Raw genomic sequence first — 57671 nt, 5'->3', positions numbered from 1 at the left:
ACAGGAACGACGAGCTGCTCTGCGCGCGGTTATACATGTACGTCGGATCGATATAGCCCGTCACCGACAAACCGGCGATCGGGCCGGTATTCGCCGCGTCTACCAGCGAATCGACCTTCAGTTGCTGGTTGGCGATCTGCTGCTTCATCGACGTGACCTCGTCGTTAGACAGCGTTGCCTGAGCCTTGCCGTAATCCGGCGACGAAATGTCGACCGGCGCGGCCACCACAGCCGGTGCCGCAGTCGCTGCCGCCGCCTTTGGCGTGGACGCCACCTCTGAGCGCAACTGCTTCACCTCCTTCTGCAGCGCGTTGAGCTGGGCCTGTAGCGCCTTGATCTGGTCGCTGGTGGCGTCTGCCATGGCAAAGCCCGGCAAACTCCCTGCCACCAACAGACAGATGAGCTTCTTTCTCATGCGAATTCTCCTTATTGGTCGTATTGCAATGAACTTCTTATGCGCGTGCCGTATCGAGCGATTTCCGTACGGCGGCTTGTTGTGGTGCTGACGGCAACGGGTCGGCCGCGTCGGCGAGGGCGAAAGCAATCTGCATGTCCTTGTTGCGCTTGCGCTCGCGGATCTGCATCCAGCGATTCACTGCAATCACGCCGATCGTCACGGTGGTGATGAAGATCGTGGCGAGCGCGTTCATTTCCGGATTCAGGCCGAGGCGCACACGGGAGAACACGACGAGCGGCAGCGTGGTCGAGCCCGGACCGGACAGGAACGCGGACAGCACGAGGTCGTCGAAAGAGAGCGTGAACGACAGCAGCCAGCCTGACATCAGTGCCTGCGAGATCAGCGGCAGCGTGATCAGGAAGAACACCTTGAAGGGCGTGGCACCGAGATCGAGTGCGGCTTCCTCGAGCGACTTGTTGAGTTCTTTCACCCGCGATTGCACGATGATCGCCACGTACGAGACGCACAACATCACGTGGCCGATCCAGATCGTGAAGAGACCACGGCCCTTCGGCCAGCCGAGCATCTGTTCGAGCGCGACGAACAACAGCAGCAGCGAGATGCCCTGAATCACTTCAGGAATCACGAGCGGCGCATTGATCATTCCGGCGAACAGCGTGAAGCCGCGAAAGCGTCCGAAGCGGGCCAGCACGAAGCCGGCCCACGTGCCGATCACGACGGAGGCGCACGCGGTCAGCAGACCGATCTTCAACGACAACCATGCCGCGCTGAGCAGTTCGCCGTCTTGCAGCAGCGCGCCGTACCATTTGAGTGAGAAGCCGGACCAGACGGTGACGAGCTTGGACTCGTTGAATGAATAGACGATCAGGCTGATGATCGGGATGTAGAGAAACAGAAACCCGAAAGTCAGCACACTCGCGGAAAGCGTCTTATTAGGCTTGATCATTTCGTGCCCTCCAGTTCCTTGACCTGGTAGTACTGGAACACGGCCATTGGCACGAGCAGCAGTAGAACCATCGCGACGGTGACGGCGGATGCCATCGGCCAGTCCATATCGTTGAAGAATTCATCCCACATCACACGGCCGATCATCAGGGTGTCGGCACCGCCGAGCAGTTCAGGAATCACGTATTCACCCACCGCCGGAATGAACACCAGCAGGCTGCCGGCGATAATGCCGTTCTTCGACAGGGGCAAGGTGATGCGGGTGAACGCGGTCCAGGGCTTGCAACCGAGGTCGTAGGCCGCTTCGAGCAACGTCAGGTCCATCTTCACCAGGTGCGCATATAGCGGCATCACCATGAACGGCAGGTAGGAATAGACCATGCCGATATAGACGCCGATATCCGTGTGGTAGAGGCGCAGCGGGGAATGAATCATGCCGATCGCCATCAGCGTGTGATTGAGAAGTCCGTCATCCTTCAGGATGCCGATCCATGCATAAACGCGGATCAGGAACGACGTCCAGAACGGCAGCATCACGCCCATCATCAGCAGGTTGCGCTTCGTCGGTTCCGAGCGCGCGATGTAGTACGCAATCGGATAACCGATCAGCAGGCAGAAGAAGGTCGAGACAGCAGCCATCTTCAGCGAGCTGATATACGTCGCGACGTACAGATCGTCCTGCAGCAGGAACGCGTAGTGACTGAGCTGCATCGCGAAGTGCACCATGCCGTCCTTGACCGTCACGAGATCCGTGTACGGGGGAATGCCCAGACGCAGATCGGCGAAGCTGATTTTCAGCACCAGCACGAACGGCAATGCGAAGAACACCGTGAGCCACAGGAACGGCACGCCGATCACAGTCGCGCGGCCCGACGGCACCAGCATCGACAGGCGCTTTTTCAGCGAGCCGGGCAAACGGCTGCCGGACGGCGCGCCGAGCGCCACGGGGGAGGAGGTAGTGGGATTGCTCATTGCGTCAGCACCACGCCGCTAGCCGGCGACCAGTAGACGAATACGTCGTCGTTATAGGAAGGGGCACCTTCGCTCATCAGGTGCGAGCTGGAGAGATTCGACACGACCGTCTTGCCGCTCGGCAGACGCACGTGATACAGCGAATAGCTGCCCATGTAGGCCACATCTGAAACCACGCCACGCGTCCAATTGTGCGGCGTGGCAGGTTTTTCGAGCGACACCTTCACGCGTTCCGGGCGCACCGAAATACCCACCGGCATGCCGAGCGGTCCAGTAATGCCATGGCTCACGTAAATGCGCGTTTCGAGGTCTTCGCTTTCGACAAAGATATGGTCCGGCTCATCCGCGACCACCGTGCCTTCAAACAGATTGGTCGAGCCGATGAATTCGGCCGAGAAGCGGCTATTCGGAAACTCGTACACCTGGCTGGGCGAACCGATCTGCACGATACGGCCTTCGCTCATCACCGCGAGGCGGCCGGCCATCGTCATGGCTTCTTCCTGATCGTGCGTGACCATCACGCAGGTCACGTCGACTTTCTCGATGATGTTCACCAGTTCGAGCTGGGTCTTCTGGCGAATCTGTTTATCGAGCGCCGACATGGGTTCGTCGAGCAGCAGGAGCTTGGGGCGCTTGACGAGCGAGCGGGCCAACGCGACACGCTGCTGCTGGCCACCCGAGAGCTGATGCGGTTTGCGCTGCGCGTATTTGCCCATCTGCACGAGATGCAGCGCGTCGGCGACACGTTCCTTGATCTCGTTCTTCGGCGTGCCTTCCTGCTTGAGACCGAACGCGATATTCGCTTCGACACTCATGTGCGGAAACAGCGCATACGACTGGAACATCATGTTGACTGGCCGCTTGTACGGCGGCATCGCGGCGAGATCTTCGCCGTCGACGAAAATACGCCCGGACGTCACCGTCTCGAGCCCTGCGAGCATGCGCAAAAGTGTGGACTTGCCGCAGCCGGAGCTGCCGAGCAGCGCGAACAACTCGTTCTTTGCGATGCTCAGATTGACGTTGTCGACAGCGGTGCTGTCGCCGAATTTCTTCACGACGTTTTCGATGCGGACGAATTCATCCGATTTCGATTTGATCGTCGATGCAGGGCGGCCCATCTGGGTGGCGCCGGCCGCGCTATTTAATGTCGTCGAGTTCATGATGTAACCGTTCCTTGCGGATCGCGAGCGCAAGTGTCTCCATACGAGGCGCGGAAAGCGGCTCGCAAGATGCGCTGCGATCGGAAAACATGGGACTGCGCGCGGGTAGGCGGGATCCTGAAAGCGCGCAGGCTGACTACCGTTACTGCTATTCATGCGCTCAGGGTTCGAGCGATCCCTGAGCGCGGGATCGATGCTTTATATCGTTGGTTTGATTAATGGCCGGTTTTAAGCTGAGCCCAAAGGCGGTTTTCAAGGCGCAGAATATCGGTCGGCATAGGCTTCATCAGCGTCATCTTGCTCAACACGTCGTCGCCCGGATAAACGGTCTTGTCCTGTGCGACGCCCGGCGTGACGAACTGGCGAGCGGCCTTGTTCGCGGTCGGGTAGAAGACTTCATTGGTGATCGCGGCGTTGACCTTCGGATCGGAGATGTAATTGATCCATTTCAATGCGGCTTCGGGATGCGGCGCGTCTTTCGGAATCACCATCACGTCGAACCACAGCAAACCGCCTTCCTTCACGTTCGAGAATTTCACCTGATAGGAGCGCTTGGCTTCAGCGGTGCGTCGGCTGGCGATGCCGACGTCGCCTGACCATCCCACCGCGACGCAGACGTCGTTGTTGGCGAGGTCGTTGATGTAGCCCGACGAGTTGAATTGGGTGATGTAGGGGCGGACTTTCTTCAACACTTCGTATGCGGCCTGATAATCGGCGGGGTTCGTGCTGTTCGGATCCTTATGCATGTACTGCAGCGTAGCGGCGAACACGTCGACGGCCTGGTCGAGGAACGACACGCCGCAGCCCTTCAGCTTCGACAGATTGGCCGGGTCGAACACGAGCGCCCAGCTATCCACCGGCGCATTCGCACCGAGTGCCTTCTGCACGGCCTGCACGTTGTAGCCGATACCGTCCGTGCCATATGCCCAGGGCACACCGTACTGGTTGCCTGGATCCGCGTCGCCGATCATCTTCATCAGCACGGGGTCGAGATTCGAGAGGTTCGGCAGCTTCGACTTGTCGAGTTTCTGGTACACGCCCGCCTGGATCTGCTTGGCCATGTAGTTCGACGTCGGCACCACGATATCGTAGCCGGAACTGCCCGCGAGCAGTTTGGCCTGCAACGTATCGTCGCTATCGTAGTTGTCGTACTTGACATGAATGCTGTCCTGCTTCTCGAAGTTCGGAATCGTGTCTTTCGCGATGTAATCCGACCAGTTATAGACATTCAGTTCCGTGTCGGCCGCAAGGGCCGGCGTAACCGACAACGCCGCAAAACCCGTGAAGGCGAGAAGTGCGGCGCCCGCGACGGCATGACGAAGATGACAAACGCTCATGGCTTTTTTCCCTTGATGTGGAGAACCGGCATGAGCGTGTATCGTGGGTGCGCCCATGCCGGAACGAACTGCCGTTACGAAATTCCGAGTTGTTGTGCAGTCGCGTCGATGGCCTTTTTCGCCTTCGAAACGATTTCGTCGATTTCCAGTTTCGTGATGACGAGCGGCGGCGACAGCAGCATCCGGTCGCCGGTGGCGCGCATGATCAGGTTGCCGTTGAAGCAGAAGTCGCGGCAGATCGTGCCGACATCCCCGCCATTGGCAAAACGCTTGCGCGTTTTCGGGTTTTCTGCGAGTTGCAGACCGGCCACCAGACCCGCACCGGCAATTTCGCCGACGATCGGATGGTTGGCGAAGGTGTCGCGCAACTTCTTCTGGAAGTACGGACCCGTATCGGACTTGACGCGCTCGACGATCTTCTCGTCGCGCAGCAGCTTCAGATTGGCAAGCGCAACAGCTGCGGCCACCGGGTGCCCGGAGTAGGTGAGACCGTGATTGAAGTCGCCGTGCTCGATGATCGCCCGGGCCACGCGATCATGCAGGCCGACCGCACCCATCGGGATATAGCCGCTCGTCAGGCCCTTGGCCAGCGTGATCAGATCCGGCTCGAAACCAAAGTGCTGATGCGCGAACCATTCGCCGGTCCGGCCGAAGCCGCCGATCACTTCGTCTGCGACCAGCAGAATGTCGTACTTGCGGCAAATGCGCTGGATTTCCGGCCAGTATGTCGAGGCTGGGAAGATCACGCCGCCCGCGCCCTGGAAAGGCTCGCCGATAAACGCGGCCACGTTGTCCGCGCCAATTTCGAGGATCTTCGCTTCGAGTTGCTGCGCACGCGCCAGCGCGAATTCTTCCGGCGTCAGATTGCCTTCTGCTTCGCCAAAGAAATACGGCTGGTCGATATGCACGATGTTCTCGACCTTCGAGGGCATCTGTTCATGCATGTAGCCCATGCCGCCCAGCGTGCCGCCCGCGATCGTCGAACCGTGATAGCCGTTCTTGCGCGAGATGACAAACTTCTTCGAATGCCTGTTTTGCGTCGCCCAGTATTGATGGACGATGCGCAGCACGGTGTCGTTGCCTTCCGAACCGCTGTTGCAATAGAAGAAGTGATTGAACGGCGCCGGCGCCAGCTCCGCGAGCAACGCCGACAGTTCGATCACCGGTGGGTGCGTGGTCTTGAAGAAGGTGTTGTAGTAGGGCAGTTCCTGCATCTGCCGGTACGCGGCGTCGGCCAGTTCCTTGCGACCATAACCGACGTTCACGCACCACAAACCGGCCATGCCGTCGATGACCTTGTTGCCTTCCGAATCCCACAGATACACGCCTTGGGCTTTGACGATCACGCGGCTGCCGCTGCGATTGAGCGAGCCCATATCCGAAAACGGATGGATGTGGTGCGCGGCGTCGAGCGCGCGGTATTCGGCGGTGCTGCGTTGCTGTGCGGCTGATGCGTTTGCGGCGCCGCTGGGTTGCGTGGCCGGTTGCACGTAAGCGACTTCTTCTGTTCTGTAGCTCATACTGCCTCCAATTTTTTCGCGTTTGCGGATGACGTTACTAACAATGGACTTAGGCCCACCCTTAGACGTGCAACAGCAAATGTCGGCGTTCCCAGGAACTGATCACGCGGAAGAACGCTTCGTATTCGGTTTCTTTCAGTGCGAGGTAGGCTTTGACGAATTTTTCACCGAGTACTTCGGCGATCGGCTCGCAGGCGCCCATCAGCGTCAAACCCTCTTCGAGGTTGCGCGGCAACTGGTACGGCAATTCGTACCCGTCGCTAAGCAGCGGCTCAGTGGCTTCGAGTTTTTGCGTCATGCCGAGATAACCGGCAGCCAGGGTCGCGGCAATCGCCAGATACGGATTGCAGTCCACGCCCGGAATGCGGTTTTCGATGCGGCGCGCAGCCGGGCCCGAATGCGGAATCCGGAAGCCCACTGTGCGGTTGTCGTAACCCCATGCCACGTTGATCGGCGCGGCCATGAAGCGCGACAGGCGGCGATACGAATTGATGTACGGCGCGAAGATCGGCATCAGCGCAGGCGTGTATTTCTGCAAGCCAGCGATATAACCCGTAAACAAAGAGGTGGGCTTGCCGTCCGGACCGGTGAACAGGTTGTGGCCGGTTTCTTCGTCGACGAGGCTCTGATGCATGTGCATCGCCGAGCCCGGTTCGCCTTCCATCGGCTTGGCCATGAAGGTCGCGTACATCTTGTGACGCAGCGCGGCTTCACGCACCGTGCGCTTGAACAGGAACACGCTGTCGGCGAGTTTCAGCGGATCGCCGTGCATGAAGTTGATTTCCATCTGCGCAGCGCCGACTTCGTGAATCAGCGTGTCGACTTCCAGCTCCTGCACCTCGCAGTACTCGTAGATGTCTTCGAACAGCGGATCGAATTCGTTGACGGCTTCGATCGAATACGCCTGACGGCCAGTTTCCGGACGGCCCGTACGGCCAATCGGCGGTTGCAGCGGCAGATCCGGGTCCTTGTTCATGTCGACCAGATAGAACTCGAGCTCGGGCGCGATGACCGGCTTCCAGCCTTTGGCCTTGTAGAGTTCGAGCACGCGGCGCAACACGCGGCGCGGCGAGATCGCAACGGGCGTGCCGTCGAAGTGAACGCAATCGTGAATCACCTGGGCGGTCGGATCGACGGCCCACGGAATCATGCGGATGGTGCTTGCGTCCGGAACGCACACCATGTCCGGGTCGGTGACGCCGGTGAGCGTGCCGTCTTCCGGGTAGTCTCCCGTGACGGTCTGGATCATCACCGCCTGCGGCAAACGCATGGACTCGCCAGATTCGAACTTGCTGCGCGGAATGATCTTGCCGCGGGCGATCCCGGCCATATCGGGAATGATCGCCTCGATTTCGGTGACGTGGTTCTTCTTCAGAAAATCGTCGATTTCATGCATGGTTATTCTCTCAGTTTTGGTGCGCGACCGGCTCAGGCATGCGTGGCAGCGGCGGATGCCGCGCCATGGCCGGCCTTGGTGCGCATTCGATCGCGGCAGGCGTCGCCGAAAGCACGAAAGATCGCGGTGGAAAGCGCGTCGTCGGCATGCTTCCACTCCGGGTGCCACTGCACACCCAGCGCGAAGGCACGCGCCTCTTTCACGCTTACCGCTTCGATCAATCCGTCCGGCGCGGTGGCTTCGGCCACCAGACCCACGCCTAACCGCTCGACGCCCTGACCGTGCAATGAATTCACCCGCGCTTCATTCGCGCCGCCCGCGAGGCGCTGCAACAAGCCGCCCTGCGTCAGCGTGATCGAATGCGACGGTGCGTATTGCACGTCGAGGTCGTCTTCCTTGTTCTCGCGATGGTCGTTCAAGCCGGCCACCGCGTGAACGCTTTGATGCAACGTCCCGCCGAAAACCACGTTCATTTCCTGGTAGCCGCGGCATACCGCCAGCACCGGCACGCCGGCGGCGATCGCCGCACGCAGGAGCGGCAGCGTCGTCGCATCGCGTGCGGCGTCGTGCAGCGTGCCCGGCGCGCTGGGATGGCCGCCGTAGCGGTGCGGCTCGACATTCGAATAGCTGCCGGTAAATAACAAGCCATCGACAGTGGCCAGCACGTCTTCGGTGGACTGACGCTCGCCGAGCGCCGGCAGCAACATGGCCAGCGCCTGTGAGCCATCCACGATCGCGGCGATGTACTTCTCGCCGACTACGTGCGACGGGTGGACTCCCATCATCGTTCTGTCGGCGCTGATGCCGACCAGGGGTTTATTTCGCATAACGAATAGACGTGTGTGTTCCCCGCAAGACGCGGCATGAACAGCGTTAAACACGGCGCGGCACGATTCCGCAGCCGGACGCGAGGCGCCAGACCACCGGGATAGTGCTGGCGGTCGTCGTCAACTGAACGCGCCGCGCGTGATCATCAGGAGAGCCGTTCGACTCGATCCGCTGCGGTGCGCAACTGATCTGATTCGCATGAAACGCGCGGCGTGCATAAGCGGCAGACGGCACCGCACATGCACGAACGCATGGCTCAAGAGCGCGCGCTCACACAAACGGACGAATCGAACGACGAAAAGGAGGGAGGCGCTACGGCAGCAGCGAGGCGACTTCGTCCGTACGCACTGCAATGAAGGCGCGCGCGGAGATGGAGTTGTGACGTCGAACTGAACGGCGGGACAGGATCGTGAAGACGGACAGAAAGCGGCGGAACGTAAGGCTGCCGTTGCTGCCGTCGGCGATGGCGCCGTCAGCGCGAGGACAACTCGGCTGACTACGATTCCATCTCACCAAAGGGCCTCGGACTCTCACGATTACACTCGACTAGCGACGTTGAAAGTATTGAACGCTTGCTCAAAAAACGCACGGGGCGTTTAAAGAAACATCACGCTGGGATGATCGCCTCTGACCGATGCGAACTGGGTTCGCTCCGTCAAAAAACACACATTCGTGCTTCATGACGCTGGGATGACGATCGCCTGTGAACCAGCATATACGAGCCAATAAAGCCGTCAAATCATTTTTGTGAAAGATTTATCAGGGCTTTCCCGAGGGTGCAGTTCAAATCCACGCCCATGGGAACATTCGTTGCGCAGGTCATATTTCGAAAGCCTTTCAGGGGTTTTCCCCAACGGCGCAAAGATTAAAGTGATTAGAATATTCAACACTCGCGGGCAGATGTTGCCCGAGTCCCCGCGCCCCGATCGTTTCCAATGTCAGAGAGCTTTGCGATGTCCATAGAAGTAGCGACCCGTCTGCAGTACATCCGTAAGAAGAATGGCTTGTCCCAGCGTGAACTGGCGAAACGGGCGGGGGTGACTAACGGCACGATCTCGCTGATCGAACAGAACCGCGTGAGCCCGTCGGTCGGCTCGTTAAAAAAACTGCTCGAATGCATACCGATGAGTCTTGCTGAGTTCTTTACCTTTGAAGTCGAGTCGGAGCGCTCCGTCGTGTCGCGCCGCGCCGACATGCCGAATCTCGGCAATGAGTCGATCGAGTTCTATCTCGCGGGCTCCAGCGTGAAAGACCGCAACATGGGCATCCTGCGCGAGGTGTATCAGCCTCTGTCGGATACGGGGCCTGAGATGCTGGAACACGAGGGCCACGAGGGGGGCGTGATCGTCAGCGGTCAGATCGAACTGACGGTGGATGGCATCACGTGGCTGCTCGATCCCGGCGACAGCTACTACTTCGAAAGCCGTCTACCGCATCGTTTTCGCAATCCCAGCGCGGAGCAGCTCTGCGAGATCGTGTCGGCCAATTCGCCGCCCACGTTCTAAAGACTCCGCGCCAACGCGCCGCGACGCAGTTGCAGGCCTCATGAAGTAGATGCCGGCGTGCGTCGAGCGCATAACATTGAGGCATCCTGATGGACAAGAAAACTCTCGCCTTCTGGCACGACAAGGCCGCTACGCTTTCTATCGAAGGCCGCGCGTTTATCGGCGGCGAGTACCGCGACGCTGCGGGCGGCCGTACGTTCGACTGCCTGAGCCCGATCGACGGCAAGCTGCTCGCCAAGGTCGCCGACAGCGGCGCGGCCGAGGTCGACGCCGCCGTGGCAGCCGCGCGCCGCGCGTTCGACGCCGGCGTATGGTCCGACCTCAACCCACGCAAGCGCAAGGCAATTCTATTGCGCTGGGCCGCGTCGATCCGCGAGCATAGGGACGAACTCGCGCTGCTCGAAACGCTGGATGCAGGCAAGCCGATCGCCGACACCACGACGGTGGACGTGCCTGGCGCGGCATACTGCGTCGAGTGGTTTGCTGAAGCCATCGACAAAGTCGGCGGCGAGGTCGCACCCGCCGATCATCATCTGGTGGGTCTCGTCACGCGCGAACCGATCGGCGTGGTTGCGGCGGTGGTGCCGTGGAATTTCCCGATCCTGATGGCGTCGTGGAAATTCGGGCCGGCCTTGGCCGCGGGTAACAGCGTGGTGCTCAAGCCTTCGGAGAAGTCGCCGCTCACCGCGATTCGCCTCGCTCAGCTTGCGCTTGACGCGGGCATTCCCGCCGGCGTGTTCAACGTCGTGCCGGGCGCGGGTGAACCGGGCAAGCTGCTGGCGCTGCATCAGGACGTGGACTGTCTCGCCTTCACTGGTTCGACCAACGTCGGCAAACTGATCATGCAGTACGCGGGGCAGTCGAACCTGAAGCGCGTGTGGCTCGAACTCGGCGGCAAATCGCCGAACATCGTGATGCCCGATTGCCCTGATCTTGACCGTGCTGCGAACGCAGCGGCCGGCGCGATCTTCTACAACATGGGCGAAATGTGCACCGCGGGTTCGCGCCTGCTCGTGCATCGCGACATCAAGGACGTGTTCCTCGACAAGTTGATCGCCGCCGCGCGCAGTTATACGCCGGGCAACCCGCTCGATCCGCAGACCTCGATGGGCGCGATCGTCGACAACGCGCAACTCGAACGCGTGCTCGGCTATATCGAAGCGGGTCGCGCCGAAGCGAAGCTGTTGCTGGGGGGATCGCGTGTGAAGCAGGAGACCGGTGGCTTCTATATCGAGCCGACCATCTTCGAGATTCCGGCGGCCGGCGCGAAGGTCGCACGCGAGGAAATCTTCGGGCCGGTGTTGTCGGTGATTACGTTCGATACGGTTGAAGAAGCAATCAGGATCGCTAATGACAGCGAATACGGTCTTGCCGCCGCGGTCTGGACCTCGAACCTGACTACCGCACATGAAGTGTCGCGCAAGCTGCGCGCCGGCACGGTGTGGGTCAATTGCTACGACGAAGGCGGTGATATGAATTTCCCGTTCGGCGGCTACAAGCAATCGGGCAACGGCCGCGACAAGTCGTTGCACGCGCTGGAGAAGTACACCGAGCTGAAGTCCACGCTGGTGCGGCTGCGCTGAAGTTCGCTGAGCCAGCGGCGGCGTGCGAGAAGGGCGCCGCCGCGTTTCCAATCAATCCGGGGCCGGGCGCAGGACAACCGGCTCAGCCTATCGACGACGATCGATCAGGCTGACGCCGGCCTTTCACGGCGGGAGATCGCTCGCAAAGTCACTTCGCCAATCTCGCCCGCACGGTGTACGCGCCCTCATCGATCTTGTCTTCCGTCAGGTGGGCCATCGCCGTGTTGAAGTCGGGCGGCAGCGGCTCGACCGGATAACCGCGTTTTTCCCATGCATCGAGGCCGCCCTTGAGCGCGCGGACCTGATGGATATTTTTTCGATGCAGCTGGTTGACGATCCGTTTGGCCGTCGCTTCGTTGGGGCATACGCAGTAGACCACAATTGGCCGCTTCAGCAACTCGGGATGGATCGGCTCGGCCGAGTCCAGATCCAGCAGTTGTGCGCCCGCGATTCGGTGCGATTCTTTCGCGCGTACGCTGTGAGGCCGCGCATCGAAAATCAGCGGCGGCTCATTGGACTTCATCAGTTCATCGAGCTGCTCCGGTGAGATACGCACATGCGCGAGCCAGCGGCGAAACTGCCAGCGACGCACCCAGCGATAGAGCAGCACGGCAAGGAAGATCGCCGCGAACGCGTCGAAAATCGTGCCGCCGTTATGGCGCACGAGCAGCACGAGCTGCATGATCTGATCGTGAAGCGCCGCGCCGCCGATCACCCACACGCTGGCCCATAGCACCGCGCCGATAAAATCCCACAGCAGAAATACACCGGCATTGATGGCCGTCGTGCCGAGCAGGGGCGCCGAGATCAGACCGAGACCGGGCAGGAACTTCGCGACCGTGAGAATCGGCGCGCCGTACCGTTCATAAGTGTTGCGCGCGACGCGCACGGTGGTGTCGAGCGATAGCGAGAAGCGTACGAGGTAGTTCAGCAGCCGCCGGCCGTAAGCTCGTCCGGTGAAGAACCATAGCGAATCCGCGATCAGCGTTGCGCCGACTGCGGCGCAGACGACACTGACATAAGAGGTCTGTCCCATGGCGGCCATTGTTCCGCCGAGGATCAGCATCGGCGCCGCTGGAATCGGCACGCCGAGTTGTGTGATGAGCACACTCATAAAAACGGCCCACACGCCCAGCGAGGGTGGAATAGCAATCGGAAAATGCCACACAACCGCGCTCCTCTTAATGCAGTGAAAGGATTTGAAACAGTCCGCACCCAGCCGGCGCGCTGTGCGAATACGTGGTGCATGTTCCGCTCCTCGCGGACAGCGGCCCCACGCGCACCTGTTTAGCCAGCCTGCACCAACGCAGCAGGTCGACATGCGGATTTAAGCACAGGTTGGCGAAAGGGTGCTGCCGGGAGGGCTGAAAGCCCACAAAGATCTCGCCGTGTTCCGGGCGGGCGCACTAGCCCGTCCCGCATGCCGCGCTCCCCCGCGCGGCCTGTTCGTCTCGCCGCCAGGCGCGGCGCGCAAGCGCGGCACTGCTAAGTCGATGTTGCTACAATCGTCATGCACATACATATACAACGGAGACATCACATGGCAACCCTTCAGCCGATCAGCCGCTACCCCGTGCCTGAGCCGAGCGAATGGCCGGACGACATCAGCGCACGCATTCTCGAAGTGCAGGAGAAAGCCGGTTTTGTCCCGAACGTGTTTCTGTCGCTGGCGCACCGGCCGGACGAATTCCGCGCGTTTTTCGCTTATCACGACGCCTTGATGCTGAAAGAGGGCGGCCTCACCAAAGGCGAGCGCGAGATGATCGTGGTCGCCACGAGCGCGGTGAACGCGTGCCTCTATTGCGTGGTTGCGCACGGCGCGATTCTGCGTATCTACGAAAAGGCGCCATTGCTCGCGGATCAGGTGGCCGTCAATCATCGCAAGGCGGATATCACGGCGCGCCAGAAGGCGATGCTCGACTTCGCGCTGAAGGTCTGCCGCGAATCCGGCGCCGTCGACGATGCCGATTTTCAAACTTTGCGCGAGCACGGCTTTTCCGACGAAGACGTGTGGGATATCGCGGCGATCACCGCGTTTTTCGGTTTGTCGAACCGGATGGCAAACGTCATCTCCATGCGCCCGAACGACGAGTTCTATCTGATGGGTCGTGTGCCGAAGGCGGCCGCGGACACGCCGCGAAAATAGTGTCGGCACGGCTTGCAGCGGACTCGGATCGAATTCGGAAACGCTTTGGATACGTACGACAGATTCTGGACGGTGCTCGACATGACGCCCGGCGGCCGCGGCAGCAACTGGTATCCGAAGCTGGAATATCACACCGTACCCCGCTAAAACCTGGCGGGCAGTGCTAGTCCGGCTTCGGTTTGCGGCTGCGGCCGACGCGTGCGGTCATGGCTTCGCGCACCGCATCGCGGATGCATTCGGCGACCAGTTCGGAAGCGCGTGTGCGTGACGCCCGCGTGGAGCGCGCGATCACCAGCGGTTGGCGGATGGTCTCCTCGCGGATTGGCCGTTCGGCGACCGCGGCGGTAAACGAGGCTGCCGGGCTTTGCGTAATCAGCAGCGATACGCCGAGGCCGTTGGCGACCATGCTGCGCACCAGTTCGATGGATGTCGCCCGGTAGCGGACTTCCGGCGCGAGCCCGCACTGCCAGAACGGCGCCATCAGAAATTCGCGGCTGTGCGGCAGATCGATCAGGATAAGCGGCTCTTTGGCCAGCTCGTAAAGCGAAATGCCACCACGCGTTTTCGCCAGCCTGGAAGCATTGGGCACGAGGGCATACGGGCGCAAAGACGCGAGCGGCTCCAGTTCGATCTCGGCCGGCAAGCCCACGTCATAGGTCAGCGCCAGTTCGATATGACTGCTGTGAAGCCATTCCTCGAGTTCCACCAGATTACCCTCCACAAACCGCACAGTCAGGTTGGGAAAGCGGATGCGTGCGATCCGCAGCAGGACCGGCAGATACACGGGTGCGAGCGTGGTGAATACACCGATATGGACTTCGCCCGAGGCCGCGTCGCCGCCATCGTCGGCTTCGAACGCGTTGGCGGCGATCAGCAGTTGGCGGGCTTCGGCTAATTTGCGCGCGCCGAAGCGTGTTAGCGCCATTTTCGTACCGGCATCGCGCGCGAATAGCGCCTCTTCGAAGAGCGCTTCCAGCTCGCGGATCGCGACGGAAATCGACGGTTGCGAAACGTTCAGCTGCCGAGCCGCTGCCGTCGTGCTGCCGGTTTCCGCCGCAGCCGCGAAATAGCGCAACAACCGCAGTGAAATACGCATTAAGAAATCCTATAGCGGCTAATTTATTCCGATATTTTACTTGATAGGTCAGGGTGCCGAGAATCGGATCATCGTTTCTCAAAGGAGTTCGCTGTGACCTTTCCGGACTTGCCGCTTGCCGGCGTGCGCATCGTCGATTTCTCGCGTGTACTCGCCGGACCGTACTGCACAGCGCTGCTAAGCGACCTGGGCGCCGATGTGATCAAGATCGAGCCGCCGGGCGGCGACGATTACCGCGCAGTGGGTCCGTTCACGGACGGCGAGAGCGGCCTGTTCGCGGCGATGAACCGCAACAAGCGCAGCATCGTGATCGACCTCAAATGCGACGCCGGCCGCGAACTGGCGCAAACGCTCTGCGCCGCCGCCGACGTGGTAGTGGAAAATTTCCGGCCGGGTGTGGCCGACAAGCTGGGAATTGGCTATGCGCAGTTGAGCGAGCGCAACCCGGCGCTCGTCTATGCGAGCGTCTCCGGCTTCGGTCAAACGGGTCCTGAATCGCACCGGCCGGCGTACGACATCATTTTGCAGGCGATGTGCGGGCTGATGGATGCGACCGGTTCGCCCGACGACTCGCCGACTTTGATCGGCGAGTCGGTTTCGGACGTGGTGAGCGGCCTGTTTGCCTCGTGGGGCGTGCTTGCGGCGCTGCTCTCCCGTGAGAAAACCGGCAAGGGTACGCATGTCGATGTTTCGATGTTCGACGCTACCCTGAGCCTCTGCGCAACGCTGGTGGCGCGTTTTGCGGCGACCGGCATCGCGCCGCAGCGCGTGGGCAACCGTCATCCCTCGTCGGCGCCGTTCGGCGCTTATCGCGCGCACGACGGTTTCTATGTGGTTGCTGTGCTGAACAACAAGCTGTTCGGCGCCTTCGCCAGCGCAATCGGTGAGCCGCATCTTTCGAGCGATCCTCGCTATGCGAGCGATGCCTCGCGTTGCTTGCACGAGGCGGATTTGCGCGCGTGTATCGAAGCGTGGTCGTCGCAACGATCGGTAGCCGAAGTGAACCGGATTCTCGGCGCCGCCGGTATTCCGGTTGCGCCGATCCGCAACGTCCAGCAAGCGCTCGAAAGCGAGCAGGCCAAGGTTCGCTCGTTGCTTACCGAGTTGCCGCGAGGCACTGGTCGTGAAAAGCCGCCGCTTCGTTTGCCGTCTCAGCCGGTGAAATTTTCCGCGTACGGCGCGAATCGCGTCACTGCCGCGCCGCGGTTGGGCGAGCACACCGTCGAAATCTTGCACGGCCTCCACCTCGACGCGACGCGCATTGCCGAGTTGCGCATGCAAGGCGCGCTCGGCCGCGAGGCCGCCAATAGCGCGCAATTCGCGCAGCCCGACGCACTCAATAAGGAGACCGACCATGCTTAAACGACTGGGTGTCGAACAGAACGACCTGGAGATTGCCGACGCAATCGAACGCTTTGCACAAAGCGAGCTGGCGCCGCGCGCTGCCGACGTGGACCGCGATGAAATCTCCACCACACGCTATGTTGCCCAGCTCGCCGAACTCGGCGTGATGGGCATGAACCTGCCTGACCGTTGGGGCGGCATCGGCGTGTCGCCTGTGGCGATCATTCTGTCGCTGGTCGAAATTGCGAAGGCCTGCGCGTCGACTTCGTCGATGATCGGCGCGCACTATCTCGCGACGGATTCGATTCTGATCGGTGGCGACGATAGTCTTCGCGAGCGCTATTTGCCCGGAGCCGCCGCGGGCACCAAGCTCGGCGCGTTTGCACTGACAGAGCCGCGCGCCGGTTCCAACCCGGCCGACATGGCGACTCGCGCAACGCCCGAAGGCGACGGCTACCGGATTCGCGGCGTGAAGCACTTCATTTCGAATGCGGACGCAGCGGACTTCATCGTCGTCTACGCAAAGACCGATCCTGATGCCGGTGCGCGAGGCATCAGTGCGTTCGTCGTCGATCGGCATGGTGCGGGCGTGGACGTGGCACCTGCCGAGAAGCTGATGGGCATTCGCGGCGCGCCGGCGCACGAGATTGCCCTGGACTGTTTCGTGCCGGCCGCTAATCGTCTCGGGCTCGAAGGAACAGGCTTTCGCACCGCGATGAAAGTGCTCGACAACAGCCGTCTCGATGTCGCCGCAACGAGCCTCGGCATCGCGGAGGCGGCGCTCGCGAGCGCCGTCGATTGGGCGAGGCAGCGGCAGGTTGGGGGGGAGCCGCTTTCGCGGAAGCAAGGCTTGCAATGGATGTTCGCTGACATGAAGACCCGGCTCGAGGCCGCGTGGCTGCTCACCTTGCAGGCGGCCGTGCGGCGCGCGGCCGGCGAGCCGTTCACCGACTACGCGTCGATGGCAAAGCTGTATGCCTCGGAGACAGTTAGTTTTATCACCGATACGGCGTTGCAGATTCACGGCGGCTATGGCTTCACACGCGAGATGCCACTCGAGCGGCTGGTGCGCGACGCGCGAATTTTGCGCATCTACGAAGGTTCATCGGAAATCCAGCGCACGGTGATCGCGCGGATGGTGCTGGCCTGAGCGATAAAGCGATAGCGAGGGGATAGGGATATGAAGGTGTTGGTGGCGGTAAAGCGGGTGGTCGATTTCAACGTGAAAGTCCGGGTCAGATCGGACGGCACGGGTGTCGATATGGCGAACGTGAAGATGTCGATGAATCCGTTCGATGAGATTGCAGTTGAAGAGGCGGTGCGGTTGCGGGAAGCAGGCGTGGCTACTGAAGTCGTTGCTGTTTCTTGCGGGGTTGCGCAGGCGCAGGAAATGTTGCGCACGGCGCTGGCGATTGGTGCGGATCGTGCAGTGCTTGTCGAATCTTCTGAAGATATGCAACCGCTAGCGGTGGCGAAACTGCTGAAGGCGTGGGTGGATAAAGAGCAGCCGTCGCTGGTCATTTTTGGCAAGCAGGCCATTGATGATGATTCGAACCAGACCGGCCAGATGCTGGCCGCGCTGGCTGGGTTTCCGCAAGCCACATTCGCTTCGAAGGTTGTCGTGGCCGACGGTAAGGCTACCGTTTCGCGTGAAGTGGACGGCGGGGCTGAAACGCTATCGCTGACGCTGCCCGCTGTGGTCACAACCGATCTGCGTCTGAACGAGCCGCGCTATGTAACGCTGCCGAACATCATGAAGGCAAAGAAGAAGCCGCTGGAAGTGGTCAAGCCGGAAGACCTCGGCGTTGATGTGACGCCACGCCTGAAGACGCTAAAAGTCGTCGAGCCGCCAAAGCGCTCCGCCGGTGTGAAGGTGCCGGATGTGAAGACGCTGGTCGAGAAGCTGAAGACCGAAGCCAAGGCGCTGTAAGGAGACGGACGAAATGACGAATCTGGTTAATCTTGTAATTGCAGAACACGATAACGCATCGATCAAGGCCGCGACGCTGAACACGATTGCAGCGGCGCAGAAGATCGGTGGTGATATTCACGTGCTAGTGGCGGGTTACAACGCACAGGCGGCCGCGGACCAGGCTGCGAAGATTGCAGGCGTTTCGAAGGTGTTGCTGACCGACGCGCCGCAACTCGCAGCGGGCCTGGCAGAAAACGTCGAAGCGACGGTCATGAACATCGCGAAGGACTACACGCACATCCTCGCGCCGGCGACTGCCTACGGCAAGAACATCGCGCCGCGTATCGCCGTAAAGCTCGACGTTGCGCAGATCAGCGACATCACCGCAGTGGATAGCGCTGATACGTTCGAGCGTCCGATCTATGCGGGTAACGCGATCGCCACGGTGCAATCTCAAGACCCGATCAAGGTCATCACGGTTCGCACGACGGGTTTCGACCCAGTGGCAGCCGAAGGCGGCAGCGCTGCGGTAGAAAAAATTGAAGCCGCAGTAGATCAAGGCCTGTCGCAGTTCGTGAGCCGTGAAGTCACGAAGCTGGACCGTCCGGAACTGACGTCGGCGAAGATCATCGTCTCGGGTGGCCGCGGTCTGGGCAACGGTGAAAACTACACGAAAATTCTCGAGCCGCTGGCCGACAAGCTGAACGCAGCGCTGGGCGCATCGCGTGCTGCGGTCGACGCGGGTTTCGTGCCGAACGACTATCAGGTCGGCCAGACCGGCAAGATCGTCGCGCCGCAACTGTACGTCGCAGTGGGCATCTCAGGTGCGATCCAGCATCTGGCCGGCATGAAGGACTCGAAGGTGATCGTCGCGATCAACAAGGATCCGGAAGCGCCGATTTTCAGCGTCGCCGATTATGGTCTGGTCGGCGATCTGTTCGACGCGGTGCCGGAACTCGCCATCGCGCTATAGCGCGTCAACCGTCATCGCGTCGTCGCTCGAATCGAATAACAACATTAGACAGCCTAACCAACCGCGTTCTCATTGCTGCCGCAAGGCAGTGTAGCGACCTGTCAGGAGATACATATGGCAACATCCATCCCGCGCACGACAGCATCTTCGCTGATCGAACGTCGCTCCATCGACTATATCCCCGAATCGGAGCGCCACGGCAGCCTCATTAGTCAGTTCACGCTTTGGTTCGGTGCGAATCTGCAGGTCACCGCGGTGGTGACCGGCGCGCTCGCGGTCGTGCTCGGCGGCGACGTGTTCTGGTCGTTGATCGGCCTGCTGGCCGGCCAGATCATCGGCGGCGCGGTAATGGCCCTGCATGGCGCGCAAGGTCCGCAACTCGGTCTGCCCCAGATGATTTCGAGCCGCGTGCAGTTCGGCGTGTATGGCGCGATTATTCCGCTTGCGCTGGTTTGCGTGATGTATGTCGGCTTCTCGGCCGGGGGCACCGTGCTCGCCGGGCAGGCGATCGGCCAGTTGCTGCACGTCGACAACCCGACCGCGATCGCCATCTTCGCGCTGCTGATCGTTGTGCTGACCGCGCTCGGCTATCGCACCATTCACGCGATGGGGCGCATGTCGACAGTCGTCGGCGTATTAGCGTTTCTCTATCTGTTCGGGAGCTTGCTGCATGGGCACGATATCAACGTATTGTTGAACAACCGCCACTTCACGGTCGGCACCTTTCTGCTGGCCGTGTCCTTGTCGGCTTCCTGGCAGATCGCATACGGCCCTTACGTCGCCGACTATTCCCGCTATCTGCCGAGTTCCACCTCGGCATTGAAGACATTCTGGGCAGTCGGCCTCGGCTCCGTGCTTGGCGCTCAGGTGTCGATGGTATTCGGCGTGTTTGCGGCGGCGCTTGCGGGAAGCCAATTCGCGGGGCATGAGGTGTCGTTTATCGTGAGTCTGGGCGCGAGCGGCGTGCTCGCCGCAGTGTTGTACTTCACGATTGCACTGGGCAAGCTCACGATTACGACGCTCAACGCATACGGCAGCGTCATGTCTGTGGCCACCATCATGACGGGCTTTGGCGGACAACGGTCGATTTCGAACCGCACGCGTCTCTTCTTCATTTTCCTGATGGTCGGCGCGTCGACGGGGTTGGCGCTTGCGGGTCATCGCGCGTTTCTGAAGGAATTCTCGTCGTTTCTGCTGTTTCTGCTGGCGTTCTTCACGCCCTGGAGCGCGATCAATCTGGTCGATTATTACTGCGTCACCAAAGAACGCTACGACGTGCCGGCGCTATTTGATCCAGATGGCCGCTATGGCCGCTGGAATATGGCGGGCATCGCGGTCTATGCGTTCGGCGTGCTGATCCAGATGCCGTTCATCGCGACAGGTTTCTACACCGGCGCGCTGGTGGACTCGCTGGGCGGCGTCGATATTTCGTGGATCGTCGGTTTGATTGCGCCCGCGCTGCTGTATTACTTAGTCGCGCGTTTGAAAGGCTTCGACGTTCCCGACGAGATGATCCTGCCGCCCGAGCCGGGTGTCGCGGATTGAGTGGGTGCTGGCGCCACGCGGCTACGTCGGTACAACATGGCCTTGGCTGAGTGCCGTCTGCAAGTAGGTAGAGACGGCGCTCGCCCGCATCGGTCTGCCGTACAGATAGCCCTGTACCGCGCGAGCGCCCAGCGCTTTGACGACTTCGGCTTGCGACGACGTCTCGAGTCCTTCCACCACGCATTCGAGTCCGAGATTTCTGCACAGATCGATCACCGACTTGACGATCTTCGTCGATGCACTGTCGGAATCCACGTCGGTCATGAAACTGCGGTCGATCTTGATCGTGTCGAAGGGCAGGCGATGCACGTAACTGAGGCTCGAATAGCCGGTGCCGAAATCGTCGAGCGAGACGCGGCAGCCGGCTTGCTTGATCATCGTGAGCGAGGAGCGGGCCTGCTCGAAATCACGCGTTACCGCAGTTTCCGTGATTTCGAAGTTCACGCGATGCGCGGGCACGCCGCTGCCCAACACGATATCGACCAGGCGGCGAGCGCGCGGCGAAGTCGAAATATCGATTGCGGAGAGATTGAACGACAGATAGAGATCGGACGGCCAGCGCGATACTTCGTCGAGCGCTTTGTGAAGAAGCACTTCGGTGACACGTAGAATCAGTTCCGTACGCTCGGCAATCCGAATGAATTCTTCCGGCTTGACCGCGCCTAGCCGCGCATTGTGCCATCGGCCCAGCGCCTCCAGACCGATGGGGCGTTGCGTGAGCACGTCGTAAATCGGTTGAAACTCGAGGAACAGTTCGGACTCCAGGTCCGCATGGCGCAGTTCCTGAGCGACGAGACTCGAGCGCCGGATCCGCGTTTCATGTTCCGTCGAGAAGATGACCGGCGTACCGCGACGGCCCTCCTTGCCGACATACAGTGCAGCGTCGGCTCGTTCAAACACCTGCTGGACGGTCGTGCCCGCTTCGGGAAATGCGGCCCAGCCGATCGTTCCCGACAACTCGGCAACATTACCGGCTACCCGATAGGGCTGGCTGAGCGCTGCGCAGATGCGTTGTCCCAGTTCGACGAGCGTCTCGTTCGACAGTTTGTGCTGGGCCAGCACGCCGAATTCGTCGCCGCCCAGGCGCGCGAAGAAGATGCCGGGTTCGGCGAGCGCCAGCAATCGCAAGCCGACTTCCTGGAGCACGAGGTCGCCGCTAGCATGTCCGTAAATATCGTTGACCTGTTTGAAACCGTCGAGATCGATCAGTCCAACGTTGAAGCCGCCGCTGTTGCCGAGCGCCTGTTCGGACAGTGCGCGCAGCGATGCGAAGAAACTGCGCCGGTTGGGCAGATCGGTCAGACTATCGATGCTCGCGAGCCGGAAGTTGTCGTCGCTGAGTCTTTGCGTTTTCTGCTGGCTCACCTGCAATTCGCGCTGCGCGTGTACTACGTCGGCGAAGGTCCGGTAATACAGCTCGATGATAAAGGCGAGGGCGACGCCGACCAGCGTCATGTCGACGGCCATCGCGATGAAGACGGGATAGCCCGTGAAAACCAGAAAAGTCGCAAAGCTTAGGATGACGATCGATAGCAGAAGCAGGGCGGCCGCCCGCAGATGCATCAGGCAGAACACGCAGCCGACCACCGTCGTTGCCATGTAAAACGTGACTTGCGCCTGTTCGTAGGCGGTGCCGTACGGAAACAGCAATAGCGACCAGGCGCTGAAGGCGACGCCGAAGATGCCCGCGAGCCAGATCAGCTTGCGCAGTTCGGGCACGGCCTTATCGTGCGTCAGGACCCGATGCCGGATGAGCCACCAGCGTATGCAACGAATGATGCACACGGTGCAGAGCGTGGCAGGAACATAGATAGACAACCACGCCGGCGCACAGTACAGATGCGTGACCGCGACAGCCGTCGTGTTCACGAGCAGGATGAAATAAAGCAGCGGGATCTGGCGGCCGAATGCCTGGAGCTGCGAACGCACGAGCTCGGGGTCGCCTTCCGCGACAGACAGTGCTTCCCTCAATCTGGCTAACCGAACCATTCCCGTCCTTGTAACGTTTGCGCTGCACACGCAGCTTTGTATATCGGCAGTGGGGGTGAGACCTTGAGGGCATTTTCAGTGGAAATAAAATGCGCGTTGAATCAGCGGTAAATACGCCCGGGATGCTCATTGGCGAAGCGTCATTTGTGCCGTTTGAAGTTGTGCGATGTCAATCATCCGGGCGTATAGGCGTGATATGACCGCTTTGGTTTGCAAGGGGCGCGCAGCGGCCCATTGCCGCAAATCCGGCAAAAATTTCCGTGCTACAGCGCCGGACACGAGAGAACTCGCTGCGGTGCGAGGGTGGTTCCGGGCTCCCCATTTTCGGCCGGCGTGCCTTGCGGGGGTGTCGAAACCAAACGGACGCTGTTTTCGCCGGCATTGGCCAGCACATATTTCTCCGGGCTGTTTTCGGGTTGCCAGTAAGCGTGATAAACGCCGCCGTCGCCGAAAACCAGCAGTTTTCCATGCACCGTTTTCGCGCCGCTGACGAGATCGACCGGTTCGCCGTCGCGCACCTGGAAGCGCTGCGGCGTGGTCGAAGTCGCCGTTCCGACGAGCGTCGCGCAGGCGTTATCGGCGGCGGCCGCAGCCGCGCAAGACCAGGCCGCGAATGCAGCGCATGTTGCAATATGGCGAATTTTCATTGTTTTATTCCTTCCGGATTTTTTATTGCTGAGCGCGGCACGCCGCTGAGTGCCGAATCTTTGCGATCCACCATAACATAGTAAAAAAGCGTGACCGCAGTCCGTGTCTTGCCGCTAAAGCACTGAAATTGCAACGGATTGTGATACGCCGCGAACGGCGGTCAAGCGGGCAAAGCGCCTAAGCGCGCGATTCTTATGGCACTTTGCGACAAAAAAACGTCAAATTGCCGCTGGGCGGGTGATACAAGGCTTACACCCAAGGTTTGCGCGAATACGCGCCTATGCGTTAGTGTGTCGGTCCCGGCGCAACAGATGTGGCGCCGGTTCCATGATTACCATACGGGAAGTGCTATGAACAAACAGGAACTGATTGATGCAGTCGCCGCAGCGACGGGCGAAAGCAAAGCGGCCACCGGCCAAACCATCGACGCGATCGTCGAAGCGGTGACCAAAGCCGTGGTGGGTGGCGATACGGTGCAACTGGTCGGTTTCGGTTCTTTCTCGACCGGCGCGCGCGCAGCACGCGTGGGCCGCAATCCGTCGACTGGTGCCGAGATCCAGATCGCCGCTGCCAAGACGGTGAAATTCACCGCCGGCAAGGCATTCAAGGAAGCCGTCAACGCGTCGTAATGCAACGCGCCTCGCGCCGGAGCATTCGCGCCCGCTGTCATAGTGGGCAGCGAGCGATGCCTCGGGCGTGAGGAACAGCGCGCTGCCCAACCTCGCTGGGGTGGATCAGTCGGCGGTTGGTGCGGCGCGTGCGGTGCTTATGATGTCGTGGATGGCTTTTGGTTTTGCGTCGTGCACGCTCGCGTACCGGCCGTTTGTTCTGGTTATTGGTTGCGCGAGATCGTGCAGGCCGCGTCGGCGAGATTAGCCCGCGCGCCGTTTCCGGGTTGCTTCGGCGAGGGTGTCGAGCACCGGTTCGGTTTGCGTCCAGCTCACGCAGGCGTCCGTAATCGATACGCCGTAACGCAACGGCACACCGGCCTTCAGATCCTGACGGCCTTCTTCCAGATGACTTTCCAGCATGACGCCGACAATGCGGCGCTCGCGCTGCGACAGTTGCTGCGCCAGATCCTGCACCACTTCCAGTTGACGCAAATGCGATTTGCCGGAGTTCGCGTGCGAACAGTCGATCATGACCTGCTCGCGCAAGCCCGCTGATTTGAGCGCAGCACAGGTTGCTTCCACCGAGGCGCTGTCGTAATTCGGCCCTTTCTTGCCGCCGCGCAAGATGACGTGTGCGTCGTCATTGCCACGAGTTTCGAAGATTGCAGCCATGCCCATCTTGGTCATGCCCATGAACGCATGACTCGCGCGCGCCGCCACGATCGCGTCCGCGGCGATTTGCACACCACCGTCCGTGCCGTTCTTGAAACCGATCGGGCAGCTCAGCCCCGATGCAAGTTGCCGATGACTCTGACTCTCCGTCGTGCGTGCACCGATGGCACCCCACGCGATCAGATCCGCGATGTATTGCGGACTGAGCAGGTCGAGAAATTCGGTGGCCGTGGGCAAGCCGAGGCCGTTGATGTCGAGCAGCAGTTGCCTTGCGAGACGCAGACCTTCGTTGATGCGGAAGCTGCCGTCGAGACGCGGGTCGTTGATATAGCCTTTCCAGCCTACGGTCGTGCGCGGTTTTTCGAAGTAGACCCGCATGACGATCAGCAGATCGTCCTTGTAGGTCTGTGCCGCGACCTTGAGCTTGCGGGCGTATTCGATCGCCTGGTCGTGGTCGTGAATCGAGCACGGGCCGACGATCATCACGAGCCGGTCGTCACGGCCGTGCAGAATGTCGGCGATTTCCACGCGGGTTTTCTCGACGAGTGTCTGCACCGCGGGCGGCACGGGTAACTCGTCCTGCAGCAGGGCAGGGGAAATCAGCGGACGTACCGCGCCGATACGAACGTCGTCGATGCGCGTGGTGTCCTGGGTGGCGTCGGCCGAGCCGACTTCCTGGTCATGCAAAGGATTGTCGATGGCGCTCAAAATGTTCTCCCGGACCTTGGGTGTTGAGGAAGCCTTGCGGCCTGAGTGTATGAGTGTCGATGCGTTTGTTGGCAGCCGGGATTATGACACTCGTGCGGCGTGACTTGGATGACAACTATCAGAGGCGTTTGATCAGTGCCATGGCGGCTGCCGGATTACGCTCCTTGAAGCCGCTGATGACGTAGAGGTAGACGTCGCGTGCGGTGGTTTTTGCAGGTGCTGCTGCTGATGTTTCCAGATCGTCCGGTGTCGTGCCTGCGGCGAGTTGGCGCACACGTTCGGCCCAGGTGTCGAGGGCTTTGGTCGAATAGCCAGTGGCTTGTTTGTCGGTTGTGCCCATGATGCGGGCGTAGACGAATGGTGCAGTGATGTCCGCGATTTGCGGGTAGTCGCTGTCGGCCGCGAGCACGATGGCGACTTTGTATTTTCTGGCTAGCGCGATGAAGTCCGGGGTCTTGAAGGTCTCGTTGCGGACTTCGATCGCGTGTCTTAGCTTTTGGCCTTCGATGCTGGCGGGCAGCAGTTTCAGGAAGGCTTCGAAGTCTTCAGGGTCGAACTTTTTTGTCGGTGCGAATTGCCAGTTGATCGCGCCTAGTTTTTGTTTTAGCAATAGCACGCCGCTGGCGAGGAAGCGTTCGATTGTTTCATTGGCGTCCGCCAGGACTTTTCTGTTGGTCGCGTAGCGGGGGGCTTTTAGTGAGAAGACGAAATCTTCTGGCGTTTCCTGGTACCACTTTTCGTAGCTTGATGGTTTTTGCAAGCCGTAGAAGGTGCCGTTGATTTCTATCGATGTGAGGTTTTTGCTGGCGTATTCGAGTTCACGGCTTTGCGTGAGGTCCGATGGGTAGAAGGTGCCACGCCAGGGAGCATAGGTCCAGCCGCCTATGCCGATTCTGATTTTGCCGCTTTGGGTTGATGGCATTTTTTGGGTCCTCTTTGATGGCTCCGCCAAGAGAGGTAGATTAGCGCATTGATGTTGGGTTTGGGGGTTTTTGCCTGCTCGGCGCTTTTTTGTCTGTGCTTCTGGCTTTGGTGCCTTTTCTTGTTTTGTTAGTGGTCTATTAGCGTTGCCCCTGTGCGGGGCGGCACCTACTTTTCTTTGCCGGCTGCAAAGAAAAGTAGGCAAAAGAAAGCAGCTCAAACCGCTAATGCTAAGCGGCTCTCCTGGCTTGGAGGGGCCAGTGGCCCCGTGGAATCCGGGCCCTCGTATCTTCAACTTCAAGTGACAAAGGTGTCATCAGCTCCCACTCCGCACTGCGTGCGTCGCGGACGGGTCTGCATGGGAAACCAGGGGCTTCGTTTAAAGACGGTGGAGGCCTTCGGCTTTGCCTCGGCGTGACGCTTCCGCACTCAAGGGTCACCCCCCACCCGGAATGAAATGTGGGTGTGTCGCACCGCAGTGACAGTGGCGATATAACGGCGAGTCACGGTGCCGGAAAAACGCGAACGCAAAACGCAGCAGAAGGTTTTATGAAGGCCGCTTCGGCGCGCGCAGCGCCGCCGGAAGTATGACGCCCTTGTCACTAGCGCCGAATGTGCGAGAACACAGATTCCACGGAGCCACTACCATTCGCTGACTGCGGGAGCCGCTTAGCATTAGCGGTTTGAGCTGCTTTCTCTTGCTTACTTCTCTTTGCAGCCGGCAAAGAGAAGTAAGTGCCGCCCCGCACAGGGGCAACGCCAATAGACCACTAACAAAACAAGTAAAGCTCACACCCCAAGCAGACAGACAAAAAAAAGCGCCGAGCAGGCAACTCCCCCAAACTATTCACCGAGAGGCGCCTCCACAGCACCACGTGCAGCCTCTTCAAACCGCCGGTTCGCCTCAGCCACCTCTGCCCTGAACTGTTGCAAAGCACTCACCGCCAAATCCGGCGGCATCAGCGCAGCCCACAACACGTCGATCAACTGATCCGCGGTAGCGTCAATATCGATATGCCGATTAGCCAGCGTGGCATCCCAAAGCACATGTTCCATCGGCCCGAACACCATCGACCGCAACAGCCGTAACGGCATATCGGTGCGAATCTGCCCAGTCTCCTGACCTTGGGCCAACACCCGCATCAACGGGGCGGTATAACGGCGCTGCAACTCGGTCAGCGCCTCACTCAACTCATGATGCCGAGCCCGTCCCTCAGACAACACCAACGCACACAGGTCAGTGCCATTGACCAGCATCAACCGCAAATGCGTGCGCACAATAAAAGCAAACTGCTGCCGCACATTGCCATCTCGCGGCAACCCGGACTCGATCGCCTCAATGATCTCGTCGTACCAGTCGCCGATCACCCGCGCGCATAACTCGCGCTTGCCGCGAAAATAACTGAACACGGTCGCCTCGGAAATGCCCAGCCGCTGCGCGATCTCCGCCGTCGTCGCGCGCTCGTAACCCTTCTCGGAGAACACGTCGCGTCCCGCCTGCAGTATCTCCTTCACGCGCTGTTGCGACTTGCGCCCGGCCGGCTGGCGGCGCGAGGCAGGTAACTCAGCCTTCAAGGCAACCGTCATATGAGTCCAGTTCAGATTTGCGAAGCAAAAAGCCTCGATGACGGCGATCCTATCACGGTATGACGGCCATGGATGCGCGCCAATCAGTTTCTGAGTGATACTCAAAAATACCTATTGACGCTTACGTAAATCTGGCGTGAAATGCGCCTTGAACGTTTCGCGCCTCGTGCGGGATGATGAGGGCGGCCCACAAGGCCGCCACCATCCGCTGAGCCGCACTCAGACTAGCCGGCGCCCACCCAGGCTTGCCGGCCGCCAACGAACTCTGGAGACACAGCAATGAGCAACCTGCCCGGTTTGCAATTCCCGCTCGGCGAAGAAATCGAAATGCTGCGTGACAGCATCGCGGGTTTCGCTGCCAAAGAAATCGCCCCGCGTGCCGCGGAAATAGATCGTACGGATCAGTTCCCCATGGACCTGTGGCGCAAATTCGGCGATCTCGGTGTGCTCGGCATGACGGTCTCGGAAGAGTACGGCGGCGCGAACATGGGCTATACGGCGCACATGATCGCGATGGAAGAAATCTCGCGTGCTTCGGCGTCGGTTGGCCTCTCATACGGCGCGCACTCGAATCTGTGCGTCAACCAGATTCATCGCAACGGTACGGACGCGCAAAAGCAAAAGTATCTGCCCAAGCTGGTCTCCGGCGAACATATCGGCGCGCTCGCCATGAGCGAGCCGAACGCGGGCTCGGACGTCGTCAGCATGAAACTGCGCGCGGACAAGAAGGGCGGTCACTACGTGCTCAACGGCACGAAAATGTGGATCACCAACGGCCCGGATTGCGATACGCTGGTCGTCTATGCGAAAACCGATCTCGAAGCGAATTCGCGTGGTATCACCGCGTTTATCGTCGAGAAGGGCATGAAGGGCTTCTCGGTCGCGCAAAAGCTCGACAAGCTCGGCATGCGCGGCTCGCATACCGGCGAACTGGTGTTCGAGAACGTCGAGGTGCCGGGAGAAAATATCCTCGGTCAGCTGAACGGCGGCGTGAAGGTGCTGATGAGCGGCCTCGATTACGAACGTGCGGTGCTCGCGGGCGGCCCGACCGGCATCATGGTCGCGGTCATGGACGCCGTGGTGCCCTATATCCACGATCGCAAGCAGTTCGGTCAGCCGATCGGCGAGTTCCAGCTGATTCAAGGCAAGGTCGCGGATCTGTACACCACGTTGCAAGCGTGCCGCGCGTATCTTTACGCAGTGGGCCGTCAACTCGATACGCTCGGAAGCGGACATGTGCGCCAGGTACGTAAAGACTGCGCCGGCGTGATTCTCTACACCGCTGAAAAAGCGACGTGGATGGCCGGCGAGGCGATCCAGATTCTCGGCGGCAATGGCTATATCAACGAGTATCCGGTCGGCCGCTTGTGGCGCGATGCGAAGCTCTATGAAATCGGTGCGGGCACAAGCGAAATCCGTCGCATGCTGATTGGCCGCGAACTGTTTGCTGAAACGGCTTGAGCCTTAGTGCTGCGCTCGTACTGCCATTGCACTGCGTCAGCGCAGGCCTATAAAAAGCGGTGAAAAGGAGAAGCCACGCCATGCCGATCATCGAATCAAAGCTGAATCCGCGCTCGGACGACTTTCGCACCAACGCGGCGGCGCTCGAAGCGCTGGTCGCCGATCTTCGCGCGAAGGTCGAGAAACTCGCGCTGGGCGGCGGCCAAGCGGCGCGCGACAAACACACGGGCCGCGGCAAACTGCTGCCGCGCGACCGCATCGAGAAACTGCTCGATCCGGGCACGCCGTTTCTCGAGTTCTCGCAGCTCGCTGCCTATGGCATGTACCACAACGACGCGCCGGGCGCGGGTGTCATCACCGGCATCGGCCGGATTGCGGGGCAGGAGTGCGTGATCGTCTGCAATGACGCAACGGTCAAAGGCGGTACCTACTATCCCGTCACCGTGAAAAAACACGTGCGGGCGCAGGAAATCGCCGCTGAAAATCATTTGCCGTGCGTGTACCTCGTCGACTCAGGCGGCGCGAATCTGCCGAATCAGGACGACGTGTTCCCTGATCGCGATCACTTCGGCCGCATCTTCTTTAACCAGGCGAATCTGTCGGCTGCGGGCATTCCGCAGATCGCCGTCGTGATGGGCTCGTGCACGGCAGGCGGCGCGTATGTGCCGGCCATGAGCGACGAATCGATCATCGTCAAGAATCAGGGAACGATTTTTCTCGGCGGGCCGCCGCTTGTCAAAGCCGCGACGGGTGAGGTGGTGAGCGCGGAAGACCTCGGCGGCGGCGACGTGCATACGCGTCTGTCGGGCGTGGTCGATCATCTTGCGCAGAACGACGCGCATGCGTTGGGGATTGCGCGCAGCATCGTCGGCAATCTGAATCGCACGAAACAGGTGCCGGTAGCGTTGCAGGAACCGAAGCCGCCGCGCTACGACGTGAAGAGCATGTACGGCGTGATTCCGGTCGATACGCGCAAGCCGTTCGATATCCGCGAGGTGATCGCGCGTATCGTCGACGATTCCGCTTTCGACGAATTCAAAGCCCGCTACGGCACCACGCTCGTCACCGGCTTCGCGCATATCTGGGGCCATCCGGTCGGCATCATCGCGAACAACGGCATTCTGTTTTCGGAGTCGGCGCTCAAGGGCGCGCACTTCATCGAACTGTGCTGCCAGCGCAAGATTCCGCTGGTGTTCCTGCAGAACATCACCGGCTTCATGGTGGGCCGCAAATACGAAAACGAAGGCATCGCGCGCAACGGCGCGAAGATGGTCACGGCCGTGGCGACGGCGAAAGTGCCGAAGTTCACGGTGATCATCGGCGGCTCGTTCGGTGCGGGCAATTACGGCATGTGCGGCCGCGCGTATTCGCCGCGCTTCCTGTGGATGTGGCCGAACGCGCGCATCTCGGTGATGGGTGGCGAACAGGCGGCCTCGGTGCTGGCCACGGTCAAGCGCGACGGCATCGAAGGCAAGGGCGGTTCGTGGAGCGCCGAAGAAGAAGAGGCATTCAAGCAGCCGATCCGCGAGCAATACGAACATCAAGGCCATCCGTATTACGCAAGCGCGCGTCTGTGGGACGACGGCGTGATCGACCCGGCGCAAACGCGCGATGTGCTCGGTCTCGGCCTCTCCGCGACGATGAACGCACCGATCGAAGACACGCGTTTTGGCGTGTTCAGAATGTGACAGAGGGCCACGCGAGAGGAGCTGCAACGATGCAATACGAAACGCTGAATGTCGCGTTTGCCGGGCAAATCGCCACGGTCACGCTGAATCGCCCGGACGTGCGCAACGCGTTCAACGAAACGATGATCGCCGAAGTGACCTCCGCCTTCACCGCCTTGAACGGGCACGACGACGTGCGCGCGGTGGTGCTCGCCGCGAACGGCAAGGCGTTCTGTGCGGGCGCCGATCTGAACTGGATGAAGAAGATGGCGGGCTACTCGGACGACGAGAACCGCGCCGACGCGATGCTGTTGGCGAACATGCTGTCGTCGATCTATCGCTGCAACAAGCCGGTGATTGCGCGCGTGAGCGGCGACGCGTACGCGGGCGGCATGGGGTTGATTTCGGCGTGCGATATTGTCGTTGCTGTGGAGAGTGCGCGTTTTTGCCTCTCGGAAGCACGTCTTGGTCTGATCCCGGCGACCATCGCGCCGTATGTGATTCGCGCGTTGGGCGAGCAGGCGTCGCGCCGCTATTTCACGACCGCCGAACAATTCGATTGTGCGACGGCGCTTCGCTTGGGGCTCGTCAGCGAAGCGGTCGGCGCGGACCAACTCGACGCCACCGTGCAGCAAATCGCCGAAACACTCTGCGCGAACGGTCCGCAAGCGGTACGCGCCTGCAAGCAGCTCGTGCAGGACATCGCCGGCCATGAGTTGAACGAGGCGATGATCGAGGACACGGCGGCGCGCATCGCGCGCACGCGTGCCGGCGCGGAAGGCCGTGAAGGCGTCGCGTCGTTCCTCGAAAAACGCCCGCCGGCCTGGCGCAACTGAAGCGGACTAACGTGCTTTAGCCCGCATTCCAAAGCAAAGCGCGTGCAGGCCCTTACCAGAACAACGGCCCCGAACAAGACACTTCATCGAGACACTTCATGTTCAACAAGATCCTGATTGCCAACCGGGGCGAGATTGCGTGCCGCGTCGCCGCCACCTGCAAGCGGCTCGGCATCGCGAGCGTGGCCGTGTATTCCGATGCGGACGCCAACGCGAAACACGTGGCCGCGTGCGACGAGGCGGTCCATATCGGTGGATCGACGGCGGCGGAAAGCTATCTGCGCGTCGAGCGCATCATCGAAGCCGCGCGCGCCACGGGCGCCCAAGCGGTGCATCCGGGCTACGGCTTCCTGTCGGAAAACGAAGACTTCGCGCATGCGTGCGAAGCGGCCGGCATCGTGTTCATCGGACCGCCGGTCGAAGCGATCGCCGCGATGGGCTCGAAGGCCGCCGCGAAGGCGCTGATGCATGCGGCCGCCGTGCCGCTCGTGCCGGGCTATCACGGCGACGATCAGGATCAGCAACTGTTGCATCGCGAAGCGGACGCGATCGGCTATCCGGTCTTGCTGAAGGCGAGCGCGGGCGGCGGCGGCAAAGGCATGCGCGTCGTCGAGCGCACTGAGGACTTTGCAGCGGCATTGGCATCGTGCAAACGCGAAGCGGCCAGCAGCTTCGGCAACGACCGCGTGTTGATCGAAAAGTATCTGACGCGGCCGCGCCACGTGGAAGTGCAGGTGTTCGCGGACCGTCTCGGCGGTGCGGTCTATCTATTTGATCGCGATTGTTCGGTACAGCGGCGTCACCAGAAGGTGCTGGAAGAAGCGCCGGCGCCGGGACTGTCCGCGGAAATCAAGCGTGAGATGGGCGAGGCGGCAGTGGCGGCGGCCCGTGCCGTGAATTACGTCGGTGCGGGCACGGTCGAGTTCATCATGACGGAAACGGGCGATTTCTATTTCATGGAGATGAACACGCGCCTGCAAGTCGAGCATCCGGTCACGGAAATGGTGACGGGGCAGGACCTGGTGGAATGGCAACTGCGCGTCGCCGCCGATGAACCGCTGCCGCTCACGCAGGAGCAGTTGAAGATCGACGGTCACGCGATCGAAGCGCGTATCTACGCCGAGCATCCTGCTCGCGGCTTCCTGCCGTCGACGGGCACGCTCAAGCATCTGCGCATGCCGCCAGGCGTCGAGTTCTCCATCGGCGAGCCGGACCGTAAAGCGCCGGTGCGCATCGACTCCGGCGTGCGCGAAGGCGACACCATCACGCCGTTTTACGATCCGATGATCGCCAAGCTGATCGTCCACGGCGCGACGCGTGAAGAAGCCCTCGCGCGTCTGAATCGCGCGCTGCGTGCCTGCGAAGTGGTCGGTCCGCATACCAACGTCGAGTTTCTGCAACGCATCGTCACGAGCGAGCCCTTCGCGACCGGCGATCTCGATACGGGTTTGATCGAGCGTCATCACGACACCTTGTTCGCGCCGGTGAAGAAACCCTTCAAGGAAGCGCTGGCGCTCGCCTGCGCGGCGTTGCTGACGCGCGAAGGCGGCACCGCGCACGGCGCATCGCCGTGGGATGCGCTATCGCACTGGCGTTTGAACAGCGGCTATACCCAGACGCTCGGCTGGCGCGACGTCGAAAACGAAAGTGCGTTCACCGTCACCTTCGCCCGCGACGGCGGCACGCAAACTTTGGAACATGACGGCGTGCGCGAGGGCTTCTCCTGGTCAAGCGGTACGGACCGGCATGAATTCCGCGCGACCATCGGCGATGCGCGGGTAACCGGCCGCGTTTTTATCGACGGCGACACGTTCCACGTGTTTTGTCTCGGCGAGGCGCTGGCGTTCGAGTGGCAGAACCTGCTCGCCCATGCCGCGGATGCGGAAGGCGGCGAGGGCCGTTTGACTGCGCCGATGCCGGGCAAGGTGATCGCGGTGCTGGTCGAACCTGGCACCGTGGTGGAGAAGGGCACGCCGCTGATCGTGATGGAAGCGATGAAGATGGAGCACACGATCGGCGCGCCGGCGGCGGGTACGGTGTCGGAAGTGCTGTATGCGGTCGGCGATCAGGTGGCCGATGGGGCGCAGCTTCTGGTGCTGGATGTGACGTAACGACGTAACCGCGAGGCTTTAAGCGAGGCGCGCGTAGCCGATGGCACGCGCTTCGTTTTCGAGTTGCCGGATCCGCTCGTAGTCCGCGAGCGGCAACGCAGAAAAGCCCTTCAAACGTAGGCGTTTGGCACGTTCGGGCTGGGCGAGGCGCGCGTCGTTCAATGCCTCGCGCAACGTCTCGATGGTCGCCGACGGCACGTCGTGGGACGCGATCAAAGGCAATCCCGGGGACGCGGCCGTCACGCCGATTTGCCGAACCTTTTGCGCCAGTTCCGGCAATTCATCGCGGACAAAAGCGAACGTCACGCAGTCGATCGCGGCGACGTCCGCGCGATTTTCAACCACTGCGCGTAATGACCCAAGATGCGAGCCGGTGCGCTCGACAGCGCTGAAAAACACCCCATTGCGAGCAAGCGGCGCCACGGCGTGACGGAACACGTTCATGCCGCTATTCGAATCGTCCTGATTGTAGGCGGCACGTGCGCCGCGGCAGGCCGCCAGCGCATCGAATCCGGCGTCCCTTCGCGTCACCAGCACGCTCGAATAATCCGCGCCCTCGCAGCCCGGCGCATCGAATCGCGGTGTCGTGATCAACTGGACCTGCTCGCTCAAGCCGTGCATCAATGGATAGCCGCAGGTTTGCGAGAGCAGCAGGTTAGAGCGCCGCCAGAACGCACCCAGTTCAACGTCAGGCTCGACGATGCGGGCCGCCGGCTCCGCTGCGCGCAAGACGTCGTCCAGCCACTCGCGCCACACGGCGGCGAGCGCGGGCGTCACGTTGTACATCGGCAGGGCGGCGATCCAGCTCATGGCCGCGATTCTGGCATACCTAATGTCTGACCGTCTGGAATTCTGCGAGACCCAGCCGCACGGGCTCGGTGGGTCTGAAAGACCATTTCTTCTCCGCTACCTTCAATATTTCCAGTTGGGCATCCTCGAATGCGACGAGCAGATCACGGCGCCGTTTGCTTGCTGCTCCGCAATAGGTCATGAGTGCCTCGGCACTCACCTCGAAGATCTGCGCCTGATCGTCAAAACAAACGCGGAAAGCAACCGTTGCGCATTCCGTAACACAGGGCCTGAACCCTTCATCGACATAGACCGACATAGCCGTCTCCCGCCGCACAGCCGAGCAATCAGGATGACGGACCATAAGCTTTCGGTATGTGGGAAAACCGGCATTTGTTGTGAAACGGCAGGTGTTAGGCTGCATAGGCGGGGACAGACGGCAGCTCAATCACCTTCCGCCACGCGGCAAGCATGATCGAGCAACCCTTCTGCCGTGCCGCTGCCGTTGTCGACATTCAAGCCGCTATTCACGACAAGCCAGCCGTCTTTCTCGGCCGATGGCCCCGCACCCGTTATGAGTATGGTTTGCATGGCCATTGCCTCTGCCTTCTTGTGATCGCGCGCGACGAGGCGAAACGGATTGTCGGCCTGCGTGAGCGCGGTGACCCGCATGATCCGATAGCGGTGTCCGTCCAGCGTATCCCAATGCCATTCACCCGGCGCGTCCTTCGCGTGACGCGCGAGCGCTTCGCTCACATCGCTGCGCATGCAATCGATATGAATATGCAATTGCTCTTGCGTGCGCCGGTATTTCGAGTTGATCTCGAGACCGAGTTGATTGTCGGGCAAGGATCGCTTGACCGACTTCTCGACGTAAATCCGCGACACCCATGCGTCAGCCCAGTAATCCTGCGCATGAGGCGCCAGCACGAGCGGACTTTCGATGCCGGTGATGCGGTCGGTCGGAATCAGCAGATGCTGTGAGCGTCCGACGATGTCCTTCAGGATCGCATAGCGTTTGTCGAGATCGACGGTCGTGCATTGGCCCGGCGTGCCGGTGGCTTGCTGCGACGGCACGCAGCGCAGGTAGACGATTTTCCAGAGCGCGTCGGAATCGACTGTGGCGAGGCGCGCGCAGGCGGTGGCGGCGAGCGCTACGGCTAACGCAGCGGCGCCTCGCAAAAGGGCTCGCTGCAGACCGGCCCGGTTCGGCCTATTCATCGGAATTTTCCAAGGCGCTTTCCAAGGCGCTTTCGTTGCGCATCAAAGCACCGGCGCCGGCAGCACGCCGAGCAGTTGCTCGAACGCGACGCCGATCGCCAGCAGCCGCCGGTCCTGGCCGAGCGGTCCATCGAGTTCGATGCCGACCGGCAAGCCGCCCGCCGTCATGCCGGCCGCCAGCGACAACCCCGGAATGCCCGACGTGCTGGCCGGGTCGGTATTGCGCAGGAATGCGTCCATCGTGTCGACCGGCGCGGCGCCGTCGATGGAGACCGTCGACGAGCCGTTCACATCGTCGATCGGTATCGCGGCGAGGCGCGTAGTCGGGAACAGCAGCGCGTCGAGCTGGTCGTCGGCGAAAGTCGCGGCGACATAGTGCTGCAAGCGTGGCCGCCACAGATTCAGCGCGGCGTCGTAGTGCGCGCCCAGCACGTCGGCGAGCACGCCGTCGTAGATTGCGCGCACGTCCGGGCTGGCGATGCGGGCTGCCAATTCAGCCACGGTTTTCACCGGTGCGTGGTTGGCGGCGAGCCAGGCGGGCACGTCTTCGCGCGGTTCATGGATCGCAATCGGGCCGCCGATCAGGCCGTTCAAGGTTTCCAGTTCGCTCATCTCGACGGGCACGAAGATGACGCCCGCCGCTTCGAGCCGGATTAAGGCAGCGCGTGCCACGTCTTCGACCTGTCGTTCAAGTCCTTGCCAGAGCGGCGCGGGCAAGCCGATGCGCAAGCCGTTCAGCGCGAGCGCGGGCAACGGTCCCGCGCCGGTGATCACGCCGTCGAGCAAGGCGATATCGGCGACGGTGCGCGCCATGGGTCCTACTGTATCGCGCGTATGGCTGATCGGCACGACGGCATTCGGATCGTGATAGCGGCGCTCGGCGCCGCCGTTACCAACCGACGGACGAAACCCCGCGATGCCCGTCAGGGCGGCCGGAATGCGAGTCGAACCGCCGGTGTCGGTGCCCAGACCCGCGGGCGCGATGCGCGCTGCGATCGCCGCGGCCGTGCCGCCCGACGAGCCGCCCGGAATCAGCGTGGGGTCGTAGGGATTGCGCACCGGCCCGGCATGCGTGGCGAAATTCGTGCTGGTGATGCCGAACGCCAGTTCGTGCATGTTGGCTTTGCCGAGCACGATCGCGCCGGCGTCGATGAGCTTTTGCACCGAAGGCGCGTTCGTGGTCGGCACAAAGCTCTCCAGCGCAGGCGTGCCTGCCGAGGTTTGCAAGCCGGCCGTGTTGATGTTGTCCTTCACGACGATGGGCAAGCCGGCGAGCGGCAATTGTGCCTTCGCTGCGGACGGCAACGCATCGATGCGCCGCGCGGCGGCCAGCGCGCCGTCGAGGTCGAGCGTGGTGAGCGCGTTGAGGCTCGAAAGCGCTGCCGCGCGCGCCAGCAGCGTTGCCATATAGTCGGTGGCTTTGAGGCGCCCGGACTGGATCGCGGCGACCGCTTCTATTGCGCTCAGCGCCAACTGTTCATCGAGGGTCCATGTCATGGCCGCGTCTCCTTATCGTGTACGGCCTTTTCGGCGCGATGGTTTCATGAACCGCGGCGCAAGGCGTGCAAGGCCCGGATCGCGGCGACCTGCGTGCGGTAAAACATCTGCGTGTGCGCCTTTGAAGCGATCTTCACGCGAGCGGGGCCGCGGAATGTCCAATGGCGGAGAGGGTGGTCTTCGGCAACATCTGCGCGTGGGTCGGACATGGCAGGCATACAGAGGGCGGACTGAAGTGCCGCCTATTCTGGCACAGCGGCTTCAAATCCGGCGTTGACCGGCGCAAGGTGGCCCGCGCTTGCCGCGCTGCGGGTTGCCGGTTCTACCGGCGTTATTGACGGCTATCGATCCACATGCGTCCCCAGCGGAACGCATAGGCGAGCGCGTGTTCTTCGTCGAAGAAATAATCGAGCGCGTCGAACGAATAGGCCTGGCGCTGGTTTGCAGCGGTTTTCTCGATGGTGAGGTTGGCGGCGAACAGGCCATTGGGCAACCGTTGGGCAGCCGGCGCGACTTCGTAGCCCTTGTAGCGGATATTTGAATTCATGGTCGTGGCAGTGAGTGTGCCCGCGTGCATTGCTAAGGAACCGGCGCGCGGGGCAACCCTGTGCGTCAGGCAACCGGTGAGCGAGCGGGCAGGATCAAGCGTAGGCCGCGCCGCACAGCGGGTGAACCAATCTTTCGTCGTAAGCAAATCAGCGAGGGTCGGGAACGGTCTTCAGGAGACCGGATCGGACCACCGTCGCAGTGATCGACCACACTATCCGGCGTTGGAGGCGAACGGTCTGTTATGTGGCGCACGGTTCCGAGCGGAGAGGGGGCGGCTGATCCAGTGTGGGGGAAACCGGCCGGTGGGGAAGGCTCGTGGACGGCAAGCCGCGGTCCACGAGTTCATACGGTTCGCGTTTAGACCGCGTGCAGCAACCGTGCGGGTTGCGCTTCCTTGATTGCATTGCCGGGCGGCGTGCGATGCGCGTTGAACGCCAGCGCGAATTGCGCGGCCTGCTGACCGACCCTGGCGAGTTGATCGACGACCTTGGCGTCGGAACAGGTGTTGACTGTGTCGAAGCGGGTCTCCAGCGTGTTGATCCCTGCGCCGAACGGCGTGGGCCAGCCGCGCAACGCGTGGACGATCGAGCGCAATGACGTCAGCACCGAACCGGCGGCCTGCCAGCCGTACGCCGTCACGATACAGCCGACCGCGCGGCCATCCAGATACGGCCGCTCATCGGCTCGCAGTTCCTCGAGCGTGTCGAGCGCATTCTTGACGAGGCCGGAGACACCGCCGTGATAGCCGGGCGTCGCGATGATCAGCGCGTCCGCGTGGCGCACGGCCTCGATGAGTTCGAGCTGTTCGTCGGTGCGCTGGGCGCTTTCCGGTGCGTAGTGGGGCAGGCTATGCAGAAAGATACCGCCGAACAGGCGGGTATCCGCGCCCACGGCTTGCGCACCGCGCAACGCAAAGCCGAGCGCGCGCTCGGTCGACGACGCCGCGCGTGTTGTACCGCCAATGCCGATGACGAGGGGCCGGCGATGATGATCGAAACTGGTCAACGAAATGCTCCTACGTTGCGGCTCACGGGACGCTGGCGCGGGGCTGCGCGCAGACGAACCGGGGCGAACCGGACTTTGAAGTGTCATCTTAATGAGCGCCGCAAGCCGGGCGAAGCGACTTTTTGTTCTAACGATATAACCGTGCGGGTTTGTCGCCGGAGCGTCGTGCGCCATGGCGGGCACGATGGCGGTTGCGACGCGCCACATACGAAGCCTTGTGCAATACAGTTGAAGCCGCACCGGATAAGCATATGGCGAACAATTGTTTGGGGGCACGATGACGTGCGGCTATGATCGACTCGTCTCCTCCATGACATCTCCTTGACATGGGATTCGGCCTCGCTACGCTAGTGGCGGGGCCTTTTTTTATCCTGTCGTTTATCCGCGTAAGCGCTTGCCGCTTCACGATAAAGCAGGTTTTCGCATGCTACGATGGTCCGCAAAGCGATTCCAGGCGAGGTCGAGCAAGCGATGGCAACCCTATATGACACGCTCGGTGTGCATGTGCACGCCACGGACGATGAAATCAAGCGGGCCTACCGGAAGGCCGCGATGAAATGGCACCCGGATCGCAACAGCGGCGCCGAGGAAGTTGCGCGCGCCACTTTTCAGGAAATCAAGGACGCGTACGCGATCCTCTCCGACGCCGCGCAGCGCAAGGTGTATGACGCGGTCTATACCGAGCAGATGCGCGGCTGGGAAGCGCAGCGGACACGTCAGCAGAAGGCGCAAGCCGAGCGCGAGGCAGCGGCGCGTGCTGTCGACGAAGCGGCGTATGCGGAGATGGTGTCGCTCGCCATGCGTTTCGCCGACGAAGGCCACAATCGCGATGTACTGTTCGGCGTGCTGCTTGGGCGTCGATGCGAAGCGCAGCGGGCCGCGCAGATTGCGGACAGCGTGGCGGCATTGCAGGCGTCCCGGCGCGCGGCCGAGAAAGCGGAGGTCGCGGACGAGGCGGTCGCGAGGGCTGCGAAGGCGCCTGGCGTTTCAGCCAAAGCCGAGACGGCACCCGTGAAGGACGAGGCCGCCAATCGCGGCACGCAAAGTGACCACGGCAACCACGGCAAGCGCGAAGAAGGTGCAAGCGACGCCCACCCGGCTGGTGTAATGGGTGGACTCTGGTTTCAGTTCCTGAACGGCTTGCGGTTTTGACGCTCACTGAGCGATCTGCTCACGCGGCTGATGAAGGCGAGACATGCGCCGGCGAACAGCACTGCAGCAATCACATACCTGGCTACAGCTGCCGCACTGCCGCCGGGCATGGCGCCGGGTCACGCCCAAAAGACCGGCATCGTCGCCTGCCACGCGCGCGGTCGACAGCATACTGAAAGATTCAACTTTGCGCGGGTATACGTTGCTGCAAACGCAACGCGCGATGCCCCGCAGATTGACCGACCTGGTACAAATTCCCGTGGCGCAAGAAATTAAGTCATCGTAGTGTCACGTGGGCGCAAGACTGGTTCGGCAGAATTGCACGGAGAAACAAAAAAAACACGGGTACGGGGTGAGCGTGACCAGAAAATACAAGGTGCTGTTTCTCTGTCGCGAGAATTCAGCACGCAGCATCATCGCCGAAGCTTTACTGCGGGAACTGGCGGGACACCGGTTCGACGCATTCAGCGCGGGGCCCGAGCCGGCTACCCGGGTTCATCCGTTTGCCGTCGCGCAATTGCGGCCCGGCATTTCGGACCTCGGCGTGCTCAGCCCGAAAAGCTGGCTGGAATTCACGGGCGAATGGGCGCCGCGGATGGACCTCGTCATCGCCTTGGACGAGTGCGTCGCCGGGCACCATACACCGGTCTTTCCGGGAGAACCTTCATTGTGTAGTTGGACCTTTGCCAATCCGCTCGTGGATGAAATGCCCGAGCTGGAGCGCGTCCGCTTGTTCGAAAAGGTGTTTTGGCAAATCGTGCGGCAGATGAGCACATTCATCGAGTTGCCACAGTACGCCGCGGCGGCGCCCGTGGGGGCCGCCGGGGAGGAGACGCAGTCCTACGCCAACGACGCGTTGCGTGGCGATACCGGCTCGATGGGCGGCTCGCCGAGTGGTTCGACGAGCTCGGTCATGCTGTGCCGCGTATGAACTTCCCTCGCGCTTCATCCGTTTGACGCGAAATGCAGGGGTGGTTCACTGCACGGTTTTTGGTGCATTCATCGGATCGTTGGGCGACATCGGCTGCATGTCGGTATCGCTCGAGTCCATCTTTTTCGACATGCTTCCGGACATCATCGCCATCGGACTCGTGGCCGGGTCGCCGTGATACGTCATGCCCGCCGTGGCGGCGCTGTGCGCATTGCCTCCACCGGTTCCGCCCTGGCCGTTGCCGCCACCTTGTGCAAAGGCCGCGCCGCAAGCCATTGAAAGAGCGGCGGTCCCGAGCATGATTTTAAGCATTGATTTGCGCATGATAGTTCTCCTTGCGAGCTCATCAGGCGTTCGGGTCGTTGTCAGCTGTCTTTTCATGACCGGTCCCCTGACGATGCAACGCCCAATTGCGTTGCTCTGACCGGATATACGGCGGGTCCAGGTGTCTGGATGCAAATCGGCAAGGCACGACTTTTCTTCATCATCGTGCGGCGCGAGCACGGACCCGCCGGCGACGTCGGCGAATGAGCCAAACCTGTTTTTCCCGCCGGAAAATGCGGGTTATGCGTTCGCGATAGCGGGCCAACTAGGGGCTAACACTACGACTGCTTAGCGGTTGGTTGGACGCGCGAGCGGACTTCCGGCAAACGGGTCGTTTTGCCAATCCACATGTTTTTTCGGCTGCGGCGCGGGTGCCGGCTTGGCCGACAATTCGAAGTGGTCGATTGATTGACCTGCACTAATTGCCTGTTTAAGCCAGTGGGGCATTTCACCCTGGCCGTCCCAGCTATCTCCCGTTGCGCTACGGTAGCGCTCGGCGCTTTGCCCCTTTGGTTCGGACGCCAGCACTGCCGCGAGGTCTTCTGGTTTGATACCAAACTCTTCCATGCGATGGCGGAGATACGCAATCATGCTATCTCGCTTCCTTTCGTCCATAAGATATTCGTCCTTCTAAAGCGTCAAGCGTTCTGTCAGTTACAGATTGCAAGGAGAAGCCGCGAAAGCATCGAGCCCATGTAGATGGGGCCGGCCTGCGGTAAGGTTGTTGATCGAAGGAAATCCTGGCGGCATCGTCAAAAACGTTGCCCCGTAAATTGCGGTACAGCACACGCCCGACCAGGCCGCCTATAAGGCTGGGCCGTGCCGATCAGTGAATGCTCAAGCGCCCCGCCGTGCGGCAAATACGGCTGGATAAGCCTCCCGGCCGCAATGGAGAAAGTGAAGCTGACAATGCACTGATTGGAACGGCCGGTCTCATGCCCACGCCCGTCTCTCGCCGGTGCCTCGCGCGGGGCCGATTTTGTGCGTTATTCCAGCATCATAGCGCACTGTTCGGGTAAAGCACGCGCCGGCTCGGCTGATTTTGTTTTTGCCTGTCCCTGATGCAATTGCGATCGACGCCGCAGATAGCGCCGGCGCCCCGGAGATTGAAATCCTGAGCGGCCGACCTATAACGAAACAGCGGAGCGACAATCTGCGTTTCCAGCCTGGTGGCGACCGATTCCGGCAAGCCGCGCGCACGCGCCCGACATCGGTTGCAAGTCTGGCAACTATTTACTCGTTTAGTTCGGTGACTCGCCGCAGCAGTCCCGCATCAGGCATTCGCTCGTCCGTCAGCCCGACTTGGCGATATGACGTTTTTTCGCGGATCAATTCTTTGGAGAGGTGAGCGCTGCTGCGCCGGATTCGAGGAGTCTGGACATGAAATTACGTTTATTGATGGCGTTGGCAAGCGCCGCTCTTTTTCTGGTGCCGAGAACAGCCGGTGCGCAGGACGCTCAGCAGGGCGAAGGCGTGTCGAGCAGGGTGTTGATGCAGCAGAACGCGAACGAATCGGCGCAAGCCACAACCGACATGTCATTGGGTGAGACCGGGCGGGTCATGGTGCCTGCCGCTCGACCCGTGCAGAACGTTTCTTATGGCGGCGTGGCCGGAGGACGGTCGGAAGCAGGAAGCCTGCAGGACCGGCGTTGCTCTGCCGGCACGCAATGCATGATCTATTTCGGTCAATAACAGATCTGCAGTTCCGGAGGCGGTGGGAAAAGCAATTCACACCGCCTCTGACGAAACCTGACGGAATACCCACACGCCCAACTGCAATTTTACGGGGTGGCCAGCGGGCGAGTTAATACGATGTTATGGTGTGTCCCGTTCTGGTTTTCACCCACTGATTTTTCCGGGCCGCAATCATATGCAGGCAAATATCGCCTGCGTTTTAATCATGATCTGCTCGCCTGCGAATTGATTAGCCTGGTGCGGCCTCCAATCCCACTCGTTGTTTAGTTACTCGCAAACAATACTATGCTGATGGAAGATAATCTGCCGGCGGGCACTGCCTCGCCGGACGATAGTGCCGCGTCGTCTCTGCGTTCGTGGCTTGCTGTGGTGGCCGTTGCAATCGGTGCGTTCGCATTCGTGACGACGGAGTTTTTACCCGTGGGGCTGTTACCGCGCATCGCGGCAGATCTTGGCGTGCTGCCTGGCACGGCCGGATTGATGGTCACCGTGCCGGGCGTGATTGCCGCCATCTCCGCGCCTGGCCTGATGCTGGTGGCCGGCCGCATGGACCGCCGGCGTGTATTTCTCCTGCTCACGGCCTTGCTGCTGGCGTCGAATCTGATTTCCGCTTTTGCGCCCGATTTCCTGTTCATGCTGTTGGGACGCGCGTTGCTCGGCGCGGCATTGGGTGGATTCTGGACGCTGGCAACAGCTGCTTCCGGCCGCCTTGTACAGCCGAAGGACTCGGCAAAGGCGATGGCGACGATTCTGACCGGCGTGACGTGCGCGACGGTGATCGGTGTGCCGCTCGGCACATTCATCGCCAGCTTTGCGTCATGGCGTGCTTCGTTTATGGCGACCGGCGTACTCGTTGCTATCGCGCTGGTGGCTCAATTCATCTTCGTACCTTCGTTGCCGTCGACAGCGGCATTGCGGTTGCGCGATCTGGTGGCACTCCTGCGCCGGCCGCATCCGCGTAGAAGCATGCTGATGGTGGCGCTCGTATTCGGCGCGCATTTCTCCGCGTACACGTACATCACGCCGTTCCTGCTGCGCAATGCGAGTTTTACGATGCCGGCGATTACGTGGTTGCTGCTCGGCTTCGGCATTATTGGGTTCTTCTCGAACTTCGCCGTTTCATCGACCGTGACGCGCAATTTGAAAATGTCTGTGGGCGCGATGGTTTCTCTGCTGATGTTCGCGCTGTTGTCGCTGCCGTTGTTGCAACATTCGCCTATAGGTGTCGTGGCGTCTGTACTCGCGTGGGGTGTTTCCTTCGGTGCGTTGCCCCTGTGTTTCAGCATCTGGATTCAACGCGCCACGCCGGATTCGCCGGAAGCGGGCTCGGCGCTGTTTGTCAGCATCATCCAGGTGGCGATCGCACTTGGGTCGCTGGTCGGCGGGGTCGTGGTCGACCATGTCGGCATTTCCGCCGACTTCCTTCTCGGCAGCGGTTTGGCGTTGCTGGGTCTCGCCGCACTCGCGAGTTTTGGCCGGCGCGAGCAGGAGCGGGTCGCGGAATCGATGGCCTGCCCGGTTTGTACTGACTAGGTCGAGGCCGAGCCCCCGATCCACTTTTGTTATCGGCCCCTCCAATACTCGGATTGTTAGCGCATCGTGCCGCTCGTATATTTGCTGAACGAAAGCAGAAACAGCAGAAATACAACAACTGAAAGGCAAGCCACCCGGGCTTGCTACAGGAGCACAGCGATGAATCGAATCGATCTGGAGGGGCGTGTTGTCGCCATTACCGGCGGCGCGCGCGGCATTGGCTACGCGGTGGCGCAACGGGCGCTGAACTCGGGCGCGTCGGTCGCCCTATGGGACATCGACGCCGAGCGCCTGGCGCGCAGCGAGCACGAGCTCAGCGAACTGGGCAAGGTAACGGCCGTCACGGTCGAGCTCACCCAGGAGGCCTCCGTTGTTCAAGCGGTGGCACAGACCGTCGCCAGCCATGGCGCAATCGACGTGCTGATCAACTGCGCCGGCATCACCGGCGGCAACGGCGCCACGTGGGAGCTGGACCCCGAGATCTGGCGCCGCGTGATCGACGTGAATCTGATCGGTCCGTATCTCACTTGCCGCGCAGTCGTGCCGCACATGCTCAAGCAGGGCTATGGGCGGATCGTCAATATCGCGTCTGTGGCCGGCAAGGAGGGCAACCCGAACGCTTCGCACTACAGCGCGTCCAAAGCCGGGCTCATCGGCTTGACCAAATCCCTCGGCAAAGAACTCGCGACGAAAAACATCCTCGTCAATGCGGTCACGCCCGCGGCGGCCAAAACAGAGATCTTCGACTCGATGTCGCAGCAGCATATCGATTACATGCTCTCGAAGATTCCGATGAACCGTTTCCTGTTGCCGGAAGAAGCGGCTTCGCTGATTCTGTGGTTGTCCTCTGAAGACTGCGCGTTCAGCACCGGTTCGGTATTCGATCTGTCCGGTGGTCGCGCCACTTACTGAGTCACCGAAGCAGTAGCGGTAGCAGCAATAGCGGTTAAAAAACGCAGAGCGCCACCCGCGTGCCCTGCGAAGGAGACGATATGAATCCGCATCCGCCCGCTTCACTGGAGGCGATCACCAGCAAGGTCATGCGCAGGCTGTTGCCGTTTCTGCTGCTGATGTATGTGCTGGCGTTTCTCGATCGTGCCAATATCGGTTTCGCACAAAAGGCGTTGCAGCACGATACAGGTTTGTCTAATGCGGCCTTTGCATTCGGCGCGGGTGTGTTCTTCGTCGGCTATGCATTGTTCGAAGTACCGAGCAATCTTCTGCTCCATCGGGTCGGCGCGCGTGTGTGGATGTGCAGGATCATGGTGACATGGGGCCTCGTGTCGGCTGCGATGTGTCTTGCGCATACGCCTACGGCGTTCTACTCGCTGCGTTTTCTGCTCGGTGTCGCCGAGGCGGGCTTCTTTCCCGGCGTGATCTATTACCTGACCCACTGGTTTCCGCAAACGGCGCGCGCTCGTGCGGTCGGCGTGTTTTATTTCGGCGCGCCGCTGGCGTTTATTTTTGGCAGTCCATTGTCGGGTTCCTTGCTCGAATTGCATGGCGCACTGGGATTAGCCGGCTGGCAGTGGCTGTTTCTGATCGAAGGGATCTTGGCCTCATTGGTCGGTGTGTGGGCGTTCTGGTATCTCGACAATCGTCCCGAAGACGCGCGTTGGCTCGATGCGCAGGAGCGTGTCGCTTTGCGCAGCGCGCTCGAAGACGATGCGCGCGTGGCGTCGGCGCATGGGCCGCATCGCATTCTCGCCGCGCTGGTGGACCGCCGCGTGTTGCTGCTGTCGGCGATCTATCTGTTGATTCAGATGAGTGTCTACGGTGTGATCTTTTATTTGCCGCAGCAAGTGGCGGCTCTGCTTGGCACGACGGTGGGCTTGCGCGTCGGCCTCGTCGCCGCGCTGCCGTGGCTATGTGCGCTGACCGTGACGTGGTACGTGCCGCGCCGCGCCGATCGTACGGGTGGCCATCGGCGTTGGGCGGTCGCGCTTCTGGTCCTGGCGGGCCTCGGCATCGCCGTCTCGGGACTGGCTCATAACCCCTCGATCGGCTTGATTGCGCTGTGTTGCGCAGCCAGCGGCTTCATCGCGGCGCAACCGCTGTTCTGGACGTTCCCGACGCGCTACCTCACGGGTGCTGCCGCCGCCGGCGGTATCGCGCTGATCAACTCGCTCGGCAGTCTCGGCGGCTTCATTGCGCCAAGCCTGCGCATCGCCGCCGAACGCGCGTTTTCATCGACCTCGGCGGGGCTGGTGGTATTAGGCGCTTCGAGTCTGCTGGCAGCGCTCATGATCGGCACGATGTTGCGCCGTGACGGCGCACAGTCGGGGTCTCTCCAACACTTACTGCATCGCGCCCGCTAGGCGCGTTTTCGACTGCACGTTCGACGCACCAACAACGGAGCCCTTTTCATGGTCATGCCTACTATCCGGCACGTGCGTGCCTTCATCGTCCGTGGGGGTGGTGCGGACTATCACGATCAACCCGGCGGACACTGGATCGACGATCACATCTCCACGCCGATGGCGCGTTATCCGGAGTATCGCCAAAGCCGCCAGTCGTTCGGCATCAACGTGCTCGGCACACTGGTGGTGGAGATCGAAGCGAGCGACGGCACGGTCGGTTTCGCGGTGACGACGGGCGGCGAAATCGGCGCGTTCATTGTCGAAAAACATCTGGCGCGTTTTCTTGAAGGGCGGCTCGTCACCGACATCGAGAAGATGTGGGATCAGATGTATTTCTCGACGCTGTATTACGGTCGCAAAGGCATCGTGCTGAATACGATCTCGGGCGTGGATCTCGCGTTGTGGGATCTGCTTGCAAAGGTTCGTAAGGAGCCCGTGTACCAACTATTGGGCGGCCCGGTGCGTGACGAACTCGTGTTCTACGCGACCGGCGCGCGCCCGGACCTTGCGAAGGAAATGGGGTTCATCGGCGGAAAATTGCCGTTGCAGCATGGTCCCGCGGAAGGCGAGGCGGGGCTCAAGAAAAATCTGGAGAAGCTGGCGGAGATGCGCAGCCGCGTCGGCGACGACTTCTGGCTGATGTACGACTGCTGGATGAGCCTCGACGTCCCGTATGCAACACGGCTTGCGCAGGCGGCACACGAATACGGCCTGAAATGGATTGAAGAATGCCTGCCGCCGGACGACTACTGGGGTTACGCCGAACTGCGCCGCAACGTGCCACGCGGCATGATGGTGTCGACCGGCGAACACGAAGCGACGCGTTGGGGTTTTCGCATGCTGCTGGAGATGGAGTGTTGCGATCTGATTCAGCCGGATGTGGGTTGGTGCGGCGGCATCACCGAGTTGATCAAAATATCCGCGCTCGCCGATGCCCACAATGTGATGGTGGTGCCGCACGGCTCCTCGGTATATAGCTATCACTTCGTCGTCACGCGGCACAACTCGCCGTTCGCCGAGTTTCTGATGATGGCGCCGAAAGCAGATGAAGTCGTGCCCATGTTCACGCCGCTGCTGCTCGACGAGCCGGTTCCCGTGAATGGGCGGATGAAAGTGCCGGACACGCCGGGCTTCGGTGTGCGATTGAATCCGGAATGCGCGCTAGTGCGGCCTTATCCGCGATGAATGCGGGTCGAATGCTTGCGGCGTGTGATTGAACGCAGTGTGGATCCAGCAAACAGGAGGATGACGTGCTGCTCAAGGACAAGGTCGTGATCGTCACCGGCGGCTCGCGTGGCATCGGCCGCGCGATAGCCGTTGCGTGCGCAACCGAAGGCGCGGATGTCGCGATCAACTACTGGGGCGATAACGACGCATCTTATGGGCGCCGTTCCGCTGTCGAAGAAGTGGTCGATGAAATCGAAGCGTTGGGGCGGCGCGTGATCGCAATCGAGGGCAACGTCGCCGCTCGCGAGACCGGCCAGCAACTCGTTCGCCATACCGTCGAAGCTTTTGGCAAAGTCGATGTGCTTGCAAGCAATGCGGGCATCTGCCCGTTTCACGCTTTTCTCGACATGCCGCCCGATATATTGGAGTCCACGGTGGCGGTGAATCTGAACGGCGCGTTTTACGTCACGCAAGCCGCCGCGCAGCAGATGAAAGCGCAGGGCACGGGCGGCGCGATTGTAGCGACGAGCTCGATCAGCGCCTTGGTAGGCGGCGGCATGCAAACGCACTACACGCCGACCAAAGCAGGGGTGCATTCGTTGATGCAGTCGTGCGCGGTCGCATTGGGGCCGTACGGCATTCGCTGCAATTCGGTGATGCCCGGCACGATCGCGACCGATCTGAACGCTGAAGACCTCGCCGACGAAGCGAAAAGAGCCTACTTCGAAAAGCGTATTCCGCTCGGCAGACTGGGACGCCCGGAAGACGTCGCCGATTGTGTGGTGTTTCTCGCTTCCGACCGTGCGCGCTATGTAACCGGCGCCGCGCTGCTGGTAGACGGCGGCCTGTTCGTCAACTTGCAGTAACGCGCGATGCCGACTTCAATCGACCGGTGCGGAGGCGATCACGGAATCCGCTGTGGGCGCGGCGGAATCGTCGCGTGCGAGCTTGCGCGAGAAGCCGCGCAACAGATCGATAAAGCGCAGCGCCGGTTCGGCGAGCGACTCTTCCTTCCGCGTGAGAATGCCGAAACCGGCGAGGCTCTTGCCGATTTCAATCGGCAACGCGACCAGCAGCTTGCCGCGCAAATGATCGCGCACGACCGACTCGGGCAGCATTGCCACCGCGTCGTAGTTCTCGAGCAATTGCAGCGTTGCGAAGATCGACGCACATTCAGTCAGGTTGACCGGCGTGGCGAGCCCCGCACGCGCGAGTTCCTCTTCGAACAACACGCGTGCCGGACTCGTGATGGGTTGCGCCACCCACGGCCAGTCGATCAACTCGCGCAATGTGATGTGCGAGCGCTGCGCCAGCGGATGCACCGAACGCACCACCAGCAGCAACGTCTCACGTGCCAGAGGCTCGAAACTGAAATCGTTGTGTTGCAGCGGACTGGTCAGCCGTCCAAGCGCGAGATCGACTTCGCGGCGATGCAGCAATTGCACGACCTGGTCGCTGGTTTCGCCAAGAATGCGCACGTTCAACAACGGGCTTTCGGTTTTCAGCGCGGCGACCGCCATGGCGAGCAGATCGGGCGCGGCGCCCATGATCGCGCCGACGGTCAATTGCCCATGGCCGCCGCGGCGTTTGACTTCGAGGTCTTCGGCAAAGCGGGTCAACTCGGCGAGTGCGCGCCGCGCATAAGCCAGCGTGACGACACCGAGCGGCGTGGGCGTCATGCCGCGTGCGTTGCGTTCGAACAGCAGGAAGCCGAATGCCTCTTCGATATCGCCGAGCATGCGGCTCGCACTGGGTTGCGCGACGTTGACCGACTCGGCGGCTTGATGGAGATTGCGCGCGTCGTCGAGTGCGACGAGCAGCGCGAGGTGCTTGAACTTGAGCCGATTGACGAGTGCGACGGCAGCTGAGTGTTGGCTCATGGTTCCAGTGCGATTCGGTTTGTGGATCGCCCAATCCCAACAACGGATTGAGATGCTATCGACGCAGGAATTATAGTCGCATCAGACGCTTACGCTTCATCGGGAAAGCGCCCGAATACGACGGGAGACAGGCCGCAATGGAAACAATCACAGCATGGACGCGCTGCCGCAACTCGAGGTGATGCGCAAATGGTGGGATTACATGGCCGACATCATGCAGACGGCCCCCGATCGCACACCGTTCCAGCAGCCACTGGAGCCGGTCTTTCATTTGAATTCGCTTAGCTGAACGGGTCGGCCGTCACTGACCTCGACGTGATCTTCACCGGACGGAGTGTGTCGCATGCAGGTTGTGGATTCGCATATTCATCTATGGGATTTGAAGACGCATCGTTATCCGTGGCTCGAAAACCCCGGTGTGTCGTTCGTGGGCGATGCGCGCGAGTTGAAGCATGACTATCTGCTCGGCGATCTGCTGGGCGAAGCGGGCGATATCGAGGTGCTGAAACTGGTGCACGTCGAAGCGAATCACGATCCCGCCGATCCGGTCGAGGAAACGCGTTGGTTGCAGACAATGGCGGATCGTAAGGAATCGCGCGGCATGCCGAATGCGATCGTCGCCGCCGTGGATCTGGCCGCGCCGAATGCAGCTGAAGTGCTCGAAGCGCACGCCTCGTTTGCCAATACGCGCGGCATCAGGCAGATCCTGAACGTGCACGAGAACAATCTGTTCGATTACGTTGGCCGTCATTTCATGCACGAACCGCAATGGCGAGCGCATTTTGCCTTGCTGCGCCGGTACGACATGTCGTTCGATCTGCAACTCTATCCATCGCAGATGGAGGAGGCGGCAGCGCTGGCGCGCGCTCATGGCGATACGCTTTTTATCGTCAACCATGCGGGCATGTTTGTGGACCGCAATAGTGTCGCCGGTTATCGCGCGTGGCGCGATGGCATGCGATTGCTTGCAGGTTGCAGGAATATTGCCGTGAAGATCAGCGGACTCGCGATGTTCGATCATCAATGGACGGTCGAAAGTCTGCGGCCTTATGTGCTTGAAACGATCGATACGTTTGGCGTAGAGCGCGCGATGTTCGCGTCGAACTTTCCGGTCGATCGCCTGTTCGGCTCTTACACGGATTTGTGGCGCGCGTATGCGTCGATTGTCGGGGGTGCGAGCGTCGCGGAGAAGGAAGCACTGTTTCGCCGCAATGCAGAGCGTTGCTACCGCATCTGACGCGGCCTGAAACGAAACAGAAGGAGACACGCAGTGCAGCAACCCACATCCGCCGTGCCCAGACTCGAACTGCGGCATGCGAGCAAATCGTTCGGCAGGGTCCGTGCGCTATCCGACGGCGATCTCGCGTTATGGCCGGGCGAAGTGCATGCGTTGCTTGGCGAAAACGGCGCGGGCAAGTCGACGGTCGTCAAGATTCTCGCGGGCGTGCATCAACCGGATACCGGCGAACTGCTGGTCGACGGGGTGGCGCGCCGCTTCGCGACGCCTGCCGAAGCGCGCGACGCCGGCCTCGCGGTCATTTATCAGGAGCCGACGCTGTTCTTCGATCTGTCGATCGCGGAGAATATTTTCATGGGGCGGCAGCCGGTCGATCGAATCGGCCGCATTCAATACGATGCCATGCGCCGTGAGGTGGATGGTTTGCTGACATCGCTCGGGGTCGATCTACGTGGGGACCAATTGGTGCGCGGCTTATCGATCGCCGATCAGCAAGTGATCGAAATTGCCAAGGCGTTGTCGTTGAACGCGAACGTGCTGATCATGGACGAGCCGACCGCCGCGTTGTCGCTTCCCGAAGTGGAGCGGCTCTTTGCAATCGTGCGCAAGCTTCGTGAGCGGGATGTGGCGATACTCTTTATCACGCATCGGCTCGATGAAGTGTTCACGCTGACGCAACGCGTCACGATCATGCGCGACGGTGCGAAAGTGTTCGACGGGCTCACTGCCGATCTCACCACCGAGTCGATCGTTGCAAAGATGGTCGGCCGCGATCTGGAGACGTTTTACCCGAAGGCCGACCGGCCGCCTGGAGAAGTACGCTTATCAGTGCGTGGCCTCACGCGCGTGGGCGTCTTCAAGGATATTTCCTTCGATGTACGTGCCGGCGAAATCGTCGCGCTGGCAGGTCTCGTCGGTGCGGGCCGTAGTGAAGTGGCACGGGCGATCTTCGGCATCGATCCACTGGATGCGGGCGAAATCTGGATTGGCGGCAAGCGTCTCGCAGCGGGCCGGCCTGCCGAAGCGGTGCGCGCCGGCCTCGCGTTGGTGCCGGAAGACCGGCGTCAACAAGGGCTCGCGCTGGAATTGAGTATCGCGCGCAACGCATCGATGACCGTACTCGGGCGGCTCGTCAAACACGGCCTCATCTCCACGCGCAGCGAGACGCAATTGGCGAATCAGTGGGGCACGCGCTTGCGTCTTAAAGCGGGCGATCCCAATGCCCCCGTCGGCACGCTGTCGGGCGGCAATCAGCAAAAGGTCGTGCTCGGCAAATGGCTCGCGACCGATCCGAGGGTGTTGATCATCGACGAACCGACCCGCGGCATCGATGTCGGTGCCAAGGCCGAGGTGTATAGCGCGCTGGCGGACCTGGTGCGCGAGGGCATGGCTGTGCTGATGATTTCGAGCGAATTGCCGGAAGTGCTCGGCATGGCCGATCGTGTGCTCGTAATGCACGAGGGGCGTATCAGCGCGGATATAGCGCGCGCGCAAGCCGACGAGGAACGCATCATGGGCGCCGCACTCGGCCAACCTGGTTCACCGTTGGGGCAGCCCCCGAAGCAAGTCCCGCGCCCCGCAGGAAGTCCCCTTGGGGGATTGGGGGGCGCCGCATGATACGCCATTCTTCGACCCATCCCGCGCCCGTTCAGGCGTCCGTGCCGAAGCGTTCCACAAGCGCGCCGGGCGGTTTTGCCGCGAGCATTGCGAAAAGTCGCGAGACGACGCTCTTTGTCGTACTGATTCTGTTGATCGTAGGCACGGGGCTCGCGAAGCCGCAGTTTCTGAATCTGCAGAATCTGCGTGACGTGCTGCTGAATGTGTCGATCATCAGTTTGCTGACGGCCGGCATGACGGTGGTGATTCTCATGCGGCATATCGATCTGTCGGTGGGATCGACGGTCGGCATCAGCGCGTATGCGGTCGGCAGTTTGTACGTTGCATTTCCGCATATGACGGTGCTCGTCGCGTTGCTCGCCGGGCTCGCCATCGGCTTGGTGGCGGGCGGCGTCAACGCGCTGCTCGTTGCCGTGGGGCGCGTGCCGTCGCTGGTGGCCACACTTTCCACGCTCTATATCTTCCGCGGTGCGGATTACGCATGGGTACACGGCGGACAGATCAATGCGACCAGTTTGCCTGATGCGTTTTCCCGCCTTGCGACCGGCACATTGCTCGGCATACCGACGCTCGCGCTGATCGCGATCGTCGTGCTGGCTGGTCTCGCTGTCTATCTGAAGCAGTTTCGCGGCGGACGCGAGCACTATGCCATCGGCTCGAATCCGGAGGCCGCGCGCCTTGCCGGTGTGAACGTCGAGCGTCGGGTGATGGCGGGCTTTCTGTTGTCCGGTGCGATTGCTGGTTTCGCGGGCGCATTGTGGCTCGCGCGTTTCGGCACCGTCGATGCAAGCACGGCGAAGGGCATCGAATTGCAGGTCGTCGCTGCCGCGGTAGTGGGCAGCGTCGCGATTACCGGCGGCGTGGGCACCATTCTCGGCGCAACGCTCGGTGCGCTCGTGCTCGGTGTGATCAGTATTGCGCTCGTCGTGCTGCACGTCTCGCCGTTCTGGGAGCAGGCGATCCAGGGGGCGCTGATCGTCGCCGCGATTGCGGCCGATACCTTGCTGGCCCGCTCCGTCGCCAAACGCATGATGAGGAAACGCGATCATGGCTAAACCCGATTCCGCGCTGCTCACGCGCAAACGCGAAACGCCGTTGCAATGGGAAGTGTTGCTGGTGATCGTGCTGATTCTGTCGCTCGCGCTCGGGCGGTTGCTGTCGCCGGTGTTTCTCACGGGTGCGAACGTGAGCAACATTCTGGCCGATCTGACAGAGATCGCGTTGATGGCGCTGCCGATGACGCTGATTATCGTCGCCGCGGAAATCGATCTTTCGGTGGCATCGGTGCTGGGCGCGTCCAGCGCGCTGATGGGCGTGCTGTGGCACATGGGCTTGCCGATGCCGGTCGTCATCGTGCTGGTCCTGATTGCCGGTGCGCTGGCGGGCTTGCTGAACGGCCTCGTGATCGTGAAGCTCAATTTGCCTTCGCTTGCGGTCACGATCGGTACGTTGGCGCTGTTTCGCGGTCTCGCGTACGTGTTGCTCGGCGATCAGGCGGTCGCTGATTTTCCGGCGGGCTATACGGCGTTTGGCATGGACACGCTCGGCGCGACCTTCATTCCGTTGCCGTTTGTGATCGTAATCGTCGGCGCGGTGGTGTTCACGGTTCTGCTGCAAGCCACTGCGTTCGGCCGCAGCCTTTATGCAATCGGTGCGAATCCAACCGCCGCCGCTTTCTCCGGTATAGAGGTGGCGAAGATCAGGCTGCGGCTGTTCGTGCTGTCCGGTGCGATGAGTGCGTTGGCGGGCGTCGTCTATACGCTGCGGTTCACCAGTGCACGCGGCGATAACGGCGAAGGCTTCGAGTTGTCGGTGATCGCCGCGGTGCTGTTCGGCGGCGTGAGTATTTTCGGCGGACGCGGCTCGATGATCGGCGTCTTGCTGTCGCTGTTGATTATCGGCGTGCTGAAAAACGCACTGACGCTCGACGATGTTTCGAGCGAAACGCTGACGATCGTGACCGGCGTCCTGCTGCTGGCCTCAGTGTTGATTCCCAATCTGGTCGCCCGCTGGCGTGCGGCGCGCGACCGGCGTTTCATCGCGAAGTCCGCTTCTTCTTTATAACGTCCTCTTACCTGATACCTACAACCCGGACAGCATTCCGTCCAACAACAAAGCAGGAGACGCTTCATGTTCAAACCTCTACGTCACATCGGCGCGGCCACGCTCTGCGTCGCTCTGGTAGCGACCAGTTGCGCCGCGTCCGCAGCGGGCCTGAAAAGCGGCCTGAAGATTGCGTTCGTGCCGAAGCAGATCAACAACCCCTATGAAGTGATCGCCGACGACGGCGGCATGGCCGCGATCAAGGAATTCAACGGCGTGGGCAAGGTCGTGGGGCCGTCGGATGCCGGCGCATCATCGCAAGTGCAATACATCAACACGTTGATCACGCAACGGCAGGACGCGATCGTGATCGCCGCCAACGACGCCAATGCGGTCGTGCCGTATCTGAAGAAAGCAATGTCGCAAGGCATCAAAGTCGTGACCTTCGACTCGGACACGGCGCCTGAAGGCCGCCAGCTTTTCGTGAATCAGGCGAATGCGGAGGGCATTGGCCGTGGTCAGATTCAACTGGTGGCGAAACTGATGGGCGGCGAGGGCGAGTTTGCGGTGCTGTCGGCCACGCCTAACGCGACCAATCAGAACACGTGGATCAAGTGGATGCAGGAGGAGTTGAAGAAGCCCGAGTACTCGAAGATCAAGCTCGTGAAGATCGCGTACGGTAACGACGACGACCAGAAGTCGTTCGTCGAAACGCAAGGTTTACTGCAGGCTTATCCGAACCTGAAGGCGATCGTTGCGCCTACAACGGTCGGCATTGCAGCGGCGGCGCGTTATATCTCGTCGTCTTCAAGCAAGGGCAAGGTGCAGGTGACCGGTCTGGGCACGCCGAACCAGATGCGTGCGTTCGTGAAGAATGGGACGGTCAAGGCGTTCCAGTTGTGGGACCCGAATCAGCTCGGCTATCTGGCGGGCTATGCTGCGGCGGCGCTGGCCTCGGGGACGATCAAGGGCAAGGAAGGCGAATCGTTCGATGCCGGCAAGCTGGGCAAGCGCACGATCGGGCCGCAAGGCGAAATCATTCTGGGACCGCCGACCACGTTCGATGCGAGCAATATCGACAACTTCAACTTCTAGCCAGCAAGGATCGCCGCGCAACGCGAGCGGATCACACTGAGCGATATGCCCGGCGGCGCACGGGTGGTTAGCGTGGTGTTTCCCGCGCTAAAGCGATGTGACGCTGCCGTGCGGCTTACCTTCGAATGGTGAAGCTCCGCGCATACGCGGCGGACGGCGTGCTGCTGCCCCACACCTTGCCGTCGACCAGCACCTGCGAACCGTCGTCGCCAGGCACCGTCACGCCCACGCGTGCGGCCGCCGCGCGATAAAGCTGCGTCTGATTGATTTGGGCGGCGATCTCCGCGTAATCCGCGCGCGCGTCGATCATGCCCCAGCGTTCGAACTGCGTGAGAAACCACGCACCGTCGGCTGCTCGCGGATAATTCACTGCGCCGTTGTCGAAGAACCGCACGGGCAGACCTTGGGGTGCCGAGGCTGTGATTTCATTGCCGAGCCGCGCCGCAATCAACGCTTCGTCGATGCCGATGAATTCGGGCCGCGCGAGCCAGCGCGCAATTTCCTCGCGATGTCCGGCGCCATCGAGCCATCGGCAGGCTTCCAGCATCGTTTGCACCAGCGCTCGCGCCGCATTCGGATTGGCGCTGACGAAATCGCGCCGGCACGCCAGCACTTTCTCAGCGTGATCGGGCCACACGTCGCTCGTATAGGCGACGGTGCGGCCGACGCCTTCCGCTTCGGCCATTGCATTCCACGGCTCGCCGACACACAGGCCATCGAGTTTGTCTTCGGCAAGCGCAGCGACCATTTGCGGCGGCGGAATCACGACGCTTTCAATATCGCGCAACGGATGCACGCCTTGCGACGCCAGCCAGTAGTACAGCCACATCGCATGCGTGCCGGTGGGGAAAGTCTGCGCGAACACCGGCTTGCGGCCAAGCGTAGCCAGCGCCTTGGGCAGCGCGCCATGTTCGGCCAACGCATCGGCGAGACGATTCGACAGCGTGATCGCCTGACCGTTGCGATTGAGCACCATCAGCACAGCCATGTCCGTTTGCGGACCACCAAGGCCCAATTGCACGCCGTAGACGAGACCGTAGAGCACGTGTGCCGCATCCAGATCGCCCGACAACAGCTTGTCGCGCACGGCGGCCCATGACGGCTGCCGGCATAGCTCGAGCGTCAAACCATGTGCGTGGCCGAATTCGAGCAGCTTCGCGGCGACGAGCGGCGCGGCGTCGGAGAGCGCCACGAAACCGAGCCGCAGATGGGTTTTCTCCAGCGGCGTGGGCGCGGAAGATGAGCTGAGGGGAGCAAAAGAGTTCATGAGCGGCGCTTCATTTGAGCAAGTCTGCCGACGCGATGACGGCGCGTGCGACTTCGGCGAGTTTGACGCCCTGGTTCATTGCACGCTTGCGCAGGTGGGCGTAGGCGGCGTGCTCAGTGATTTTCTGCTGATCCATCAAGAGGCGTTTGGCGCGGTCGATCAGCTTGCGTTCGGCGAGCTCGCTTTCGACTTGCGCGAGGCGTTCGCGCAACTGCGATTCCTGTGCAAAGCGCGCGAGCGCGACTTCGAGAATCGGCGCGAGCCGCTCGGTAGCAAGACCTTCGACGAGGTAGGCCGTGACCCCGGCGCCGACGGCTTCGCGGATCAACTGCTGATTCGCGTCGTGACTGAACATCAGCACTGGGCGTGGCGCGGTGGCGTTCATCACGGCGAGTTGTTCGAGCGTATCGCGCGATGG

53 protein-coding genes and 1 pseudogene (2 of these 54 cut by a window edge) are annotated in these 57671 nt (G+C 61.3%); 27 read left to right on the top strand and 27 right to left on the bottom strand.

Annotated elements, in window-relative coordinates; all coding sequences use genetic code 11:
- The 9 genes from ACAX43_RS14515 to ACAX43_RS14475 form a co-directional block, all read right to left on the bottom strand.
- A protein-coding gene (locus tag ACAX43_RS14515; protein ID WP_370709088.1) for a DUF3138 family protein crosses the window boundary here: on the bottom strand, positions 1-415 show its 5' end (the start). The gene continues 1148 nt to the left of window position 1, outside the view; the window shows 415 of its 1563 coding nt (coding positions 1-415); its start codon is at positions 413-415; its stop codon lies off the left edge, out of view.
- Between the two features lie 37 nt (positions 416-452).
- Positions 453-1364, bottom strand: a complete 912-nt coding sequence (locus ACAX43_RS14510; protein WP_370709087.1) for an ABC transporter permease subunit — start codon at positions 1362-1364, stop codon at positions 453-455.
- The gene (locus ACAX43_RS14505) at positions 1361-2335 is read right to left on the bottom strand and encodes an ABC transporter permease subunit (protein ID WP_370709086.1); all 975 of its coding nucleotides are present in this window, start codon (positions 2333-2335) and stop codon (positions 1361-1363) included. The genes ACAX43_RS14510 and ACAX43_RS14505 overlap by 4 nt, the downstream gene beginning before the upstream one ends.
- Positions 2332-3495: an ABC transporter ATP-binding protein gene (locus ACAX43_RS14500; protein ID WP_370709085.1), complete on the bottom strand. Its 1164-nt coding sequence runs from the start codon at positions 3493-3495 to the stop codon at positions 2332-2334. Before ACAX43_RS14500 ends, ACAX43_RS14505 begins: the two co-directional genes overlap by 4 nt.
- A 215-nt stretch (positions 3496-3710) precedes the next feature.
- Complete coding sequence (locus ACAX43_RS14495) at positions 3711-4832, bottom strand: polyamine ABC transporter substrate-binding protein (RefSeq protein WP_370709084.1); 1122 nt, start codon at positions 4830-4832, stop codon at positions 3711-3713.
- Between the two features lie 74 nt (positions 4833-4906).
- Positions 4907-6352 carry an aspartate aminotransferase family protein gene (locus ACAX43_RS14490; RefSeq protein ID WP_370709083.1) on the bottom strand — a complete coding sequence of 482 codons (1446 nt, stop codon included), beginning with the start codon at positions 6350-6352 and terminating at the stop codon, positions 4907-4909.
- A 61-nt stretch (positions 6353-6413) separates the two neighbouring features.
- A complete protein-coding gene (locus tag ACAX43_RS14485) occupies positions 6414-7748 on the bottom strand; it encodes a glutamine synthetase family protein (protein ID WP_370709082.1) in 1335 nt (444 codons plus the stop codon).
- 32 nt (positions 7749-7780) lie between these two features.
- The gene (locus tag ACAX43_RS14480; RefSeq protein WP_370709081.1) at positions 7781-8575 is read right to left on the bottom strand and encodes a gamma-glutamyl-gamma-aminobutyrate hydrolase family protein; all 795 of its coding nucleotides are present in this window, start codon (positions 8573-8575) and stop codon (positions 7781-7783) included.
- Between the two features lie 313 nt (positions 8576-8888).
- Positions 8889-9110: a hypothetical protein gene (locus ACAX43_RS14475; protein ID WP_370709080.1), complete on the bottom strand. Its 222-nt coding sequence runs from the start codon at positions 9108-9110 to the stop codon at positions 8889-8891.
- A 419-nt stretch (positions 9111-9529) separates the two neighbouring features.
- Here ACAX43_RS14475 and ACAX43_RS14470 point away from each other — a divergent pair, with 419 nt between their 5' ends.
- Together ACAX43_RS14470 and ACAX43_RS14465 are read left to right on the top strand one after the other, a co-directional pair.
- Entirely contained in the window at positions 9530-10081 is a 552-nt protein-coding gene (locus ACAX43_RS14470) for a cupin domain-containing protein (protein ID WP_370709079.1), read from the top strand.
- Between the two features lie 89 nt (positions 10082-10170).
- Positions 10171-11664 carry an aldehyde dehydrogenase gene (locus ACAX43_RS14465; protein ID WP_370709078.1) on the top strand — a complete coding sequence of 498 codons (1494 nt, stop codon included), beginning with the start codon at positions 10171-10173 and terminating at the stop codon, positions 11662-11664.
- A 148-nt stretch (positions 11665-11812) separates the two neighbouring features.
- Here ACAX43_RS14465 and ACAX43_RS14460 read toward each other — a convergent pair whose 3' ends face one another.
- On the bottom strand, positions 11813-12832 hold the full coding sequence (locus tag ACAX43_RS14460; RefSeq protein ID WP_370709077.1) for a VTT domain-containing protein: 1020 nt from the start codon (positions 12830-12832) through the stop codon (positions 11813-11815).
- Between the two features lie 372 nt (positions 12833-13204).
- Between ACAX43_RS14460 and ACAX43_RS14455 the strand changes: the two genes are divergently transcribed.
- Positions 13205-13810, top strand: a complete 606-nt coding sequence (locus ACAX43_RS14455; RefSeq protein ID WP_370709076.1) for a peroxidase-related enzyme — start codon at positions 13205-13207, stop codon at positions 13808-13810.
- Between the two features lie 163 nt (positions 13811-13973).
- Here ACAX43_RS14455 and ACAX43_RS14450 read toward each other — a convergent pair whose 3' ends face one another.
- Positions 13974-14906, bottom strand: coding sequence for a LysR family transcriptional regulator (locus tag ACAX43_RS14450; protein WP_370709075.1), 933 nt, complete (start codon positions 14904-14906; stop codon positions 13974-13976).
- Positions 14907-14999: 93 nt separating this feature from the next.
- Between ACAX43_RS14450 and ACAX43_RS14445 the strand changes: the two genes are divergently transcribed.
- The 5 genes from ACAX43_RS14445 (at position 15000) to ACAX43_RS14425 (ending at position 20680) form a co-directional block, all read left to right on the top strand.
- The gene (locus tag ACAX43_RS14445) at positions 15000-16268 is read left to right on the top strand and encodes a CaiB/BaiF CoA transferase family protein (protein ID WP_370709074.1); all 1269 of its coding nucleotides are present in this window, start codon (positions 15000-15002) and stop codon (positions 16266-16268) included.
- On the top strand, positions 16261-17400 hold the full coding sequence (locus ACAX43_RS14440; protein ID WP_370709073.1) for an acyl-CoA dehydrogenase family protein: 1140 nt from the start codon (positions 16261-16263) through the stop codon (positions 17398-17400). The genes ACAX43_RS14445 and ACAX43_RS14440 overlap by 8 nt, the downstream gene beginning before the upstream one ends.
- Positions 17401-17430: 30 nt before the next feature.
- Positions 17431-18180: an electron transfer flavoprotein subunit beta/FixA family protein gene (locus tag ACAX43_RS14435; RefSeq protein WP_370709072.1), complete on the top strand. Its 750-nt coding sequence runs from the start codon at positions 17431-17433 to the stop codon at positions 18178-18180.
- 22 nt (positions 18181-18202) lie between these two features.
- Positions 18203-19135, top strand: coding sequence for an electron transfer flavoprotein subunit alpha/FixB family protein (locus ACAX43_RS14430; RefSeq protein ID WP_370709332.1), 933 nt, complete (start codon positions 18203-18205; stop codon positions 19133-19135).
- A gap of 114 nt (positions 19136-19249) precedes the next feature.
- Positions 19250-20680 carry a cytosine permease gene (locus ACAX43_RS14425; RefSeq protein ID WP_370709071.1) on the top strand — a complete coding sequence of 477 codons (1431 nt, stop codon included), beginning with the start codon at positions 19250-19252 and terminating at the stop codon, positions 20678-20680.
- A 21-nt stretch (positions 20681-20701) separates the two neighbouring features.
- On the opposite strand, the gene ACAX43_RS14420 is transcribed toward ACAX43_RS14425, so the two are convergent.
- Together ACAX43_RS14420 and ACAX43_RS14415 are read right to left on the bottom strand one after the other, a co-directional pair.
- Positions 20702-22669, bottom strand: a complete 1968-nt coding sequence (locus tag ACAX43_RS14420) for a putative bifunctional diguanylate cyclase/phosphodiesterase (protein ID WP_370709070.1) — start codon at positions 22667-22669, stop codon at positions 20702-20704.
- 263 nt (positions 22670-22932) lie between these two features.
- Positions 22933-23316, bottom strand: coding sequence for a hypothetical protein (locus tag ACAX43_RS14415; RefSeq protein WP_370709069.1), 384 nt, complete (start codon positions 23314-23316; stop codon positions 22933-22935).
- Between the two features lie 351 nt (positions 23317-23667).
- Here ACAX43_RS14415 and ACAX43_RS14410 point away from each other — a divergent pair, with 351 nt between their 5' ends.
- Positions 23668-23946 carry an HU family DNA-binding protein gene (locus ACAX43_RS14410; RefSeq protein ID WP_006049832.1) on the top strand — a complete coding sequence of 93 codons (279 nt, stop codon included), beginning with the start codon at positions 23668-23670 and terminating at the stop codon, positions 23944-23946.
- A 243-nt stretch (positions 23947-24189) separates the two neighbouring features.
- Here ACAX43_RS14410 and ACAX43_RS14405 read toward each other — a convergent pair whose 3' ends face one another.
- The 3 genes from ACAX43_RS14405 to ACAX43_RS14395 all read right to left on the bottom strand — a co-directional run bounded on the left by ACAX43_RS14405 (position 24190) and on the right by ACAX43_RS14395 (position 27816).
- A complete protein-coding gene (locus tag ACAX43_RS14405; RefSeq protein WP_370709068.1) occupies positions 24190-25308 on the bottom strand; it encodes a 3-deoxy-7-phosphoheptulonate synthase in 1119 nt (372 codons plus the stop codon).
- A 118-nt stretch (positions 25309-25426) separates the two neighbouring features.
- Positions 25427-26230: a DUF72 domain-containing protein gene (locus tag ACAX43_RS14400; protein ID WP_370709067.1), complete on the bottom strand. Its 804-nt coding sequence runs from the start codon at positions 26228-26230 to the stop codon at positions 25427-25429.
- A gap of 842 nt (positions 26231-27072) precedes the next feature.
- Positions 27073-27816 (bottom strand): TetR/AcrR family transcriptional regulator, encoded by a 744-nt coding sequence (locus ACAX43_RS14395; protein ID WP_370709331.1) that lies wholly within the window; start codon positions 27814-27816, stop codon positions 27073-27075.
- 279 nt (positions 27817-28095) lie between these two features.
- Here ACAX43_RS14395 and ACAX43_RS14390 point away from each other — a divergent pair, with 279 nt between their 5' ends.
- The 4 genes from ACAX43_RS14390 (at position 28096) to ACAX43_RS14375 (ending at position 33891) form a co-directional block, all read left to right on the top strand.
- On the top strand, positions 28096-29277 hold the full coding sequence (locus ACAX43_RS14390; protein WP_370709065.1) for an isovaleryl-CoA dehydrogenase: 1182 nt from the start codon (positions 28096-28098) through the stop codon (positions 29275-29277).
- 80 nt (positions 29278-29357) lie between these two features.
- Entirely contained in the window at positions 29358-30965 is a 1608-nt protein-coding gene (locus ACAX43_RS14385; protein ID WP_370709064.1) for a carboxyl transferase domain-containing protein, read from the top strand.
- 29 nt (positions 30966-30994) lie between these two features.
- On the top strand, positions 30995-31780 hold the full coding sequence (locus ACAX43_RS14380) for an enoyl-CoA hydratase/isomerase family protein (RefSeq protein ID WP_370709063.1): 786 nt from the start codon (positions 30995-30997) through the stop codon (positions 31778-31780).
- Positions 31781-31878: 98 nt separating this feature from the next.
- The gene (locus ACAX43_RS14375; protein WP_370709062.1) at positions 31879-33891 is read left to right on the top strand and encodes an acetyl-CoA carboxylase biotin carboxylase subunit; all 2013 of its coding nucleotides are present in this window, start codon (positions 31879-31881) and stop codon (positions 33889-33891) included.
- 18 nt (positions 33892-33909) lie between these two features.
- Here ACAX43_RS14375 and ACAX43_RS14370 read toward each other — a convergent pair whose 3' ends face one another.
- From ACAX43_RS14370 to ACAX43_RS14345, 6 genes are all read right to left on the bottom strand, one after another.
- Positions 33910-34701, bottom strand: coding sequence for a phosphate/phosphite/phosphonate ABC transporter substrate-binding protein (locus ACAX43_RS14370; RefSeq protein ID WP_370709061.1), 792 nt, complete (start codon positions 34699-34701; stop codon positions 33910-33912).
- 19 nt (positions 34702-34720) lie between these two features.
- Positions 34721-34999, bottom strand: coding sequence for a DUF1488 family protein (locus ACAX43_RS14365; RefSeq protein ID WP_370709060.1), 279 nt, complete (start codon positions 34997-34999; stop codon positions 34721-34723).
- 125 nt (positions 35000-35124) lie between these two features.
- Complete coding sequence (locus ACAX43_RS14360; RefSeq protein ID WP_370709059.1) at positions 35125-35901, bottom strand: CDP-diacylglycerol diphosphatase; 777 nt, start codon at positions 35899-35901, stop codon at positions 35125-35127.
- 42 nt (positions 35902-35943) lie between these two features.
- Positions 35944-37398, bottom strand: coding sequence for an indoleacetamide hydrolase (iaaH, locus tag ACAX43_RS14355; RefSeq protein WP_370709058.1), 1455 nt, complete (start codon positions 37396-37398; stop codon positions 35944-35946).
- A 331-nt stretch (positions 37399-37729) separates the two neighbouring features.
- Positions 37730-37945, bottom strand: coding sequence for a transcriptional regulator (locus ACAX43_RS14350; RefSeq protein ID WP_370709057.1), 216 nt, complete (start codon positions 37943-37945; stop codon positions 37730-37732).
- Positions 37946-38304: 359 nt separating this feature from the next.
- Positions 38305-38952: an NADPH-dependent FMN reductase gene (locus tag ACAX43_RS14345; protein WP_370709056.1), complete on the bottom strand. Its 648-nt coding sequence runs from the start codon at positions 38950-38952 to the stop codon at positions 38305-38307.
- 471 nt (positions 38953-39423) lie between these two features.
- Between ACAX43_RS14345 and ACAX43_RS14340 the strand changes: the two genes are divergently transcribed.
- On the top strand, positions 39424-40104 hold the full coding sequence (locus tag ACAX43_RS14340; RefSeq protein WP_370709055.1) for a J domain-containing protein: 681 nt from the start codon (positions 39424-39426) through the stop codon (positions 40102-40104).
- A gap of 358 nt (positions 40105-40462) precedes the next feature.
- Positions 40463-41035 carry a low molecular weight phosphatase family protein gene (locus ACAX43_RS14335; RefSeq protein ID WP_370709054.1) on the top strand — a complete coding sequence of 191 codons (573 nt, stop codon included), beginning with the start codon at positions 40463-40465 and terminating at the stop codon, positions 41033-41035.
- Between the two features lie 45 nt (positions 41036-41080).
- Here ACAX43_RS14335 and ACAX43_RS14330 read toward each other — a convergent pair whose 3' ends face one another.
- Both ACAX43_RS14330 and ACAX43_RS14325 read right to left on the bottom strand, forming a co-directional pair.
- Positions 41081-41416 carry a hypothetical protein gene (locus ACAX43_RS14330; protein WP_370709053.1) on the bottom strand — a complete coding sequence of 112 codons (336 nt, stop codon included), beginning with the start codon at positions 41414-41416 and terminating at the stop codon, positions 41081-41083.
- A 231-nt stretch (positions 41417-41647) separates the two neighbouring features.
- Complete coding sequence (locus tag ACAX43_RS14325) at positions 41648-41974, bottom strand: H-NS family nucleoid-associated regulatory protein (RefSeq protein WP_370709052.1); 327 nt, start codon at positions 41972-41974, stop codon at positions 41648-41650.
- Positions 41975-42739: 765 nt separating this feature from the next.
- Here ACAX43_RS14325 and ACAX43_RS14320 point away from each other — a divergent pair.
- From ACAX43_RS14320 to ACAX43_RS14295, 6 genes are all read left to right on the top strand, one after another.
- Positions 42740-43051, top strand: a complete 312-nt coding sequence (locus ACAX43_RS14320; protein WP_370709330.1) for a hypothetical protein — start codon at positions 42740-42742, stop codon at positions 43049-43051.
- A gap of 288 nt (positions 43052-43339) precedes the next feature.
- On the top strand, positions 43340-44587 hold the full coding sequence (locus ACAX43_RS14315) for an MFS transporter (RefSeq protein ID WP_370709051.1): 1248 nt from the start codon (positions 43340-43342) through the stop codon (positions 44585-44587).
- A gap of 159 nt (positions 44588-44746) precedes the next feature.
- The gene (locus ACAX43_RS14310) at positions 44747-45499 is read left to right on the top strand and encodes an SDR family NAD(P)-dependent oxidoreductase (protein WP_370709050.1); all 753 of its coding nucleotides are present in this window, start codon (positions 44747-44749) and stop codon (positions 45497-45499) included.
- A gap of 80 nt (positions 45500-45579) precedes the next feature.
- Positions 45580-46905 (top strand): MFS transporter, encoded by a 1326-nt coding sequence (locus tag ACAX43_RS14305; RefSeq protein ID WP_370709049.1) that lies wholly within the window; start codon positions 45580-45582, stop codon positions 46903-46905.
- A gap of 48 nt (positions 46906-46953) precedes the next feature.
- Positions 46954-48132 (top strand): L-rhamnonate dehydratase, encoded by a 1179-nt coding sequence (gene rhmD, locus ACAX43_RS14300; RefSeq protein WP_370709048.1) that lies wholly within the window; start codon positions 46954-46956, stop codon positions 48130-48132.
- 65 nt (positions 48133-48197) lie between these two features.
- The gene (locus ACAX43_RS14295; RefSeq protein WP_370709047.1) at positions 48198-48980 is read left to right on the top strand and encodes an SDR family NAD(P)-dependent oxidoreductase; all 783 of its coding nucleotides are present in this window, start codon (positions 48198-48200) and stop codon (positions 48978-48980) included.
- A gap of 15 nt (positions 48981-48995) precedes the next feature.
- Here ACAX43_RS14295 and ACAX43_RS14290 read toward each other — a convergent pair whose 3' ends face one another.
- Positions 48996-49994 carry a LysR family transcriptional regulator gene (locus ACAX43_RS14290; protein ID WP_370709046.1) on the bottom strand — a complete coding sequence of 333 codons (999 nt, stop codon included), beginning with the start codon at positions 49992-49994 and terminating at the stop codon, positions 48996-48998.
- 142 nt (positions 49995-50136) lie between these two features.
- Between ACAX43_RS14290 and ACAX43_RS14285 the strand changes: the two are divergent.
- The 6 genes and pseudogenes from ACAX43_RS14285 to rhaS form a co-directional block, all read left to right on the top strand.
- A pseudogene (locus ACAX43_RS14285) lies at positions 50137-50283 on the top strand (L-rhamnose mutarotase); the annotation flags it as partial.
- Positions 50284-50337: 54 nt separating this feature from the next.
- Positions 50338-51231, top strand: a complete 894-nt coding sequence (locus ACAX43_RS14280) for an amidohydrolase (protein WP_370709045.1) — start codon at positions 50338-50340, stop codon at positions 51229-51231.
- 33 nt (positions 51232-51264) lie between these two features.
- On the top strand, positions 51265-52848 hold the full coding sequence (locus ACAX43_RS14275; protein ID WP_370709044.1) for a sugar ABC transporter ATP-binding protein: 1584 nt from the start codon (positions 51265-51267) through the stop codon (positions 52846-52848).
- Positions 52845-53903, top strand: a complete 1059-nt coding sequence (locus ACAX43_RS14270) for an ABC transporter permease (RefSeq protein ID WP_370709043.1) — start codon at positions 52845-52847, stop codon at positions 53901-53903. The genes ACAX43_RS14275 and ACAX43_RS14270 overlap by 4 nt, the downstream gene beginning before the upstream one ends.
- Complete coding sequence (locus ACAX43_RS14265; RefSeq protein ID WP_370709042.1) at positions 53896-54912, top strand: ABC transporter permease; 1017 nt, start codon at positions 53896-53898, stop codon at positions 54910-54912. The genes ACAX43_RS14270 and ACAX43_RS14265 overlap by 8 nt, the downstream gene beginning before the upstream one ends.
- A 66-nt stretch (positions 54913-54978) precedes the next feature.
- On the top strand, positions 54979-55986 hold the full coding sequence (rhaS, locus tag ACAX43_RS14260) for a rhamnose ABC transporter substrate-binding protein (RefSeq protein ID WP_370709041.1): 1008 nt from the start codon (positions 54979-54981) through the stop codon (positions 55984-55986).
- A gap of 115 nt (positions 55987-56101) precedes the next feature.
- On the opposite strand, the gene ACAX43_RS14255 is transcribed toward rhaS, so the two are convergent.
- Positions 56102-57253: a CmpA/NrtA family ABC transporter substrate-binding protein gene (locus tag ACAX43_RS14255; protein WP_370709040.1), complete on the bottom strand. Its 1152-nt coding sequence runs from the start codon at positions 57251-57253 to the stop codon at positions 56102-56104.
- A gap of 10 nt (positions 57254-57263) precedes the next feature.
- On the bottom strand, positions 57264-57671 hold the 3' portion of the coding sequence (locus ACAX43_RS14250) for an ANTAR domain-containing response regulator (protein ID WP_370709039.1). Its footprint extends 168 nt past the window's final position; only the last 408 of its 576 coding nucleotides appear in the window; its start codon lies beyond the right edge, outside the window; its stop codon occupies positions 57264-57266.

It is taken from the genome of Paraburkholderia sp. IW21, from assembly GCF_041321145.1.
Lineage (GTDB): Bacteria > Pseudomonadota > Gammaproteobacteria > Burkholderiales > Burkholderiaceae > Paraburkholderia.
The sequence above is the reverse complement of the archived record's forward strand: the minus strand, read 5'-3'. Positions and strand labels throughout refer to the sequence as shown.

Coding starts and splice junctions, on each gene's coding strand:
- ACAX43_RS14330 (WP_370709053.1), bottom strand. CDS start 41,416: ATGAAAAGACAGCTGACAACGACCCGAACGCCTGATGAGCTCGCAAGG.
- ACAX43_RS14500 (WP_370709085.1), bottom strand. CDS start 3,495: ATGAACTCGACGACATTAAATAGCGCGGCCGGCGCCACCCAGATGGGC.
- ACAX43_RS14290 (WP_370709046.1), bottom strand. CDS start 49,994: ATGAGCCAACACTCAGCTGCCGTCGCACTCGTCAATCGGCTCAAGTTC.
- ACAX43_RS14380 (WP_370709063.1), top strand. CDS start 30,995: ATGCAATACGAAACGCTGAATGTCGCGTTTGCCGGGCAAATCGCCACG.
- ACAX43_RS14480 (WP_370709081.1), bottom strand. CDS start 8,575: ATGCGAAATAAACCCCTGGTCGGCATCAGCGCCGACAGAACGATGATG.
- rhmD (WP_370709048.1), top strand. CDS start 46,954: ATGGTCATGCCTACTATCCGGCACGTGCGTGCCTTCATCGTCCGTGGG.
- ACAX43_RS14370 (WP_370709061.1), bottom strand. CDS start 34,701: ATGAGCTGGATCGCCGCCCTGCCGATGTACAACGTGACGCCCGCGCTC.
- ACAX43_RS14400 (WP_370709067.1), bottom strand. CDS start 26,230: ATGCCATCAACCCAAAGCGGCAAAATCAGAATCGGCATAGGCGGCTGG.
- ACAX43_RS14375 (WP_370709062.1), top strand. CDS start 31,879: ATGTTCAACAAGATCCTGATTGCCAACCGGGGCGAGATTGCGTGCCGC.
- ACAX43_RS14510 (WP_370709087.1), bottom strand. CDS start 1,364: ATGATCAAGCCTAATAAGACGCTTTCCGCGAGTGTGCTGACTTTCGGG.
- ACAX43_RS14485 (WP_370709082.1), bottom strand. CDS start 7,748: ATGCATGAAATCGACGATTTTCTGAAGAAGAACCACGTCACCGAAATC.
- ACAX43_RS14385 (WP_370709064.1), top strand. CDS start 29,358: ATGCCGATCATCGAATCAAAGCTGAATCCGCGCTCGGACGACTTTCGC.
- ACAX43_RS14390 (WP_370709065.1), top strand. CDS start 28,096: ATGAGCAACCTGCCCGGTTTGCAATTCCCGCTCGGCGAAGAAATCGAA.
- ACAX43_RS14455 (WP_370709076.1), top strand. CDS start 13,205: ATGGCAACCCTTCAGCCGATCAGCCGCTACCCCGTGCCTGAGCCGAGC.
- ACAX43_RS14360 (WP_370709059.1), bottom strand. CDS start 35,901: ATGAATAGGCCGAACCGGGCCGGTCTGCAGCGAGCCCTTTTGCGAGGC.
- ACAX43_RS14410 (WP_006049832.1), top strand. CDS start 23,668: ATGAACAAACAGGAACTGATTGATGCAGTCGCCGCAGCGACGGGCGAA.
- ACAX43_RS14495 (WP_370709084.1), bottom strand. CDS start 4,832: ATGAGCGTTTGTCATCTTCGTCATGCCGTCGCGGGCGCCGCACTTCTC.
- ACAX43_RS14280 (WP_370709045.1), top strand. CDS start 50,338: ATGCAGGTTGTGGATTCGCATATTCATCTATGGGATTTGAAGACGCAT.
- ACAX43_RS14470 (WP_370709079.1), top strand. CDS start 9,530: ATGTCCATAGAAGTAGCGACCCGTCTGCAGTACATCCGTAAGAAGAAT.
- ACAX43_RS14310 (WP_370709050.1), top strand. CDS start 44,747: ATGAATCGAATCGATCTGGAGGGGCGTGTTGTCGCCATTACCGGCGGC.
- ACAX43_RS14415 (WP_370709069.1), bottom strand. CDS start 23,316: ATGAAAATTCGCCATATTGCAACATGCGCTGCATTCGCGGCCTGGTCT.
- ACAX43_RS14255 (WP_370709040.1), bottom strand. CDS start 57,253: ATGAACTCTTTTGCTCCCCTCAGCTCATCTTCCGCGCCCACGCCGCTG.
- ACAX43_RS14305 (WP_370709049.1), top strand. CDS start 45,580: ATGAATCCGCATCCGCCCGCTTCACTGGAGGCGATCACCAGCAAGGTC.
- ACAX43_RS14440 (WP_370709073.1), top strand. CDS start 16,261: ATGCTTAAACGACTGGGTGTCGAACAGAACGACCTGGAGATTGCCGAC.
- ACAX43_RS14450 (WP_370709075.1), bottom strand. CDS start 14,906: ATGCGTATTTCACTGCGGTTGTTGCGCTATTTCGCGGCTGCGGCGGAA.
- ACAX43_RS14425 (WP_370709071.1), top strand. CDS start 19,250: ATGGCAACATCCATCCCGCGCACGACAGCATCTTCGCTGATCGAACGT.
- ACAX43_RS14505 (WP_370709086.1), bottom strand. CDS start 2,335: ATGAGCAATCCCACTACCTCCTCCCCCGTGGCGCTCGGCGCGCCGTCC.
- ACAX43_RS14365 (WP_370709060.1), bottom strand. CDS start 34,999: ATGTCGGTCTATGTCGATGAAGGGTTCAGGCCCTGTGTTACGGAATGC.
- ACAX43_RS14270 (WP_370709043.1), top strand. CDS start 52,845: ATGATACGCCATTCTTCGACCCATCCCGCGCCCGTTCAGGCGTCCGTG.
- ACAX43_RS14315 (WP_370709051.1), top strand. CDS start 43,340: ATGCTGATGGAAGATAATCTGCCGGCGGGCACTGCCTCGCCGGACGAT.
- ACAX43_RS14320 (WP_370709330.1), top strand. CDS start 42,740: ATGAAATTACGTTTATTGATGGCGTTGGCAAGCGCCGCTCTTTTTCTG.
- ACAX43_RS14435 (WP_370709072.1), top strand. CDS start 17,431: ATGAAGGTGTTGGTGGCGGTAAAGCGGGTGGTCGATTTCAACGTGAAA.
- ACAX43_RS14325 (WP_370709052.1), bottom strand. CDS start 41,974: ATGGACGAAAGGAAGCGAGATAGCATGATTGCGTATCTCCGCCATCGC.
- ACAX43_RS14395 (WP_370709331.1), bottom strand. CDS start 27,816: ATGACGGTTGCCTTGAAGGCTGAGTTACCTGCCTCGCGCCGCCAGCCG.
- ACAX43_RS14490 (WP_370709083.1), bottom strand. CDS start 6,352: ATGAGCTACAGAACAGAAGAAGTCGCTTACGTGCAACCGGCCACGCAA.
- rhaS (WP_370709041.1), top strand. CDS start 54,979: ATGTTCAAACCTCTACGTCACATCGGCGCGGCCACGCTCTGCGTCGCT.
- ACAX43_RS14465 (WP_370709078.1), top strand. CDS start 10,171: ATGGACAAGAAAACTCTCGCCTTCTGGCACGACAAGGCCGCTACGCTT.
- ACAX43_RS14340 (WP_370709055.1), top strand. CDS start 39,424: ATGGCAACCCTATATGACACGCTCGGTGTGCATGTGCACGCCACGGAC.
- ACAX43_RS14420 (WP_370709070.1), bottom strand. CDS start 22,669: ATGGTTCGGTTAGCCAGATTGAGGGAAGCACTGTCTGTCGCGGAAGGC.
- iaaH (WP_370709058.1), bottom strand. CDS start 37,398: ATGACATGGACCCTCGATGAACAGTTGGCGCTGAGCGCAATAGAAGCG.
- ACAX43_RS14265 (WP_370709042.1), top strand. CDS start 53,896: ATGGCTAAACCCGATTCCGCGCTGCTCACGCGCAAACGCGAAACGCCG.
- ACAX43_RS14350 (WP_370709057.1), bottom strand. CDS start 37,945: ATGAATTCAAATATCCGCTACAAGGGCTACGAAGTCGCGCCGGCTGCC.